Consider the following 54,821-nt stretch of genomic DNA (forward strand, 5'->3'; position numbering starts at 1 on the left):
GTGTCCGTGGAACTTTGGCAGCAGTGCGTGGAGCTTCTGCGCGACGAGCTGCCGTCCCAGCAATTCAACACCTGGATCCGACCTCTGCAGGTCGAGTCCGAAGGTGAGGAGCTGCGCGTCTACGCACCCAACCGCTTTGTGCTCGATTGGGTCAACGAGAAGTACATGGGGCGCATGCTCGAGCTGCTCAGCGAGCGTGGCAATGGCCAGATCCCGGCGTTGTCGCTGCTGATCGGCAGCCGTCGCAGCCGTACCCCGCGTGCGGCGCTGGTTCCGCAGAACCATGTCAGCATGCCGACGACGGCTCCCGCGCCCACTGTGTTTGTGGCGCCTGCTCCAATTGCCCCCGTGGTAGCCGCTCCGGCCATTGCAGAGCCGCAACCTGCGCCGGCACAGCCTGTCGCCCAACCGCTGCCTGACCTGGACGAGTCCAGCCCGGGGATCGATCCGTTGGCTGCAGCCATGCCTGCGGCAGCAGTACGCACCGAGCGCAACGTGCAGGTAGAAGGTGCGCTCAAGCACACCAGTTACCTCAACCGTACCTTCACTTTCGAGAACTTCGTCGAAGGTAAATCCAACCAGCTGGCCCGCGCGGCTGCCTGGCAGGTGGCGGACAACCTCAAGCACGGTTACAACCCGCTCTTCCTTTATGGGGGCGTCGGCCTGGGCAAGACCCACCTGATGCATGCTGTGGGTAACCACCTGCTGAAGAAGAACCCCAATGCCAAGGTCGTGTACCTGCATTCGGAGCGTTTCGTCGCGGACATGGTGAAAGCGCTGCAGCTCAACGCCATCAACGAATTCAAGCGCTTCTACCGTTCGGTGGACGCTTTGCTGATCGACGACATTCAGTTCTTTGCCCGCAAGGAGCGCTCCCAGGAAGAGTTTTTCCACACCTTCAACGCCCTTCTCGAAGGCGGCCAGCAGGTCATCCTGACCAGCGACCGCTACCCGAAGGAAATCGAAGGCCTGGAAGAGCGTCTGAAGTCGCGCTTCGGCTGGGGCTTGACCGTGGCGGTCGAGCCGCCGGAACTGGAAACCCGTGTTGCGATCCTGATGAAAAAGGCCGAACAGGCCAAGGTGGAGCTGCCGCACGACGCGGCATTCTTCATCGCGCAGCGCATTCGTTCCAACGTGCGCGAGCTGGAAGGCGCGCTCAAGCGTGTGATCGCCCACTCCCACTTCATGGGCCGGCCGATCACCATCGAGCTGATCCGTGAGTCGCTGAAGGACCTGTTGGCCCTGCAGGACAAGCTGGTCAGCATCGACAACATCCAGCGCACAGTCGCCGAGTACTACAAGATCAAGATCGCCGACCTGCTGTCCAAGCGCCGCTCGCGCTCGGTGGCGCGTCCGCGTCAGGTTGCCATGGCACTCTCCAAGGAACTGACCAACCACAGCCTGCCGGAAATCGGCGTGGCCTTCGGCGGTCGGGACCACACCACGGTGCTGCACGCCTGTCGTAAGATCGCTCAACTCAAGGAATCCGACGCGGATATCCGCGAGGACTACAAGAACCTGCTGCGTACTCTGACCACCTGACGCAGCCTCACGAGGCAAGGGACTAGACCATGCATTTCACTATTCAACGCGAAGCTCTGTTGAAACCCCTGCAACTGGTCGCTGGCGTTGTCGAGCGCCGCCAGACGCTGCCGGTTCTTTCCAACGTCCTGCTGGTTGTCGAAGGTCAGCAGCTGTCGCTGACCGGTACCGACCTTGAAGTCGAACTGGTTGGCCGCGTCACCCTGGAAGATGCTGCCGAACCGGGCGAGATCACCGTGCCGGCGCGCAAGCTGATGGACATCTGCAAGAGCCTGCCCAGCGATGCCGTGATCGACATCCGCGTCGACGAGCAGAAGCTTCTGGTGAAGGCCGGCCGCAGCCGCTTCACCCTCTCTACCCTGCCGGCGAACGACTTCCCCACCGTGGAAGAAGGTCCGGGTTCGCTGACCTTCAGCCTGGTGCAGAGCAAGCTGCGTCGCCTGATCGACCGCACCAGCTTCGCCATGGCGCAGCAGGATGTGCGTTACTACCTCAACGGCATGCTGCTGGAAGTGGGCGGCGGCACCCTGCGCGCCGTGGCTACCGACGGTCACCGCCTGGCCATGTGCTCGCTGACCAATGGCGTACCGGAAGCCCAGGATCGCCATCAGGTAATCGTGCCGCGCAAGGGCATCCTCGAACTGGCTCGCCTGCTCACCGAGCAGGATGGCGAAGTGTCCATTGTCCTCGGTCAGCATCACATCCGTGCAACCACCGGCGAGTTCACCTTCACCTCCAAGCTGGTAGACGGCAAGTTCCCTGACTATGAGCGTGTACTGCCCAAGGGCGGTGACAAGCTGGTCATTGGTGACCGCCAGGTGCTGCGCGAAGCGTTCAGCCGTACCGCGATTCTGTCCAACGAGAAGTACCGCGGCATTCGTCTGCAAATTTCCAACGGCTTGCTGAAAATCCAGGCGAACAACCCGGAACAGGAAGAGGCGGAGGAAGAAGTGCAGGTCGACTACAACGGTGGCAGCCTGGAAATCGGCTTCAACGTCAGCTATCTGCTGGACGTCCTGGGTGTGATGGGTACCGAGCAGGTGCGCATGATCCTCTCTGACGCGAACAGCAGTGCGCTGGTGCAGGAAGCGGACAACGACGACTCCGCTTATGTCGTCATGCCGATGCGCCTCTGACGCGTATCGATGTCCCTGACCCGCATTTCGGTCACCGCGGTGCGCAACCTGCATCCGGTGACCTTCTCCCCCTCTCCCCGCATCAACATCCTCTACGGCGAAAACGGCAGCGGCAAAACCAGCGTGCTGGAAGCCATCCACCTGCTTGGCCTCGCCCGCTCCTTCCGCAGTCTTCGCCTGCAACCAGTCATCCAGTACGACGAGCCCGCCTGCACAGTCTTCGGACAGGTTCGCCTGGGCAATGGATTCGACAGCAGCCTGGGCGTATCGCGTGATCGTCAGGGCGAGTTCCAGATTCGTATCGACGGGCAGAATGCTCGCAGTGCTGCGCAGTTGGCTGAAACGCTACCGTTGCAGTTGATCAATCCAGACAGCTTCCGCTTGCTCGAAGGTTCGCCAAAGGTTCGCCGGCAGTTCCTCGACTGGGGAGTGTTCCACGTGGAACAACGCTTCATGGTGGCTTGGCAACGACTGCAGAAGGCCCTGCGGCAGCGGAACTCGTGGCTCCGTCATGGTAAACTGGACGGTGCTTCACAGGCTGCGTGGGACCGCGAATTGTGTTCGGCGAGCGACGAAATCGACGCCTATCGGCGGTCCTATATCCAGGCTCTGAAACCTCAGTTCGAGAAGACGCTGGCGGAGCTTGTTCAGCTGGATGAGCTGACGCTCAGCTATTACCGAGGTTGGGACAAGGAACGCGATCTGAGTGACGTGCTGTCTTCCAGTCTGCTGCGCGATCAACAGATGGGACACACCCAGGCGGGACCGCAACGGGCGGATCTGAGAGTCCGCCTGAGGGGGCACAATGCTGCGGAGATCCTTTCCCGTGGCCAACAGAAACTGGTGGTCTGCGCATTGCGGATCGCCCAGGGGCACCTCATCAACCAGGCGAAGCGCGGTCAATGCGTCTACCTGGTGGATGACCTCCCCTCCGAATTGGATGAGAAGCATCGGTTGTCTTTGTGCCGGCTTCTCGAAGATCTGGGTTGCCAGGTGTTCATCACCTGCGTCGATCCGCACTTATTGAAAGACGGCTGGCGAACGGAAACGCCAGTGTCGATGTTCCACGTGGAACATGGACGAGTCTCTCAGGACACTACCATCGGGAGTGAAGAATGAGCGAGAACACCTACGACTCTTCCAGCATCAAGGTGCTGAAGGGGCTGGACGCCGTACGTAAGCGTCCGGGCATGTACATCGGTGATACCGACGACGGCACTGGCCTGCACCACATGGTCTTCGAGGTGGTGGACAACTCGATCGACGAAGCGCTGGCCGGTTACTGCAGCGAGATAAGCATCACCATTCACACCGATGAATCCATCACCGTTCGCGACAATGGTCGCGGCATTCCGGTGGATATCCACAAAGAGGAAGGGATTTCCGCGGCTGAGGTCATCATGACCGTCCTTCACGCCGGCGGTAAGTTCGACGACAACAGCTACAAAGTTTCCGGCGGTCTGCACGGCGTGGGTGTGTCGGTGGTGAACGCCCTTTCCCACGAACTGCGCCTGACCATTCGCCGCGAAGGCAAGGTCTGGGAGCAGATCTACCACCACGGCGTTCCTCAGTTCCCGCTGCGCCCGGTCGGCGATACCGAGGGCTCGGGTACCGAAGTGCACTTCAAGCCGTCCCCGGAAACCTTCCACAATATCCACTTCAGCTGGGACATCCTGGCCAAGCGGATTCGCGAGTTGTCCTTCCTGAACTCCGGCGTCGGCATCGTCCTGCGCGACGAGCGTGCCGGCAAAGAAGAGCTGTTCAAGTACGAAGGTGGTCTGCGCGCCTTCGTCGAGTACCTGAACACCAACAAGACTGCGGTGAACCAGGTCTTCCACTTCAACTGCCAGCGCGAAGAAGATGGCGTCGGCGTGGAAGTCGCCCTGCAGTGGAACGACAGCTTCAACGAGAACATCCTCTGCTTCACCAACAACATTCCGCAGCGTGACGGTGGTACCCACCTGGCGGGCTTCCGCTCCGCCCTCACCCGCCACCTGAACAACTACATCGAGCAGGAAGGCCTGGCGAAGAAATTCAAGATCGCCACCACCGGCGACGACGCCCGTGAAGGTCTGACCGCAATCATCTCGGTGAAGGTTCCGGACCCGAAGTTCAGCTCGCAGACCAAGGACAAGCTGGTTTCCTCGGAGGTGAAGACCGCCGTGGAACAGGAAATGGGCAAGTACTTCGCCGACTTCCTGCTGGAGAACCCGAACGAAGCCAAGGCCGTTGTCGGCAAGATGATCGACGCCGCCCGTGCCCGTGAGGCCGCGCGCAAGGCCCGCGAGATGACCCGCCGCAAGGGTGCGCTGGACATCGCCGGCCTGCCGGGCAAGCTCGCCGACTGCCAGGAGAAGGACCCCGCCCTCTCCGAACTGTACATCGTGGAAGGTGACTCCGCGGGCGGTTCTGCGAAGCAGGGCCGTAACCGCAAGACCCAGGCGATCCTGCCGCTCAAGGGCAAGATCCTCAACGTCGAGAAGGCTCGCTTCGACAAGATGCTGTCCTCCCAGGAGGTCGGCACGCTGATCACCGCGCTGGGCTGCGGCATCGGTCGCGAGGAGTACAACATCGACAAGCTGCGTTACCACAACATCATCATCATGACCGATGCTGACGTCGACGGTTCGCACATCCGTACCCTGCTGCTGACCTTCTTCTTCCGCCAGTTGCCCGAGCTGGTCGAGCGCGGCTACATCTATATCGCCCAGCCGCCGCTGTACAAGGTGAAGAAAGGCAAGCAGGAGCAGTACATCAAGGACGACGTGGCCATGGAGGAATACATGACCCAGTCGGCCCTCGAGGAAGCCAGCGTGCACGTCAACGAAAGCGCTCCCGGCCTGTCTGGCGAAGCGCTGGAGAAGCTGGTCAACGAGTACCGTGGCGTGATGCGTACCCTCGCCCGCCTGTCCCGTCTGTACCCGCAGGACCTGACCGAGCACTTCATCTACCTGCCCCGCATCGAGGCCGACAAGCTGGGGGACCAGGCTGTCATGCAGTCCTGGATCGAGCAGTTCCAGGCGCGCCTGAAGGCCGTCGAGAAGTCCGGTCTGACCTACAAGGTCAGCCTGCGCGAAGACCGCGAGCGTCACCTGTGGCTGCCGGAAGTCGAGATGGTCGCCCACGGCCTGTCGAGCTACGTCACCTTCAACCGCGACTTCTTCGCCAGTAACGATTACCGCGCGGTAACCGAGCTGGGCGCCAAGCTGAACAGCCTGATGGAAGACGGCGCCTACGTGCAGAAGAGCGAGCGCAAGAAGACCGTAGCGAGCTTCAAGGAAGCCCTGGACTGGCTGATGACCGAAGGCACCAAGCGCCACAGCATCCAGCGATACAAAGGTCTGGGCGAGATGAACCCGGAGCAGCTGTGGGAAACCACCATGGACCCGAACGTGCGCCGCATGCTGAAGGTGACCATCGAGGACGCCATCGCTGCGGACCAGCTGTTCAACACCCTGATGGGCGATGCCGTGGAGCCGCGCCGCGACTTCATCGAAAGCAACGCCCTGGCGGTGTCCAACCTGGACGTCTGAGTCCAGGACAGAACGCAGGCAAAAAGAAAGGGCCCTTCGGGGCCCTTTTCTTTTGTCTGTAGCTTTTGTTTCCGAGGCTGTCCTCAGGATGCTTCGGCAACAGTCTGAGGCGTGGCCTCCGGTGGCAGTTCACCCATGTCGCGCAGGGTCTGCACGACCCAGTTCTCGGCGCGCTGGTTGAGCTCGGTGATGGCGCGCGGGCCCTCTCCTTCGGCGTACATCGCCGGGCCGATAACGACCTGGATGGTGCCGGGGAATTTCGCCCAGCCGTTCTTCGGCCAGTATTGCCCGGCGTTGTGCGCAATCGGCAGTACCGGCAGGTTGGCGTTGACCGCCAGCGCGGCGCCGCCGCGGGAGAACTTGCCGATCTGGCCGGTGGGGACGCGGGTGCCTTCGGGGAAGATCAGCACCCAGGCGCCCTGCTTCAATCGCTCGTCGCCCTGCTTGGCCATCTGCTTGAGCGCCAGCTTGGGTTGGCTGCGGTCGATCGCGATGGGCTTGAGCAGCGCCATCGCCCAACCGAAGAAGGGAACGAACAGCAGCTCGCGCTTGAGTACCTGGCTCAGCGGCGCGAAGTAGCCGGTGAGGAAGAAGGTTTCCCAGGTGCTCTGGTGCTTGGCCAGGATCACGCAGGGCTGCGAGGGGATGTTCTCCACGCCTTTGAGCTCATAGCGCACACCGACCATCCAGGTGGCCAGCCAGACGGCGAACTTGCACCAGGCCTGGGCAATGAAGCGGTAGCGCGCCTTGAATGGCAGGAAGGGCGCGATGAGCAGGCTGAGGGTGCCCCAGACGAAGGCGCTGAACGACAGCAGCAGGTAGAAAAGAACGGTTCTGATGGCCTGCACTGTGATGAATCCTCAGGAAAGTAGATGGGCAGCGACGGCTGCCAGATCGTCGAATACCAGGGTGCCCTCGGGCAAGGGTTTGCCCAGGGTGCGCTCGCCTTTGCCGGTCTTCACCAACACTGGCTGACAATCGACGGCCAGCGCGGCGTCCAGGTCACCCCGGCTGTCACCCACGAACCAGATGCCGTGGAGCTCCACGCCGTAGTGCCGGGCGATCTGCTGCAGCATACCGGGTTTCGGCTTGCGGCAGTCGCAGCCGTCGTCGGGGCCGTGGGGGCAGTAGACGATTGCGCCGACTTCGCCGCCCTGCTCCGCCACCAGTTCACGCAGGCGCTGGTGCATGCTTTCCAGTGTCGCCAGGTCATAGTAGCCGCGGGCGATGCCCGACTGGTTGGTGGCCACCGCGACGGTCCAGCCGGCCTTGCTCAGCTGGGTGATGGCGGCGATGGCGCTGGGGATCGGAATCCACTCGTCGAGGGACTTGATGTAGTCGTCGGAGTCCTGGTTGATGACGCCGTCGCGGTCGAGGATCAGTAGCTTCATGCTTCGATAAGTCACGGGCTTCGAAAGTCAGAAATGAAAAAGCCGGGAGTCCGTCACGGCGAACCGTTGCGAACTCCCGGCTTTCAGGCGGGCATCAACCCAGCAGCGAGATGTCGGCGACGCCGAGGAACAGCCCGCGCAGCTTGGCCAGCAGCGCGTAGCGGTTGGCCTTCACGGCGCTGTCGTCCGCGTTGACCAGCACTTCTTCGAAGAAGGCATCGACCGGCGCACGCAGGGCTGCTAAACGTGCCAGGGCCGCGCGATAGTCGCGAGCCGCGGCCAGCGGAGCCACTTCGTCTTCGGCAGCAGCCACGGCGCTGCCAAGGGCCTTCTCGGCGGTCTCGGCGAACAGGCCCGCGTTGACGGCGGCGGGCACCTCACCTTCGGCCTTGGCCAGGATGTTCGACACGCGCTTGTTGGCGGCAGCCAGGGCTTCCGCTTCAGCCAGCTGACGGAAGGCCTGCACGGCCTGTACGCGTTGGTCGAAGTCCAGCGGGGCGGTTGGCTTGAGGGCGCGTACGGCCTGGTACACGGCGACGTCCACGCCTTCGTCCTCGTAGCGGGCACGCAAGCGGTCGAAGACGAAGTCCTGCACCTGCTCGGACAGACCGGCGGCCTTCACCTTGTCGCCGTACTGGGCCACGGCCACGCCAATGGCGTCGACCAGGTCCAGGTCCAGCTGCTTCTCGATGAGGATGCGCAGCACGCCCAGGGCGGCACGACGCAGGGCGTACGGGTCCTTGCTGCCGGTGGGCAGCATGCCGATACCGAAGATGCCGACCAGGGTGTCGAGCTTGTCGGCCACGGCCACCGCGGCACCGGTCAGGGTGGTCGGCAGCTCAGCGCCAGCACCGCGCGGCATGTACTGCTCGTTCAGCGCCAGGGCGACGTCCTTGGCTTCGCCACCGGCGGTGGCGTAGTAGTAACCGGCGATGCCCTGCATCTCCGGGAACTCGCCGACCATCTCGGTGGCCAGGTCGCACTTGGAGAGGATGCCGGCGCGGGCCGCATTGGTCGCGTCACCGCCGATGCGTTCGGCGATGTAGGCGGCCAGCTTGGAAACGCGCTCGGCCTTCTCGTACACGGTGCCGAGCTGGGCCTGGAACACCACGTTCTTCAGACGGGCGTTGAAGGCTTCCAGCGGTTGCTTCTGGTCCTGCTTGAAGAAGAACTCGGCGTCGGTCAGGCGCGGGCGCACGACTTTCTCGTTGCCGGAGATGATGTGCTCCGGCGCCTTGCTCTCGACGTTGGCCACGGTGATGAAACGCGGCAGCAGCTTGCCATTGGCGTCCAGCAGGCAGAAGTACTTCTGGTTGTCCTGCATGGTGGTGATCAGGGCTTCCTGCGGCACGGCGAGGAAACGCTCCTCGAAGGAGCACACCAGCGGCACCGGCCATTCGACCAGCGCGGTGACTTCGTCCAGCAGGTCGGGCGGGACCACGGCGGTGCCCTTCTGCTCGGCGGCGAGCTCGGCGACGCGCTTGGCGATGATCTCGCGGCGCTCGGCGAAGTCGGCCAGCACGTGGGCACTGCGCAGGTCTTCCAGGTAGTTGGCCGGGCTGGAGATGCGCACGTTGTCCGGGTTGTGGAAGCGGTGGCCACGGGATTCGCGACCGGCTTTCTTGGTCAGGATCTCGCAGTCGACGACGTCGTCGCCGAGCAGCATCACCAGCCACTGGGTCGGGCGCACGAACTCTTCGCGACGGGCAGCCCAGCGCATGCGCTTGGGAATCGGCAGCTCGTTCAGGGAGGTCTCGACGATGCCCGGCAGCAGGCCCACAGCGGGTTGGCCGGCGATGGACTGGCTGAACTTCAGCTTCGGACCGCTCTTGTCGATCTGCTCCAGGTCCACGCCGCACTTCTTGGCGAAGCCCAGGGCGGCCTGGGTCGGATTGCCGTTGGCGTCGAAGGCAGCCTGCAGCGGCGGGCCGTCGAGGTTCACGGTGCGGTCGGGCTGCTGCACGGCGAGCTGGTCGATCTGCACGGCCAGGCGGCGCGGCGCGGCGTAGCAGCGCGCAGCGGCGTAGGTCAGGCCGGCGGCCTTGAGGCCTTTCTCGATGCCGGCCAGGAAGGCTTCACCGAGGCTTTTCAGCGCCTTGGGTGGCAGCTCTTCGGTGCCCAGTTCGACGAGGAAATCCTTCGCGCTCATTATTCGGCCTCCTTCAGCTTGGCCAGTACTTCGTCACGCAGTTCGGGTGTGGCCATCGGGAAGCCGAGGCGGGCGCGGGCCTGCAGGTAGCTCTGCGCCACGGCGCGAGCCAGGGTGCGCACACGCAGGATGTAGCGCTGACGCTCGGTCACCGAGATGGCGCGGCGGGCGTCCAGCAGGTTGAACGTGTGCGAGGCCTTGAGGACCATCTCGTAGGTCGGCAGCGGCAGCTGCAGCTCGATCAGGCGGTTGGCTTCGCTTTCGTAGAAGTCGAACAGCTCGAACAGCTTCTCGACGTTGGCGTGTTCGAAGTTGTAGGTCGACTGCTCCACCTCGTTCTGGTGGAACACGTCGCCGTAGGTGACCTTGCCGAACGGGCCGTCGGCCCACACCAGGTCGTACACCGAGTCGACGCCCTGGATGTACATGGCCAGGCGCTCCAGGCCATAGGTGATCTCACCGGTGACCGGGTAGCACTCAATGCCGCCCACCTGCTGGAAGTAGGTGAACTGGGTGACTTCCATGCCGTTCAGCCAGATTTCCCAGCCCAGGCCCCAGGCGCCGAGGGTCGGCGATTCCCAGTTGTCCTCGACGAAACGGATATCGTGGACCAGCGGGTCGATGCCGATGGCCTTCAGCGAGCCGAGGTACAGCTCCTGGAAGTTTTCCGGGTTGGGCTTCAGGACCACCTGGAACTGGTAGTAGTGCTGCAGGCGGTTGGGGTTCTCGCCGTAGCGGCCGTCAGTCGGACGGCGGCTGGGTTGCACGTACGCCGCGTTCCAGGTTTCCGGGCCGACAGCGCGGAGGAAGGTGGCGGTGTGGAAGGTGCCGGCGCCAACTTCCATGTCATAGGGCTGCAGCACCACACAGCCCTGATCGGCCCAGTATTTTTGCAGGGCGAGGATCAGGTCCTGGAAGGTGGGCACGGCGGGCGTAGTCTGGCTCACGAATTTCACCTGTGCTGGATATGCGACTAAAACCCGGCAGTATACCCCAAGACGCTTGCAGCTTGGGCTTCCCAGCGATTTCCGGGCGACGGTCGCGCCTCTGGTGAGTCGAGGAAAAATCCGGCGGCTAGCTGTATTTGCATACAGTATTCTGTCTATAGTCAGTCTTTCCCTGTTCAGGCCGACTGCCATGCCCCGCTGCTTCTGGTGTAACGACGACCCGCTGTACATCGCCTACCACGACGCCGAATGGGGTGTGCCGCAGCGCGATGCGCGGGCGCTGTTCGAGATGCTGATCCTCGAAGGCGCTCAGGCCGGGCTGTCGTGGATCACCGTGCTGAAGAAGCGCGAGCGCTACCGCGAGGTGCTGTTCGGTTTCGACCCCGAGCGCCTGGCGCGGATGAGCGACGAGGAAATCGAGGAACGCATGCAGGACCCGGGCATCATCCGCAACTTCGCCAAGCTCAAGGCGACGCGGCAGAACGCCCAGGCCTGGCTGAAACTGCAGGACCCGGTGGGCTTCCTCTGGTCCTTCGTCGGCGGCCAGCCCAAGGTCAATCATTTCAGCGAACGCGGCCAGGTGCCGGCGGTAACGCCCGAGGCCGAAGCCATGAGCAAGGCCCTGCGCAAGGCTGGTTTCAACTTCGTCGGCCCGACCATCTGCTATGCCTTCATGCAGGCCACCGGCATGGTGATGGACCACACCATCGACTGTGACCGCTACGCCGAGCTGACTCGGACGTAGGGCGTATAACGCTCTGCGTTGTCCGCCGATTGGCCTTGGTTGCGGGCTCTGCCGAAGCGGCCCGCCGCACCGATTGAGATGCGCATTTCGCCTTCACTCTCCACCGCTGGTTAGAATGTGCGCCTCTGAATGAAGGAGTTTCCCGTGCAGAAATTCAAGGGCGCACTGGTGGTGGGCTTCCTGCGTTTGTTCGCCATGCTGCCGTGGCGCGCGGTGGGGGCCTTGGGCGCAGCCATCGGCTGGCTGATGTGGAAGATTCCCAACCGTTCCCGCGAGGTGGCGCGGACCAATATCACGCACTGCTTCCCGGAGCTGCCCCAGGAGGAACTGGAGACGCTGGTCGGTCAGAGCCTGATGGACATCGGCCGCACGCTCACCGAAAGCGCATGCGCCTGGATGTGGTCGCCGCAGAAGTCACTGCAGTACATCCTCGAAGTGGAAGGCATGGAGGTGCTTGAAGAGGCGCTGGCGTCCGGCGACGGTCTGGTCGGCATCACCAGCCACCTGGGTAACTGGGAAGTGCTCAACCACTTCTACTGCTCCTACGCCAAGCCGATCATTTTCTACCGCCCGCCCAAGCTCAAGGCCGTGGACGAGTTGCTGAAGAAGCAGCGCGTGCAGCTGGGCAACCGTGTCGCGCCCTCGACCCCCGAAGGCATCAAGAGCGTGATCAAGGAAGTGAAGAACGGCGGCTGCGTCGGCATCCCCTGCGACCCGGAGCCGGATCTGGGCTCGGGCCTGTTCGTGCCCTACCTGGGCACCACCGCGCTGACCAGCAAGTTCGTGCCGTCGCTGCTCGCGCGCGGCAAGGCGCGCGGGGTGTTCTTCCACGCCGTGCGCCTGCCCGATGGCAGTGGCTACAAGGTGATCCTCGAAGCCGCACCGGCGGACATGTACGACAAGGACATGGAAGTGTCGGTGGCCGCCCTCAGCCGTGAACTGGCCAAGTACGTGCGCGCCTACCCCAGCCAGTACATGTGGACCATGAAGCGCTTCAAGAAGCGCCCGGAAGGCGAGGCCAGGTGGTACTGAGTCAATCGCCCCGATAGACGACACCCCCCTGGATTGTTGACCCCGGGGGCGTCAGGCTGAGGCTTTCCTGTCCAACTTACTGTGAGCCTCACCCATGCTCGGCCTGCCGACCACTGCCACCGCGCCGTTCTGCCCATCGGAAGTCAAAGGCAGCATCCAGGTCGCAGCCGGCGCGCCGCTGTGGAAGCGCATCTTGCAGTTCGCCGGCCCCGGCCTGCTGGTCTCCATCGGCTACATGGACCCGGGCAACTGGGCAACCGCCATCGAAGCCGGCTCGGGCTTCGGTTACCAGCTGCTGTTCGTGGTGCTGCTCTCCAGCCTCGCCGGGATGGTCTTGCAGTGCCTGGCGATGCGCCTGGGGATAGTCACCGGCCAGGACCTCGCCCAGCTCTCACGCAGCCGCTACAGTCCGGGCACCGCGCGCCTGCAATGGGGACTGGCGGAGCTGTCGATCATTGCCACCGACCTGGCCGAAGTACTCGGCTGTGCCCTGGCCTTCCACCTGCTGCTGGGCGTCGACCTCACCGCCGGCATCCTCCTCACCGCCTTCGACACGATCATCGTCCTCGGCCTCAAGGGCCAGCGCTTCCGCCATCTGGAGGCGATCATGCTCGGCCTGATCGTCACCATCGGCGGCTGCTACCTGGTCGAGCTGCTGCTCATCAAACCCCATTGGCCCGATGTCGCCGCTGGCTTCCTGCCCAGCTGGGACGCGGTGACCGAGCGCGATCCGCTGTACCTGGCCATCGGCATCCTCGGTGCCACCGTGATGCCGCACAACCTCTACCTGCACTCCTCCATCGTGCAGACCCGCCAGGTCAGCGGCTCCAACGGCAAGGCCGCGGCGATCCGCCTGACACGCATCGACACCGTGGTCTCGCTGAGTCTCGCGCTGCTGGTCAACGCCGCGATCCTGATCCTTGCCGCTGCGGCCTTCCACGAGACCGGGCACACCGGCGTCACCGAAATCCAGGACGCCTACCGTCTGCTTGAACCCCTGGTGGGTACTGGTCTGGCCGCGATCCTGTTCGGCGTCGCCCTGCTCGCCTCCGGGCAGAGCTCCACCTTCACCGGCACCATCGCCGGCCAGGTGATCATGGATGGCTTCCTGCAGCTGAAGATTCCCTGCTGGCAACGTCGCCTGATTACCCGTGGGCTGGCTCTGATCCCGGCGCTGGTGGGCGTGCTGATGCTGGGCGACAAGGCCGTGGGCAAGCTGCTGGTGTTCAGCCAGGTGGTGCTGAGCCTGCAGCTGCCGTTCGCGCTCTGGCCGCTGATCCGATTCACCAGCGACCGTTCGCTGATGGGCGAGTTCGTCAACGGCCTTAGTACCTGCGTGCTGGCGTGGGCGCTGTTCGGCGTCATCAGCGCCGCCAATCTCTGGTTGCTGCTGCAACTGCTGGCTTGACCTGGGCACCCGCTTTCAGGCCCATTAGTGCGCTGACATTCTGGACGGATGCCACCCATGGCCAACCAACGACAACACCCGCGTACCCCGATGAAGTGCCGGATAAAGATCAGTCATCCCAGCTTCGGCGAGGTGTTCGGCCATACCCGCGACTTGTCCGACGGCGGCGTCTACGTGCGCCACGAGGCGCTGGCCGGATTGCCCGCCGGTACCCAGGTCTGCGGCCAGGTGCAGGACTTGCCGATGGAAGCGCCGGTCCTGTTGATGGAAGTGATGCGCACCGATGCCGAAGGTGCCGGCCTGCGTTTCGTCGACGAGGACTGACCCGGCTGGGATGGGAAGGCTTGTCTGCCGCGTATCTGTTCTATAGCCATCGGCAGAACGCGACTGCCCCGAGCTGAACAAAAAACGCACAAAAAACCTGACTTCCAGGTCCGGATCGGATAGAATGCGCGCCGCTCGGCATAGTGCCGGGCATGGGTTCCCTCACCCCATCGACGAAAAAGGTTCAAGCATGTCGGCGTTCTTTCCGGCGGCACGGCGCGGCGCTCTGGCCGGCCTGGTCGCGTTCCATATCCTGATCATCATCGCCAGCAACTACCTGGTGCAGCTGCCCATGACCCTGTTCGGCTGGCACACCACCTGGGGCGCGTTCAGTTTCCCGTTCATCTTCCTGGCCACCGACCTCACCGTCCGCCTGCTCGGCAAGAGCCCGGCACGACGGGTCATCGCGCGGGTGATGATCCCGGCACTGCTGGCCTCCTACGTCATTTCGGTGATCTTCCAGGAAGGCGCCTTCCGCGGCGTAGCCGCCCTGGGAGAATTCAACACCTTCGTTGCGCGGATCTCGCTGGCCAGCTTCCTTGCCTACGTGTTCGGGCAGATCCTCGACATCCAGGTCTTCGACCGCCTGCGCCGCCTGCGGCAATGGTGGATTGCGCCGGTGGTCTCGACCCTGTTCGGCAACCTGCTGGACACCTTCACCTTCTTCACCATCGCCTTCTGGCACAGTGATAACGCCTTCATGGCCGAGCACTGGGTGGAAATCGCCTGGGTCGACTATGGCGTCAAGCTGGCGGTCATGCTGATGCTCTTCGTGCCGCTCTACGGAGTCCTGCTCAAGGCCATCCTTCGCCGCCTGCGCATCGAGTCGCTGGCGGCGGTCTGAGCTTCAGACCAGCGACCGGCCCGTCAGGCGCTCCAGTACCCGCAACGGAGAGCGCTCCGGGTATTCCATGGCCTCGATCGGTAGCAACACGGTCTGCTCCAGCATGAACTGCCCTTCGCTCACGGCATGGGCGACCTGATCGCTGAAGCAGATCCAGGTGCTGCCGGCGGGAAAGGCCATGGGGCGGGCGCTATCGCCGTTCTGCAGCTCGCCGTCGGCCTTCATGCAGTCGTGCAACTGCAGCATCAGGTGGTCATAGGCGCTGCGACGGCGCTTGGTGATCTTCAACTGCGCCAGTAACCAGGTGTGCAGCGGATTGGGTTGGCGCAGGCGCTGCAGGTAACGGCGCGCGAGCGTCTCGAAATCCTCGCCGACCTGCCAGCAACGCGGCTGTCCCTTGGGGTTGATGTTGCTGAACACGCGCAGGATGCGGTCGCCGTGGAGTGGCCGCGAAGGGAAGGCGTCGACGTGCAGGCGGCGATCGTCCTTGCGCCAGGAGCTGTTCTGCGCCCAGTCGGCGATGGCGTGCACGCGCAGGCTGGTGGTCGGCTGTCGCAGCTGCCCGCGATAGGCGGGAATCAGCTCCTCCACCAGCTGCCGGCTGAAGTGGTAGTAACGCTCCAGCAACTGCTGGGTCAGCGCCTGCTGGTCGGGGTCGACGACGCCGCTGAGGCGCTCCCGTTGTACGTCGAAGCTGATGTTCTTGCGCTTGCGTTCGACCAGGTCGGGGTTCAGCAGCGCCTGTTCGGCGGGCGTAAGGTCGAAGCTCAGCTGTGGAAAGAAGAGTATCTCGCCCTGCTCCAGCCGGCTTGCCGGGGAGGCGGTGTTATCCGTGGCTTCGGGGAGCGGGGGCGATGACTCGGGTGCGGCGGCAGGGACGCTCATGGACTCTCCAGCAGGCTATTGCCGTTGAGGAGTCATATTAGACATCTCCGGAAATAATTTCGTGCTTCACCACCGGAATTGACGCCTGGCGCCGGTTTAGTGCGCCTTGTCCAGCTTTCGCAGGAACACCGTCATTTCCTTCTCCGCCTGCTTGTCGCCGTGTGCCAGGGCGGCGGCGAGACCGTCGGTCCAGGCCGCGCGGGCACCGTCGAGGTCACCCGCGGCCTGCAGGGCCTTGCCCAGCAGCTTCCAGGCGGCCGAGTACTTCGGGTCCTGCTCCACGCAGCGGCGCAGGTGCTCGGCGGCTTTCGCGGCATCGCCGGCGTCCAGATAGCCCTTGCCCAGGCCGAAGCGCAGCAGCGGGTTGTCCACGCCCTTGGCGAGCATTTTTTCCAGCGATTCGATCATGGCGGCCTCCGGTTACGTCGTCCGCCATTGTGCCTCAACTGCGCCAGAACGCGGGGGTCAGCAGGATCAGCAGGGAAAACACTTCCAGTCGCCCCAGCACCATCGCCAGGCTCAGCACCAGCTTGGCGCTCGCCGGCAGACTGCCATAGTGCACGGACGCCTCGCCCAGCGCCGGGCCGAGGTTGTTCAGGCACGACGCCAGGGTCGAGAAGGCCGTGAGTTGGTCCACGCCCAGCGCCAGCAGCACCAGCATCAGGCTGACGAAGGTCACCAGGTAGATCGAGAAGAACGCCCACACCGATTCCACCACGCGGTCCGGCACCGTGCGCCGGCCCAGCTTGACCAGGAATACTCCGTTGGGATGCAACAGGCGGAGGAACTCGCGCATGCCCTGGCGGTACACCAGCAGCACGCGCATTACCTTCATGCCGCCGCCCGTGGAGCCCGCGCAGGCGCCGATGAAGGTGCTGTAGAGCAGCAGGTAGGGCAGGAAGGTCGGCCAGCTGCTGAAGTCAGCCAGGCCGAAGCCGGTGGTGGTCGCCACCGAGATGACCATGAATGCGGCATAGCGGATCGATTGCACGGGCGAGTCGTAATGCTGATGCAGCATCAGTGTCGTCGTGGTGATCAGGAACAGCGCCAGAAGGATGCCCAGGTAGGCGCGGCATTCCGGGTCCTTCAGGTAGTGGCCCAGCTTGCGTTGCCGCCAGGCAATGAAATGCAGGCTGAAATTGATCCCCGAAACCACCAGGAAGAACATGCAGATAAGCTCGATCAGCGGGCTGTCGAAGTAACCGATGCTGGCATCGTGGGTGGAGAAGCCACCGATGGCGATGGTCGAGAAGCTGTGCCCGATGGCGTCGAACAGGCTCATCCCCGCTGCCCAGTAGGCCAGCGCGCAGGCCAGGGTCAGGCCGCAGTAGAGGAACCAGAGGGTCTTGGCGGTATCGGCGATGCGCGGCGAGAGCTTGTGCTCCTTCAGCGGGCCGGGCATTTCCGCGCGGTACAGCTGCATGCCGCCAATGCCGAGCATCGGCATCACCGCCACCGCCAGCACCACGATGCCCATGCCGCCCAGCCACTGCAGCTGCTGACGGTAGTAGAGGATGGCGTGGGGCAGCGCATCCAGACCGGTCAGGACGGTGGCGCCGGTGGTGCTCAATCCGGAAAAGGCTTCGAAGAAGGCGTCGGCCACGCCCATGTGCGGGGCGTCGGACAGTGCGAAGGGCAAGGCGCCGAAAGAGCCCAGGACGATCCAGAACAGCGCCGTGACCAGGTAGCCGTCACGGATGCGCAGTTCCTGGCGTTGGTCGCTGAAGGGCGACCAGAGGGTGAAGCCGGTCAGCAGGGTGACGATGAACGACAGGGCGAAGGGCCGCCAGGTGTTCTCGCCGTAGTACAGGTCGATGAGCAACGGGGGCAGGTGCGTGGTGCTGAACAGCATCAGCAGCACGCCGAGAATGCGGGCAATGGAGGCGTAGCGCATGGCCGTGCACCGGCAGGCAGGAACAGGCCGTGCAGGGTGGCAGGGGCAGTGCGTCAGGGCTGTAGGATGCGTCCGAAAAACGCCGGGAAAATCCTGCGGCCAGTGCCTGGGCACTGGCCGCGGATACTCAGAAGAAGGTCAGTCCCGCCTGGAACAGCCGCTCCACATCGCGGATGCGCTTCTTGTCCACTACGAAGAGGATCACGTGGTCGCCGGACTCGATCACCGTCTCGCCGTGGGCGATCAGTACGTCTTCATTGCGGATCACCGCGCCGATGGTAGTGCCCGGCGGCAGGTGCACGTCATGGATCTTGCGGCCGATCACCTTGCTCGACTTGGCGTCGCCGTGGGCGACCACCTCGATGGCTTCGGCGGCGCCCCGGCGCAGCGAATGCACGCTTTCGATGTCACCGCGGCGCACGTGGGTCAGCAGGGTGCCGATGGTGGCCAGCTGCGGGCTGATGGCGATGTCGATGTCGCCGCTCTGCACCAGGTCCACGTAGGCGGGGTTGTTGATCAGGGTCATCACCTTGCGCGCGCCGAGTCGCTTGGCCAGCAGCGAAGACATGATGTTCGCCTCGTCGTCGTTGGTCAGGGCGAGGAACAGGTCGGTGTCGCCGATGTTTTCTTCCATCAGCAGGTCGCGGTCGGAGGCGCTGCCCTGGAGCACGATGGTGCTGTCCAGGTGGTCGGAGAGGTGCCGGCAGCGGGCCGGGTTCATCTCGATGATCTTCACCTGGTAGCGACTCTCGATGGCCTCGGCCAGGCGTTCGCCGATATTGCCGCCGCCGGCGATGATGATCCGCTTGTAGCTGTCCTCCAGCCGGCGCATTTCGCCCATCACCGCGCGGATGTGAGCCTTGGCGGCAATGAAGAACACTTCGTCGTCAGCTTCGATGACGGTGTCGCCCTGGGGGATGATCGGCCGGTTGCGCCGGTAGATCGCCGCCACGCGGGTATCGGCGTTGGGCATGTGCTCGCGCAGCTGACGCAGCTCCTGGCCCACCAGCGGGCCGCCGTAGTAGGCGCGGATGCCCACCAGCTGCGCCTTGCCCTCGGCGAAGTCGATCACCTGCAGCGCGCCGGGGTATTCCACCAGGCGCTTGATGTAGTTGGTCACCACCTGTTCCGGGCTGATCAGCACATCGACCGGAATCGCTTCGTTGTCGAACAGGCCGGCGCGGGTCAGGTAGGCCGCCTCGCGCACCCGAGCGATTCGGGTCGGGGTGTTGAACAGGGTGTAGGCGACCTGGCAAGCCACCATGTTCACCTCGTCGCTGTTGGTCACCGCCACCAGCATGTCGGCGTCATCGGCGCCGGCCTGGCGCAGCACCGTGGGAAACGAGGCTTTGCCGTGGACGGTGCGGATGTCCAGGCGGTCGTTGAGGTCGCGCAGGCGTTCGCCGTCGGTATCGACGACGGTGATGTCGTTGGCTTCGCTGGCGAGGTGCTCGGCCAGAGTGCCGCCGACCTGGCCGGCACCGAGGATGATGATCTTCATGGAGCGGCGTGCTTTCCGTTTCGATCCGTTGGGAGTCGGCGCCTGTTACTTGGCCGAAATCTTGATGAGCTTGGCATAGTAGAAGCCGTCATGCCCGCCCTGCTGCGGCAGCAGCTGGCGCCCGTGGGGCTGCTTGATGCCCCAGGGGCCGGGCAGGTCCAGCTCGCGAGCGCCGGGGGTGCGACCGAGGAACGCAGCGATCTGCTCGCTGTTTTCCTGCGGCATCACCGAGCAGGTCGCGTAGACCAGCACACCGCCCACTTCGAGGGTCGCCCACAGCGCGTCGAGCAGTTCGCCCTGCAGCTGCGCGAGCGCTTCGATATCGTCGGCGGTGCGGGTCAGCTTGATGTCAGGATGGCGGCGGATAACGCCGGTGGCCGAGCACGGCGCGTCCAGCAGGATGCGCTGGAACGCCTTGCCGTCCCACCATTTGGCGGTGTCACGGGCGTCGGCGGCGAACAGCTCGGCGTCCAGTTGCAGGCGCGCGAGGTTTTCGCGCACGCGCACCAGGCGGCTCTCTTCCAGGTCCACGGCGACCACGCGGGCCAGCGCGGGCTCGGCTTCCATCAGGTGGCAGGTCTTGCCGCCGGGAGCGCAGCAGGCATCCAGCACACGCTGGTTGGGCGCCAGCTCCAGCAGGTCGGCGGCCAGTTGCGCGGCCTCGTCCTGCACGCTGACGCGGCCTTCGGCGAAGCCCGGCAGTTCACGAACATCGCACGGCTGTACGAGGTTGATGCCGTCGCGGCTGAATTCGCAGGCGATGGCTTCGAAGCCGACGCGGTTCAGCTCTTCCAGGTAGACATCGCGGGTGCCGTGGCGACGGTTCACCCGCAGGGTCATAGGCGGATGCGCGTTGTTGGCGGCGCAGATGGCTTCGAACTGCTCCGGCCAGGATTTCTTCAGCGCTTTCTGCAGCCAGCGAGGGTGCGCCAGGCGCGCGGCCGGGTCCTTGTCGACCTCGGCCAGCAGAGTCTCGCTCTCGCGCTGGGCGCGGCGCAGCACGGCATTGAGCAGGCCCTTGGCCCAGGGCTTCTTCAGCTTGTCCGCGCAGCCGACGGTTTCGCCGATGGCCGCGTGCGGAGGGATTCGGGTGTAGAGCAACTGGTACAGGCCGACCAGCAGCAAGGCTTCTACATCGCGGTCGCCGGCCTTGAACGGCTTCTGCAGCAGGCGCGCGGCGAGGGTGGACAGACGCGGCTGCCAGCGGGCGCTACCGAAGGCCAGTTCCTGCACCAGGCCACGGTCGCGCGGCTCGACGCTCTCCAGCTGGGTCGGCAGCGAGCTGCCCAGCGATGCGCGGCCGGCAAGCACGGCGGCCAGTGCGCGGGCGGCCGCCAGGCGGGGATTGGTACTCATGCGCCCTGCCCTTCCTGCCCCAGCGTCTGGCCAGCGGCGAATTGCTCGCGGCGGCTGTTGAACAGATCGGCAAAGGCCAGCGGCTTGCCGCCGGGCAGTTGCAGGCGGGTCAGCAGCAGCGCGCCTGCACCGCAGGCCACCAGCAGGCCATCACGGCTGGCGTCGAGGATCCTGCCCGGCTCGCCCTTGCCCTGTGCCGGCTTGGCGCCGAGCACCTTCAGCGCGGCATCGCCGAGGGTGGTATGGCATACCGGCCAGGGCGTGAAGGCGCGAATGCGGCGCTCCAGCTCATCGGCGGGAAGCGACCAGTCGATGCGCGCCTCTTCCTTGTTCAGCTTGTGCGCATAGGTGGCCAGGGCGTCGTCCTGCACCTCGCCCTTGAGCGTACCGGCGGCAAGACCGGCGATGGCCTCGACCACGGCTTTCGGGCCCAGCTCGGCCAGGCGGTCGTGCAGGCTGCCGCCGGTGTCGTCGGCGGAAATCGGGGTGCTGACCTTGAGCAGCATCGGCCCGGTGTCCAGGCCCGCTTCCATCTGCATCACGGTCACGCCGCTCTCGGCGTCGCCCGCCTCCACCGCGCGCTGGATCGGCGCGGCGCCGCGCCAGCGCGGCAGCAAGGAGGCATGGCTGTTGATGCAGCCCAGGCGCGGGATATCCAGCACCACCTGCGGCAGGATCAGCCCGTAGGCCACCACCACCATGAGGTCCGGCTTGAGCGCGGCCAGCTCGGCCTGGGCAGCCGGGTCGCGCAGGGTCGGCGGCTGCAGCACTGGCAGGCCGTTCTCCACGGCGAGCTGCTTGACCGGGCTGGGCATCAGCTTCTGCCCGCGGCCCGCCGGGCGGTCCGGCTGGGTGTAGACGGCCACCAGTTCGTGGGGGCCGTCCAGCAGGGCCTTGAGGTGCTCGGCGGCGAATTCCGGGGTGCCGGCGAAGACGATGCGCAGTGCTTGGCTCATATCGGGCTCACAAAAAAGAAAGGCTTGCCGGGGCAAGCCTTTGGGGGATGGGTCACGCCTGTTGCCGGTGCTGCTTTTCCAGCTTCTTGCGGATGCGATCACGCTTGAGGTTGGACAGGTAATCGACGAACAGCTTGCCGTTGAGGTGATCGCACTCATGCTGGATGCACACGGCGAGCAGGTCTTCGGCGATTTCCTCGAAGGGTTTGCCGTCACGATCCAGCGCCTTGATGCGAACGCGCAGGGGACGGTCTACATTTTCGTAGAAGCCGGGCACCGAGAGGCAGCCTTCCTGGTACGGGCCTTTCTCTTCGGTCAGCTCTTCCAGCTCGGGATTGATGAACACGCGCGGCTCGGACTTGTCCTCGGAGAGGTCCATCACGATGATCTGCTTGTGCACGTTCACCTGCGTGGCAGCCAGGCCGATGCCGGGGGCCTCGTACATGGTCTCGAACATGTCGTCGACCAGCTGGCGAACGCTGTCATCGACTTCGGTGACCGGCTTGGCGATCGTGCGCAGGCGCGGATCGGGGAATTCGAGAATGTTCAGAATGGCCATATACGTTTGTGATGCACTTGTGGAATAAAGTCAAAATCGACTGCTAATATGCTGAGCAGCATCGAAAAACGGCTGGAAAGCGCGGTAGGGGCGGCTTCCAGGCGTTTCATGTGTACACATAATAAAGGGATTCACCGCATGAGGAAAACACTACTCGCCCTGCTGCTGCTGGCCGCAGGCGGGGTGGCCCAGGCTGCCGTGCAGCTCAAGGAAGGCCATCCGGATCGCTACACCGTAGTGAAAGGCGACACCCTCTGGGACATCTCCGGCAAGTTCCTCAGCAAGCCGTGGAAGTGGCCGGAAATCTGGCACGTGAATCCGCAGATCCAGAACCCGAACCTGATCTATCCAGGTGACGTGCTGACTCTGGTGTACATCGACGGCCAGCCTCGCCTGATGCTCAATCGCGGTGAGTCGCGCGGCACCATCAAGTTGTCGCCGCGGGTGCGCAGCACCCCGATCGCCGAAGCGATCCCGACCATTCCGCTGGACAAGATCAACGCCTTCCTGCTCTCCAACCGCATCGTCGATGACGAGTCCGCGTTCACCAACGCGCCGTACGTGGTTGCAGGCGATGCCGAGCGAGTGGTCAGCGGCGCCGGTGACCGCGCCTATGCTCGCGGACGGTCGCTGAACGAAGAGAACAGCTACGGCATCTTCCGCCAGGCCAAGGTCTACAGCGATCCCGATACCGGCGAAGTGCTCGGCATCGACGCCATGGATGTCGGCGGTGCCAACGTCACCGCGAAGGAAGATGACGTCGCCACCCTCCAGCTGACCCGCACCACCCAGGAAGTCCGTCCGGGCGACCGCCTGTTCCCTACCGAGGAACGCGCAGTCACGTCGGTCTTCATGCCCAGCGAGCCGTCCACACCCGTCCACGGCACCATCATCGACGTGCCGCGTGGCGTGACCCAGATCGGCAAATACGACGTGGTGACCATCGACAAGGGCTCTCGCGACGGCCTGGCCGAAGGCAACGTGCTGGCGATCTACAAACTGGGTGAGACCGTGCGCGACCGCGTGACTGGCGACATGGTGAAGATCCCCAACGAGCGTTCGGGCCTGATGATGGTCTTCCGCACTTACAACCGCCTGAGCTATGGCCTGGTGCTGACAGCCAGCCGTTCGCTGGAAGTGAACGACAAGGTGCAGAACCCCTGAGTTCGATCCTGCTCGAACAAAACCCCGCTTCGGCGGGGTTTTTTATGGGCGTGTTTCGGAACGGTCCGACTGCGCTGGCGCGCCCCTGACGGCAAAGTCAGGCGAACGCCTACGTTCGCCGCAAAGGACTGCCGTCATGCCCGTTGATATTTCTCCCGCCGAATCCGAGGCGCGTCTGCGCCTGCATGCGCTGCCCGAGCTCGGTCCCAGGCGCTTCCGCCGCCTGATCTCGGCGTTCGGTTCGGCCTCCGCGGCCCTGAGTGCACCGGCCGCCGCCTGGCGCTCGCTGGGCTTGCCGCAGGAGTCCGCGGAGCATCGCCGGGATGCCGGCATTCGTGAGCAGGCCGCCACCGCGCAGCGTTGGCTGGAGGCGTCTGACCATCATCTGCTGGCGTGGGACGATCCGGTCTACCCGGCACTGCTTGCCGAACTGACCGATGCACCGCCGCTGCTCTTCGTGGCGGGTGATGTCACGTTGCTGGAGCGTCCGCAGCTGGCCATGGTGGGCAGCCGCCGGGCCAGCAAGCCGGGCCTCGACACGGCGCGGGCCTTTGCCCGCAGCCTGGCGGGTGGTGGCTTCGTCATCACCAGCGGCCTGGCGCTGGGCATCGACGGCGCCGCCCACGAGGGCGCGCTGGAAGCCGCAGGCGGTACCGTGGCGGTGCTCGGTACGGGCTTGGAACATCTCTACCCGCGTCGTCACGTCGGCCTGGCGCAGCGTATCGTCGAGCAGGGTGGCGCCCTCGTATCGGAGCTGCCCCTGCAGTGCCCGCCCCACGCGGCAAACTTTCCCCGGCGCAATCGCATCATCAGCGGACTCTCGCTGGGCGTGCTGGTGGTGGAGGCGAGCCCCGCCAGCGGTTCGCTGATCACCGCCCGACTCGCCGCGGAGCAGGGGCGCGAGGTCTACGCGATTCCCGGATCGATCCACCACCCCGGCGCGCGTGGCTGCCATGAACTGATTCGCCAGGGCGCGACGCTGGTGGAGAGCGTCGATCACATTCTCGAGGGGCTGCGCGGCTGGACCCAGCAAGCCGCGCCGGCACTATCGCTGGAGCGTGGGCCGGCGCATCCCCTCCTCGACCTCCTGCGTGCCGCACCGCAGAGCAGCGAGCAACTGGCGCATGGCAGCGGCATGGATCTGCCCGAAGTCCTGGCAGCGCTGACCGAACTGGAGCTGGACGGACGGGTGGCCTGTGAGGCCGGCGTCTGGGTGCATCGCGCCCCCTGAGCACGTAAACTGCCGCGCATTAGCGCGTTCGAGGAGTTCCCGATGTACAGCAACTGGCGTACCCAACGCATGGCCCAGGTCGTGCGTGATGGCGGTGTGATCGCTTATCCGACCGAAGCCGTCTGGGGCCTGGGTTGCGACCCGTGGAACGCCGACGCGGTGTACCGTCTGCTGGCGATCAAGGCGCGCCCGGTGGAAAAGGGCCTGATCGTGGTGGCCGCCGACATCAGCCAGTTCGACTTCCTGCTGGAAGACCTGCCCGAAGCCTGGCAGGAAAAACTGGCCACCAGTTGGCCCGGCCCGAACACCTGGCTGGTGCCGCACCAGGATCGCCTGCCCGAGTGGGTGACAGGCCAGCATGAGACCGTCGCCCTGCGCGTCACCGATCATCCGCTGGTGCGCGAGCTGTGCCGCCACACCGGCCCGCTGATCTCCACCTCGGCCAATCCCGCCGGCCGTCCGGCTGCGCGCACCCGCCTGCGCATCGAACAGTACTTCCATGACGAGCTGGACGGTGTGCTGGGCGGCGCTCTGGGCGGCCGCCGTAATCCGAGCCTGATCCGCGACCTGCGTACTGGCGAGACAGTTCGCCCGTCCTGACCCTGTAGGAGCGGCGCCGGGTGGTTCGCGAGCTTGCTCGCGAACGCTGTTCACCCAGTCAGGGCAATAGAATGGTCGACCCGGTAGTGCGCCGCGCCGCCAGCTCGGTCTGTGCCTTGGCCGCGTCGGCCAGGGCAAAGCGCTGGTTGATCTCCACCTTCACCTTGCCGCTGGTGATCATGCCGAACAGGTCGTCGGCCATGGCTTGCAGCCGTTCCGGTGTGTTGGCGTAGCCGAACAGCGTCGGGCGGGTGACATAGAGCGAGCCCTTCTGCGACAGGATGCCCAGGTTCACCCCGTCCACCGGGCCCGAGGCGTTGCCGAAGCTCACCACCAGGCCGCGCTGGGCCGTGCAGTCCAGTGAGGTCAGCCAGGTGTCCTTGCCCACCGAGTCGTAGACCACTGGGCACTTCCGGCCCTCGGTCAGCGCCAGCACGCGCTCCACCACGTTCTCATGGCTGTAGTCGATGGTGGCCCAGGCGCCGTGTGCCTTTGCCAGCTCGGCCTTGGCGGTGGAGCTGACGGTGCCGATCAGGTGCGCGCCGATGGCCTTGGCCCACTGGCAGGCGATCAGGCCGACACCGCCGGCGGCGGCGTGCCAGAGGATGGTCTGGCCGGGCTGCACGTTATAGGTCTGGCGCAGCAGGTACTGCACGGTGAGGCCCTTGAGCATCACCGCGGCGGCCTGTTCGAAGGTGATGGCGTCCGGCAGTTTCACCAGGTTCGCGGCCGGCAGCACGTGCAACTCGCTGTAGGCGCCCAGGGGGCCGGTGGCATAGCCGACACGGTCGCCGACCTTCACACTGGTTACCGCGCTGCCGATGGCTTCCACCTCGCCGGCACCTTCGGTGCCGACGCCGGAGGGCAGCGACGGTGCAGGGTAAAGACCGCTGCGGTAGTAGGTGTCGATGAAGTTCAGGCCGATGGCGCGGTTGCGCACGCGTACCTCGTTGGGGCCGGGTTCGGCGGGGGTGTAATCGACGTATTCGAGGACTTCCGGGCCGCCCGTCTTGGCGAACTGAACACGCTTGGTCATGTCGATCTCCTGAAATAAGGGGCGTCGACAAGGCGGACGCCGCTCTGGGAAAAGACTTTCATCCAAGCCGGACGCTTGACCGCCGTCAAGGCCAGCTTTCCTGGCGGGGGTGGTATGCTTGCCTCCGTTTCCGCACCTCAATCCCGCTCCGGCCCGCGCCACGCGTGGCTTTCCCGCTCCAAGGTGATTCTCGTGACCGACCGCATCGAGGCCGTGAAGGCCTACCTGCTCGACCTGCAAGACCGCATCTGCGCCGCACTCGAAGCCGAGGACGGCAGCGCCCGCTTCATCGAGGACGCCTGGCAGCGTCCGGCCGGCGGCGGCGGTCGTACCCGAGTCATTGGCGACGGCGCGCTGATCGAGAAGGGCGGCGTGAATTTCTCCCATGTGTTCGGCAGCGGTCTCCCGCCGTCCGCCAGTGCGCACCGCCCTGAGCTGGCCGGTCGTGGCTTCCAGGCGCTGGGCGTATCGCTGGTGATCCACCCGACCAACCCGCACGTGCCGACCTCCCACGCCAACGTGCGCTTCTTCATCGCCGAGAAGGAAGGCGAGGAAGCGGTCTGGTGGTTCGGCGGCGGCTTCGACCTGACGCCCTACTACGCCCAGGAGGAAGACTGTGTGCTCTGGCACCAGGTCGCCCGCGACGCCTGCGCACCGTTCGGCGCGGACGTCTACCCGCGCTACAAGGAATGGTGCGACCGCTACTTCCACTTGAAGCACCGCAACGAACCGCGCGGCATCGGCGGCCTGTTCTTCGACGACCTGAACCAGTGGGACTTCGACACCAGCTTCGCCTTCCTGCGCGCCATCGGTGATGCCTACATCGACGCCTACCTGCCCATCGTGCGCAAGCGCAAGAACACCCCGTACACCGAGCAGCAGCGCGAGTTCCAGGCTTTCCGTCGTGGCCGTTACGTCGAGTTCAACCTGGTCTACGACCGTGGCACCCTGTTCGGCCTGCAGTCGGGCGGGCGTACCGAGTCGATCCTCATGTCGCTGCCGCCGCAGGTGCGCTGGGGGTACGACTGGAAGCCCGAGCCGGGCAGCGAGGAAGCGCGTCTGACCGAGTACTTCCTCACCGATCGGGACTGGCTGGCCGGCGCCTGAGCCTCAGTCAGCACTCACTTGTAGGAGCGGATATTATCCGCGATCCGGCCGACAGGGCGGTGATCAGGCATTGCACCGCTATCGCGGTGATCGCGGAGAAGCTCCGCTCCTACGAGAGCCCATCCCCGCACATCTGTAGGAGCGGGCCATGCCCGCGATCGCGCCCATGGGGCGCTCCTACAGGCTTGGCACCGAGGGGGGAAAACGGCAATCTCTCCGCCTTCCCGTTTTTCTCGCCCCAGGATTCCCCATGGACCGCTACTGCGTCTTCGGCAACCCCATCGGCCACAGCAAGTCGCCGCAGATCCACCGCCTGTTCGCCGAGCAGACCGGCCAGGCGCTGAGCTATGACGCGCGGCTGGCGCCGCTGGAAGATTTCGCCGGGAATGCCCGCGAATTCTTCGTCGAAGGCCTGGGTGGCAACGTCACCGTACCGTTCAAGGAAGACGCCTATCGCCTGGCCACCGAGCTGAGCGAACGCGCGCGCCGGGCCGGGGCGGTGAACACCCTCAAGAAGCTCGCCGATGGCGGTCTGCTGGGCGACAACACCGACGGCGCCGGCCTGACTCGCGACCTGACGGTGAACCACGGTGTTGCCCTGCGTGGCGCGCGCATTCTGGTGCTGGGTGCCGGTGGCGCGGTACGCGGCATTCTCGAACCCTTCCTCGGGCAGCAGCCGGCCTGCATCGTCATTGCCAACCGCACGGCGTCCAAGGCCGAGCAGCTGGCAGCGGAATTCAAGGACCTGGGCCCGGTGAGCGGCGGTGGTTTCGATCTGCGCGCCGAGCCTTTCGACCTGATCGTCAACGGCACCTCGGCCTCCCTGGCCGGCGAGCTGCCGCCCATCGACCCGGCGCTGATCAAGCCGGGCCACACCGTTTGCTACGACATGATGTACGGCAAGGACGTGACCGCCTTCAACCGCTGGGCCGCCGAGCACGGTTCGGCGCGCTGCATCGACGGGCTGGGCATGCTGGTGGAGCAGGCGGCGGAGGCCTTCCTGCTGTGGCGCGGCGTGCGGCCGGATTCGGCACCGGTGCTGGAAGAATTGCGGCGGCAGCTCAAGGGCTGATCACCGCTCCTACAGGGAGTTCCGCAGGCTATCGGTACGTGGGCGCTCCTACGATGGCATTCACCTGCGTCTCTGAAGCGAGGCAGGCGGCCACTCCTCCACCTGCAACACCCCACACGTCCCCATCTGCTTTTCCAGCTCCGCCCGCACCCGTGGCCGCGCATTGCGCAGCACCAGGCTGCGGCCTTCGCTGGCGAGGCGGCGGGCTTCCTGCTGGAGCATCTGCGCGCCGGCGAAATCGATGAAGTTCACGTGGTGGGCGTCCAGCACCAGGCGCTCGCCACGGCTGCGCTGCATCAGTTTCTGCAGGTAGTCGCAGGCGCCGAAGAAGATCGAGCCCTCTATGCGCAGCACTTCCTCATCCTCCCTCTCCCACTGCTGCACACGCGGTTGCGAGGTGCGCTTGAGGTAGAAGAACAGCGACGCCAGGACGCCGGCGTAGATGGCGTTCTGCAGCGGCAGCAGCAAGGTCGCCGCGAGGGTCAGCAGCATGACCAGGGACTCGGCGCGGCTGCCTTTCCACAGCGCGCGCAGGGCCGGGCGGTCGACCAGGTTCCAGCAGATCAGCAGAATGCCGGCGGCCATGGCCGGCAGCGGGATATGGGTGATCAACCCGGCCCCGGCCATCGCCAGCAGTGCCACCCACAGCGCCGAGAACACCCCGGCCAGTGGCGTGCGCGCACCGGCGTCCTGGTTCAGCCCCGAGCGGGTGAAGGAGCCGGCGGACAACGTGCCGGACAGCCACGGCCCGATCAGGTTGGACAGCCCCTGGGCGCGCACCTCCTGGTTGGCGTCCAGCGGCTGGTGCGAGCGCGCCGCCAGTGCACGGGCAATGGACAGGCTGGTGACCAGCCCGAGCATGCCGCACGCTACTGCAGCGGGCAGCAGTTGGGCGATGGCGGACAGATCGAACGACAACGGGCTGGGCGGTGGCAGTGCGCTGCGGAAGGCCGCCACCTTGGCGACATCCGCGAAGGTCATCGGCATCACCCAGACCAGCGCGCTGGCGCCGATCAAGCCGATCAGCAAGGCCGGTCCGTGTCGCCAAAGGCGCTTCACGATCAGGCTCAGCGCCAGGCTGAACAGCCCCACCAGCAATGAAGGCCCATGGAACTGTGGCAGCTTCCACCACAGCGCGGCGGCGCTGGTCAGCGCCGTGCCCTGCCCGCCCGCGCTGATGCCCAGCAGATAAGGCAACTGGCCGATCACGATCACCAGCGCGGCGCCGCAGGTGAAGCCGAGCAGCACCGAGTGCGAGACGAAATTCACCAGCACGCCGAAGCGCAGCATCCCCAGCAGCCACTGGAACAGCCCGGCGAGGAAAGTCAGCAGCAGCGCGTACTGGATGAACTGCGCACTGCCCGGCGTGGCCAGCGGGGCTATGGCAGTGAACAGCACCACCGAGATCGCCGCCGTCGGCCCGCCGACCATGTGCCTGGACGATCCCCACAGGCAGGCGATCAGCACCGGCAGCATCGCCGCGTACAGCCCGTACTCCGCCGGCAGCCCGGCGATCAGCGCGTAGGCCATGCTCTGCGGCAGGGCGAGCACCGCGCCGGAGAGACCGACGCCCAGATCGAGCCGCAGGTCGCGCCCCGTGACCTGGGGCAGCCAGGCGAAAAACGGCAGCAGGCGGGTCAGACGTTCCATCGAAGGCCTACAGCCTGGCCTTCACGGCCGCCAGGGCGTCGCCGCCGTCGCGGGTCTTCACCCCGGCCAGCCACTGGTCGAGGCGCTGCGGATTGGCCTTGATCCAGGCCTTCACCGCGTCCGGGTTCTTCACGCTCTTCTCCAGCACCTCGGCCATGATGGCGTTCTCCATCGGCAGGTCGAAGGACAGGTTCGCCAGCAGCTTGCCGCTGTTCGGGCACTGCTCGGTGTAGCCGTTGCGGGTCACGGTGAACACGCTGCCGGTACTGCCGAAGTACTTCTCGCCGCCACTGAGGTACTTCATATCGTACTTCACGTTCATCGGGTGCGGCGTCCAGCCGAGGAACACCACCCAGCGCTCGCGCTTCACCGCGCGGCCGACCTCGGCGAGCATCGCCTGCTCGCTGGACTCCACCAGTTTCCAGCCGCCCAGGCCGAACTCGTCGCCGGTGATCATCTTCTGGATCGACAGGTTGGCCGGCGCGCCGGAGCCGATGCCGTAGACCTTCCTGTTGAACTGGTCGGCGTGCTTGTCGAGGTCGGCGAAGGTCTTCACTCCGGCGTTCCACACGTAGACGGGCACGGCCAGGGTGAACTCGGTGCCCTGCAGGTTCTTCGCCAGCTGGGTGACCTGCTTGCTGGCGATGAACTGGTCATGGAAGCCCTGCTGCGCCGGCATCCAGTTGCCGAGGAAGGCGTCCACCTGGCCGTCGCGCAGGCCGCCGTAGGTGATGGGCACCGAGAGGGTGTCGACCTTCACGGTGTAGCCCAGGCCTTCGAGCAGGAAGGCGGCCACGCCGTTGGTCACGGCGATGTCGGTCCAGCCCGGGTCGGCCAGCTTCACCGTACTGCAGGCTTCATCTTCGGCCCGGGCCAGCGGGCCGCCCAGCGCGAGTGCGCCGGCCAGCAACAATGCGGATACCTTCTTCATGCTCCCATCCCCTTCGGCTAGTTGTGGTTGTCGTTACGGTTGCGGATAGCGGGCGCGACGCTCCAGATCATCGAGGTCGATGTGGTTGCGCATGTATTGCTGGCTGGCGTCGACCATCGGCTGGTGGTCCCAGCTTTTCAGGCTGCCGTGGGTCAGCGCGTCGGCCACCAGGCGGCGGCGGCGCTGGCTGGCGAGTACCCGTTCGGTGATCGCGGGGACATCCCAGCGCGCCCTGGCTTCGTCCAGCAGATTGCCGACCAGCCCGGCGTGGACCGGCGAGTCTGCGAGGTTTTCCAGTTCGCGCGGGTCGTTGGCCAGGTCGAAGAGCAGGCAGGGGTCCTGCGCGGAGTAGATGAACTTGAAGTCGCCACGGCGGATCATCATCAGTGGGCTGACGGTGCCTTCGGCGGTGTATTCGCCGATCACCTCGTCGTGGCCGCCGCTTCCTTGCAGATGCGGCAGCAGCGAGCGGCCATCCAGGTGCAGGCCCGGTTCCACGGCGCCACCGGCCAGTTCAACCAGGGTCGGCAGCAGGTCCACGGTGGAGACCGACTGGCTGACCCGGCGCGCGGCAAAGCGCTGGGGCGCGTGCACCAGCAGCGGCACGCGGGCGGCCATCTCGAACCAGTGCATCTTGTACCAGAGGCCACGCTCGCCAAGCATGTCGCCATGGTCGCCGGAGAAGACGATCAGGGTGTCTTCACTGAGGCCGCAATCCTCCAGGGTGCGCAGCAGCGCGCCGACCTGCGCGTCGACGTAGCTGCAGGCGCCGAAGTAGGCGCGGCGGGCGGCGCGGACCTTCTCCTCGGGCATCTCCTGGCCCCACAGGTCGATCACCTTCAGCAGCCGCTGCGAGTGCGGGTCCTGCTCGTCCTGGGCGATCTGTACCGAGGGCAGCGGGATGTCCTCGTCGCGGTACAGGTCCCAGTACTCGCACGGGATGGTGTAGGGGTCGTGCGGATGGGTCATGGACACGGTGAGGCAGAACGGCTGCCCGGTGTGTTCGCGCACGTGGTCGTAGAGGTACTGGCGCGCCTTGAACACCACCTCCTCGTCGAAGTCCAGCTGGTTGGTGCGCACGCAGGGGCCGGCCTGCAGCACCGAGGACATGTTGTGGTACCAGCTCGGGCGCACGTCCGGCTCGTCCCAGTTCACCGCCCAGCCGTAGTCGGCGGGGTAGATGTCGCTGGTCAGGCGCTCCTCGTAGCCGTGAAGCTGGTCCGGGCCGCAGAAGTGCATCTTGCCCGACAGCGCGGTGCGGTAGCCCAGGCGGCGCAGGTAGTGCGCGTAGGTCGGTATGTCGGCGGCGAAATCGGCGGCGTTGTCCCAGGCGCCGATCTTCGTCGGCAGCTGGCCGCTCACCAGGGTGAAGCGCGAGGGCGCGCAGAGCGGGCTGTTGCAGTAGGCCGAGTCGAACACCACGCCTTCGCTGGCGAGGCGCGACAGGTTGGGCAGCTTGATCGGCGACTGGGCGTCGTAGAACGGCAGCAGCGGCGCGGCCATCTGGTCGGCCATGATGAAGAGGATGTTCGGACGCTTCATGGCGTGGGCTTATCCTGTTGGCGCTGTTATGGAATAGTGTTGTGACGAGTCTCTTCCTGGCTGGAAATGGGGTAAAGCGCATGCCGGAACATGCTTCGGATAACGCTGGCTTATGTGAGAGATCGACATGAGCGTGCCGCTGGAACTGCTGCGCGTGTTCGAGTCCGCTGCACGCCTGCTCAGCTTCACCGCCGCCGCCGGCGAGCTCGGCACCACCCAGCCGGCGGTCAGCCAGCAGATCAAGCGCCTGGAGAAGTTGCTGGCGGTGCGCCTGTTTGATCGCATCCACCGGGGGATCGCCCTCACCGAAAGCGGACAGGTCCTGCAGCAGCACGTTCAGGCGGGGTTGGAGAGCATCGACGCCGGTATCGCCGCGGTCACCGCGAAGAACCCCCATGAAGTGCTGCAAGTCGCTACCGACTTCGCCTTTGCCGCCTACTGGCTGATGCCACGCCTGCCGCGCTTCCGACAGGCGCATCCGGAGCTGGACGTCGGCCTGATCAGCAGCGACCGCAGCCCCGTCACCTTGCGCAGCGATATCGATGTCGCCATTGCCTTCGGCGACGGGCGCTTCAAGCACGGCGAGGCGCTGCGCCTGTTCAGCGAGGAAGTCTTCCCGGTGTGCAGCCCGCGGTTGGTCGAGGGGCGCGAACTGCCGTTGTCGCCCGAAGCGCTGACCGGCCTGCCGTTGCTGCACCTCAAGCCCGAGGCGCACAGCCGCTGGTTCGACTGGGCCGGCGTCTATCGTGCCTTGGGTATCGCTGGGGCGCCTGCCCCCGCCGGGCTACGCTTCGACAACTACACACTGCTGGTGCAGGCGGCGATCGCCGGGCAGGGCGTGGCCATCGGCTGGCGGCACCTGGTCGACGAACTGCTGGAGCAGGGGTTACTGTGCCGGCCCATCGCCGGATCGCTGGAATCACGTTTCGGCTATTACGCCGTGCTGCCCGAGCGCAAGCGGCGCATGCGCCTGGTGCAGCGCTTCGTCGACTGGCTGCAGGCGGAACTGGAGCAGGATCGATGAACGAAACCACCATCCAGGGCTACCACGCCCACGTCTATTTCGACGCCGACAGCCTCGATCGCGCCCGCGCCCTGTGCGAGGAAGCGGTGCGCCGCTTCGGCGTGCAGATGGGCCGCGTGCATGAGCGCCCGGTCGGACCGCATCCGGACTGGAGCTGCCAGCTGGCGTTCGATAGCGAGACTTTCGCCAAGGTGGTGCCCTGGCTGGCGCTGAACCGCGATGGCCTGGTGGTGTTCATCCACCCGGACACCGGCGACGACCTGCGCGACCACCGTGACCACGCCATCTGGATGGGCGCGGTGCGGCCGCTGGACCTGTCGCAGTTCACCGGCTGAAAAGACTCAGGCCACCTTGTCGGTGGCCTGATAGCTGTCTTCGAGGATGCCGCCACTCAGGCTGCGGCAGTGGCCAAAGAGCGCTTCGCCGAGCAATTGCAGCGAGGGTGAGGCGAAGTAGTCCATCAGCGCCTCTTCGTTGCGCCAGTGGCTGTGCAGCAGCCAGGGACGATCCGTCCCCTGGATGACCAGCCGGCACTCCAGGCAGCCGGGCGCGCGGCGGGCACCGTCGACCAGGTTGTCGATCAGGGCGCCAAGCTGGGCATCGTGTCCGCTCCGGGGATGGATGTGCAGTTCGTGTTGAATCGATCGTTGCCAGGGCATGTCCTGTCCTCCGCGTTACATCGAAGCAGTCCGAGGTGGCTCCTCGGACGACTGACAGGAAGATTACGGGCCGGGAAGCGCACGGCGGTATCCGGATGCTGCGAGCTTCTTGCCTGATCCTGCGAAGCCCTCGCCAACGCGTTGGAAACCGCGTATTTGCGCGCTGCACCGTCACGGTGCGCGTGCTGAAGCCCGCGCCGCTTGTCCATTCCTGCCGATTGCTTGCCTGATCCTCCAGCGGCTGCCTTACTGTCACACGCGTGCAGGCGCCGCGGGCGTAAGCTGCGTGCGCCGCCACTGGAGGTCCCGCATGTCCCAGTCCTACGATCCCGTCGCCGCCGGCCGCCAGGAGCTGGCCGACATCATCCAGCGCCACTGCCAGGGTGAAGGCCTCTTCGAAACCGCCATCGATTCGCTGTTGCTGGCGCGCAGCGATTGCCCCAGCGAGGGGCGGATGCCGACCCTCTATCGCCCTGCCCTGTGCGTCATCGCCCAGGGCAGCAAGGAAATTCGCCTGGGCAGCGAGCTGTACCGCTACGACGAACTCAACCTGCTGGTAGTGTCGGTGACCCTGCCGGTCTCCGGGCAGGTGATCGAGGCCTCGGCGGAGAAGCCCTACCTGTCGATCCGACTGGACATCGATCCGGGCGATCTCACCCAACTGATCGCCGAAGCGGGCCTTGCCGGCAGTACGCCGCGCCCGGCTGGCCGGGGCATCTACCTGCAACGCGTGGACTGCACCGTGCTCGACGCCCTGCTGCGCCTCATGCGCCTGCTCGACACGCCGCGCGATATCCCCATGCTGGCGCCGCTGTTCGTCCGTGAGATCCTCTACCGCCTGCTGCGTGGCCCGCAGGGGCACCTGTTGCATGACCTGGCGATGACCGACAGCCAGACCCACCGCGTCACCCGCGCCATCGAGTGGCTCAACCGCAACTTCGACAAGTCCCTGCGCATCGAGGAGCTGGCGCGCGAGGTGAACCTCAGCGTGTCCACCCTGCACCACCGCTTCAAGGAGGTGACTGCACTGAGTCCTTTGCAGTACCAGAAGCATCTACGCCTGCAGGAAGCGCGGCGGCTGATGTTGTCGGAGGGCTTGGAAGTGGCGGTGGCCGGGCATCGCGTGGGCTATGAGAGCCCGTCGCAATTCAGCCGTGAATACAGCCGCCTGTTCGGCGCGCCGCCGCTGCGGGATTTGGCGAGTTTGCGCGGGGCGCTGGGAGCGGCGGCGGTACCGGCGTGACATTGCCTTTGTAGGAGTGGGCGATGCCCGCGACAGGTATCGCACCGACCTGCCGGTCGGATCGCGGGCATGGCCCGCTCCTACGGGTGCTTCCTTTGGAGATTGGCGCGGGAGATTTCCCCTCACCCCAGCCCTCTCCCTCTGAGCGGGGCGCGTAGCCAGGGTTAGGGTGAGGGCGTTACCGGGCACCAAAAGTCAGCCATCAGCGCTCGTAAAGCTCCAACGGCAAGTCATCCGGATCGGCAAAGAAGGTGAACCGCTTGCCGGTCAGCTCGTCCTCGCGGATCGGCTCGCTCTTCACGCCATGGCTCTCCAGATGCGCCACGGCGGCGTCCAGGTCATCCACCGCAAACGCCAGGTGACGCAGCCCCTGGGCCTCGGGATAGGACGGTCGGGGCGGCGCGCCGGGGAAGGAGAACAGCTCCAGTTGCGTCTCGCCCAGTGCCAGGTCGAGCTTCCAGGAGTCGCGGGCTTCGCGGTAGGTCTCGGCGATTACGCGCAGCTCCAGCACCTGGGTGTAGAAGTGCCTGGATCGTGGGTAATCCGAGCAGATCAGGGCGATGTGGTGGACGCTGTGCAGCAAAGGCATGGCGCTTGGCTTCCGAAGGTGATCGGGCGACCCATCCTGCCAGTCATGCGTGGTGGGTCAATGCTGGCTGTATGAATCTGCCGGTTGGAGTGTAGGCAGTGTGCCTGATAGCATCGCGCCGCCAACCCAAAACGGTCGACAGGATGTCCCCCGTACGGCCGCACACGAAAGGAAGCAGCATGAAAAAGACCGCCCTGGCCCTCGCCATTCCCCTGGCCATCGTCGGCGTTGCCGTTGCCGGCGCCTGGTACACCGGCTCGCGCGTCGAGCAGGAAATCACCCGCGGCATCGAACAGGCCAACAGCCTTCTCAAGACCGACGCCCCCGACCTGGGCATGAGCGTCTCGCTGCTCGGCGTGGAGCGCGGCCTGCTTTCCAGCAGCGCACGTTACCAGGTGACCATCGCCGGCAACGAAGGCGAGGCGCCCACTACCCTGGTGTTCACCGATCGTCTCGAGCACGGCCCGTTCCCGGCGTCGCGCCTGGCGGCCGGCAAGCTGGCGCCGGTCATGGCGCAGAGCCATTTCGCCCTGGAGCAGAACGAGTTCACCGCGCCGCTGTTCGCGGCCGCCGCCGGCAAGGCGCCGCTCAGCGGCGAGCTGGCCATACATTACGACCAGCAACAGGAAGGCGTCTTCGAGAGCGCCGCCCTGCAATTCGCCAAGGACGGTGAGAGCCTGCGTCTGTCGCCGGCCACCGTGAACTTCAGCGTGTCCGGCGACAAGAAGGACGTGCGCGGCGACGCCAGGCTGGCGGAGGCCGACCTGGTGTTCCTCGACCCGCAGAGCGGCCAGCCGGTGCGCGTCGAACTGCGCGACCTGGGCATCGCGGGCGACAAGAAGGAAAACGCCAATGGCTTCGCTCTCGGCCCCAGCTCGGTCAGCCTGAAGAGCCTGCGCGTGAAAGCCCCGGGCAGCCCGGAAGTGGAACTGCGCCAGGCTGTCGGCGAGGAAGTGCTCAAGCAGGGCGAGAAGGGCCTGGACCAGACCCTCTCCTACCGCGTCGGCCAGCTGCTGGTACAGGGCCAGGAGATCGGCGGCCTGAAGCTCGACACCAGCCTGCGCAACCTCGACGAGGGCACCCTCAAGTCCCTCAAGGAAACCTACAACCAGTACGCCCTGGGCAGCGTCGGCAGCACCGCGGAGCTGACTCCGGAGCAGGAAGAGGCACTCAAGGGCCAGTTCCTGCGCATGCTCGACAGCTCGCCGAAGCTGGCGCTGGATGAGCTCTCGCTGCGGACCGCCCATGGGGTGGCGAAGGTGTCCCTCGCTGTGGACCTGCGCAAGCCCGACCATGCCGCGCAGACTCCGGACGAGATGGCCCGCAGCGTGCTGGCGTCGCTCAAGGCCAACCTGAAGGTAGACAAGGCGGTGATCGGCGATGTCGTTGCACTGCAGGCCTCGCTGGGTGGCGCGGACGCCGGCAGCGTCGATCCGGTTGCGCTCAAGCAGCAGACCGATGCCATGACTGATCTGTTCAGCGGCATGGCGCTGCAATCGGAGTGGGCAGTGCTGGACGGCAACAGCCTGAGCAGTTCGCTGGCCTACGCTGACGACAAGGTGAAGTTCAACGGCAAGGACATGACCACCCAGGAGTTCGTGGCCTTCGCCATGGGCTCCGCGCAGGGGCTGGGCCTGGGCGGTGGCGCCACTGTCGGCGTCGAAGAAGCGCCGCAACAGGAAGAGCTGGAATAAGCCTCGCCTGAAACGAAAAAGCCCGGCATTCGCCGGGCTTTTTTCTGCTCCCTGTAGGAGCGCGCCATGCCCGCGATCGCACGCATGGCGCAGCTCCTACAGGTTGTGCTGCGCTAGCAATCTTCAGCGCGCGTTACGCACGCCCTCGGCCAGCTGACGGCACAGGCCGAGCACGCTCTGCACCGCATCGGCGGAGCTGGTGGCCTCGGCGATCTTGTCGATCAGTGCCGAGCCCACCACCACGCCGTCGGCCAGGCGCGCGATACTCGCCGCGTGTTCCGGGGTGCGGATGCCGAAGCCGATGGACACCGGCAGGTCGGTGTGGCGACGCAGACGCGCCACAGCCTGCTCGACGTGTTCCAGGGTCGCCGCGCCGGCGCCGGTCACGCCGGCCACCGAGACGTAGTAGACGAAGCCCGAGCTGCCGTTCAGTACGGTCGGCAGGCGCTTGTCGTCGGTGGTCGGGGTGGTCAGGCGGATGAAGTCGATGCCTGCTGCCTGGGCCGGATCGCACAGGTCTTCGTTGTGCTCCGGCGGCAGGTCCACCACGATCAGGCCATCGACGCCGGCCTCTTTCGCGTCGGCGATGAACTTGTCCACGCCGTAGTAGTGGATCGGGTTGAAATAGCCCATCAGCACCAGCGGGGTGGTGCTGTTGCCCTGGCGGAATTCGCGGACCATCTTCAGGGTCTTGGCCAGGTTCTGGCCGTTGCCCAGGGCGCGGATGTTGGCCAGCTGGATCGCTGGGCCATCGGCCATCGGGTCGGTGAACGGCATGCCCAGCTCGATCACGTCGGCGCCGGCTTCGGGCAGGCCCTTGAGGATGTCCAGCGAGGTGGAGTAGCCCGGGTCGCCAGCGGTGATGAAGGTCACCAGGGCGGCGCGGTTCTGCTGTTTCAGTTCGGCGAAGCGGGTCTGCAGGCGGCTCATGCTTTCTGCTCCTGTTGCATGTGGTGCATGACGGTCTGCATGTCCTTGTCGCCGCGACCGGACAGGTTCACCACCATGATGTGGTCCTTGGGCAGGTTCGGCGCGCGCTTGAAGACTTCGGCCAGCGCGTGGGAGGACTCCAGCGCGGGGATGATGCCTTCCAGGCGGCAGCAGGTGTGGAAGGCTTCCAGCGCCTCGTGGTCGGTGATCGAGGTGTACTCGACGCGACCAATGTCATGCAGCCATGCGTGTTCCGGGCCGATGCCGGGGTAGTCCAGGCCGGCGGAGATGGAGTGCGCGTCGATGATCTGGCCGTCCTCGTCCTGCAGCAGGAAGGTGCGGTTGCCGTGCAGCACGCCCGGCACGCCGCCGTTCAGGCTGGCCGCGTGCTTGCCGGTCTCGATGCCGTGGCCGGCGGCTTCGACGCCGACGATCGCAACGCTCTTGTCATCCAGGAACGGGTGGAACAGGCCCATGGCGTTGGAGCCGCCGCCGATGCAGGCAACCAGGGAATCGGGCAGGCGCCCTTCCTTCTCGGCCAGCTGCTCGCGGGTTTCCTTGCCGATCACCGCCTGGAAGTCGCGGACCATCGCCGGGTACGGGTGCGGGCCGGCCACAGTGCCGATCAGGTAGAAGGTGCTGTCGACGTTGGTCACCCAGTCGCGCAGGGCTTCGTTCATCGCGTCCTTCAGGGTGCCGGTGCCGGCGGTGACCGGGATCACTTCGGCGCCCAGCAGCTTCATGCGGAACACGTTGGCCTGCTGGCGATCAATGTCGGTGGTACCCATGTAGATCACGCACTGCAGGCCGAAGCGCGCAGCCACGGTGGCGGTGGCCACGCCGTGCATGCCGGCGCCGGTCTCGGCGATGATGCGCTGCTTGCCCATGCGCTTGGCCAGGAGGATCTGGCCGATGCAGTTGTTGATCTTGTGCGCGCCGGTGTGGTTCAGCTCTTCGCGCTTCAGGTAGATCTTCGCGCCGCCGCAGTGCTCGGTCAGGCGCTCGGCGAAGTACAGCGGGCTCGGACGGCCGACGTAGTCGCGCTGGAAGTAGGCCAGCTCCTTCTGGAACTCGGGATCGTCCTTGGCCTTCTCGTATTCGCGGGCCAGGTCGTGGATCAGCGGCATCAGGGTCTCGGCGACGTACTGGCCGCCGAAGTTGCCGAACAGGCCCTTGGCGTCTGGACCGGTGCGCAGTGTGGACATGGGAAGGCTCCTGTGGGGGTCGGGTTGGTAGGGCGCCATGTTCGTTGGGTGATGCCCCTTCGGGCCAGCGCAAGCGCTGTTCGCGATGGAGCCGCGTCCCGCGTTCGCGGGGATGACGCCGGGGGCTATCCCGTCACTCCCGCGAACGCGGGAGCCCAGAAACTGAGGTCTTCCTACGAGTGGCGCTCAGGATACGGCTGTGTGATGACGGGGAAAAGCGATAAGATCGCTTCAACCTGTCAGAAAAACTCACAGATTGACTGCCATGAGCCGAGACCTTCCCCCGCTCAATGCCCTGCGCGCCTTCGAGGCCGCCGCGCGCTTGCGTGGCATGAGCCCGGCGGCGGACGAGCTGAACGTCACCCACGGCGCGGTGAGCCGGCAGATCCGTCAACTGGAGGAAGAACTGGGCGTCACCCTGTTCGTCAAGGATGGTCGCGGCGTAAAACTCACCGATGCCGGCCAGCGCCTGAGCGAGGTCGCCAGTGACGCCTTCGAGCGCCTGCGCAACGTCAGCGCCGAGCTGCGCCGCCAGGCCGACGGCGATGCGCCCTTCGTGCTCGGCTGTCCGGGCAGTCTGCTCGCCCGTTGGTTCATCCCGCGCTTGGACCGGCTGAACCGCGAGCTGCCCGGCCTGCGCCTGCAACTGTCGGCCAGCGAGGGCGAGATCGACCCGCGTCGCGCCGGCCTCGATGCCACGCTGCACTTCGCCGAGCCGCCCTGGCCGGCGGACATGCAGGTGCACGAACTGGCGGTGGAGCGCGTCGGCCCGGTGCTCAGCCCGCGCTATTCGCGCTTTGCCGAGCTCTGCGCGGCGCCCGCCACTGCCCTGCTGGGCGAGTCGCTGCTGTACACCACCTCGCGCCCGCAGGCCTGGCCGGCGTGGGCGACCAACAGCGGCCTTGCGGCCGGCGCGCTGCGGCTCGGGCAGGGCTTCGAACACCTCTACTACCTGCTGGAAGCGGCGGTGGCCGGGCTGGGCGTGGCCATCGCGCCGCAGCAGGTGGTAGCTGACGACCTCTCCGCCGGCCGCCTGGCCGCGCCCTGGGGCTTCGTCGAAACCCGTGCGCGGCTGGCGCTGTGGGTACCAGCGCGTTTGCCCGACCGGCGCGCCGCGCTGCTGGCGGACTGGCTGCGTGGCGAGCTGAAAGTCTGAGGCATTCAGGGGCTGCTGCCGTTTGCCCTGAGCCCACCCCTCTACTAGTGTCCTAGGAGGCGCTGGCACTCTGCCTGTGCGGCGCGGCGAACACAGGAGAGTGGGCATGTCGAATCATCACACCTACAAGAAGATCGAACTGGTCGGCTCCTCGCGCACCAGCATCGAGGACGCCATCAACAATGCCCTGGCCGAGGCGGCCAAGAGCATCGACTTCCTGGAGTGGTTCGAGGTGGTGGACACCCGTGGGCACATCGAGAATGGCGCGGTCGGCCACTACCAGGTGACCATCAAGGTCGGTTTCAAGATTGCCAACAGCTAAGGGCTGCCGGGAAACCACGATCGGCCCACGGACTTTTGTCATGCGCGTCTGCGATGCTCGCAGCGCGCCTTGAGCGGTGCACCGGGTTCGCCCGGTTTTCGGCCCGGATGGGCCTATTTCAGTGAATGGCGAGGGAGCGTTAACGATGAAGAAGTTTTTGTTGGCCGTGGGGGTCTTCGCACTGGCGGGCAATGTACTGGCCGCCGGTAAACCGTGCGAAGAGCTGAAATCGGAGATCGATGCGAAGCTGAAAGCCAAGGGCGTCGCGTCTTACACGCTGGAGATCGCCGACAAGGGCGCTGCCGCAGGCAAGAAGGTCGTGGGCACCTGCGACGCCGGCAAGAAGGAAATCGTCTACTCGAAGTAATCGCTGCGGGTGGATGAATCGGCCGGGAGCCCGCAAGGGCCCCGGCCTTTTTCATGGCGGCCCGCCAGCGAGGCTGGCCGTACGCAATTGCATCGAGCTTGACCGGCACTCTGTCGCCAGGTGGTGGTCCACCGTTAGGATTAGGGGCCCCGTGTGGGGGTATGACGAGGGAATGCGATGACGATGAAATGGGCCGTGGCGACCAGCCTGGCGCTGTTGCTGGCGACTCCGGCGAGTTGGGCGGCAACCAAGCCGTGTGAGGAGCTCAAGGCGGAGATCGAGACCAAGATCCAGGCTGCCGGGGTGACTTCCTATACCCTGGAGATCGTGGACAAGTCCGAGGTGAAGGACCCCAACATGGTGGTCGGCACCTGCGATGGCGGGAAGCGGCGGATCATCTACCAGAAGAACGACAGCTGAGATTCCGCTCGGGCTGGCACGACGGCTCGACTGTAGGAGCGCGCCATGCGCGCGAATCGCGGGCGTGGCCCGCTCCTACAGGGGCGCAGAACTTCTGTCCTATGGCTGTTCGAGCTAGAACGGCCCGCAGCTCACCGGCCCCTGGAAGTCCGTCTCCGCCACCAGCTTCCCGTTGGCATCGGTCAGCAGTGCCAGGGCGCTGCGCAGCTGCGGGCGCAGTTCCAGCCTGTAGCGCTGGCCGGCGACGAAGTTGTCGTAGGTCACCTTGACCCGGCAGGTCAGCTCGGCGAGATCGCTGCCCGGCCCCATGCCGCCGCCGGCGGGGATTTCATACTGGAAGCGCACGATCAGTTCGTGGTGGCCGGGTGTCACCTGGAAGTAGCGTCCATCGTTCACCGACTGGCCGTCCACGCGCTCCGCCATCAGCGTCTTGCCGGGCGTGGTGTAGAGATCGACCCAGGCCATCTGCGGGTCGTGGGCGGGCAGCGGGCCGGCGCAGCCGCCCAGCAAGGCAAGTGCGAAGAGCAGACACAGACGCATGAGGGTTCACCGTGGCGAAGGACCATTCACCACAGCATAACCTCGCGTTGGCGCGTCGACCTCAGGCGCGATCGCAACCGCGCTCGCGGCCCCGTGCGATCTCGTTGGATTGCGCGTCATACAGCTTGGCCCAGGGGCGGAAGCCGATGCTGCCGGTTTCCAGGCGATAGCGCTGGCCGGCGGCGAAATCCTTGTACTTCACAGTCAGCTCGCAATCGCGCCAGAGGGCTTCGTCCACCGGGCCGATGTCCACCGGTTCGACCTGGAACTGGAAGCGCACGCGCAGCTCGTGCTGCCCCGGATCGACCTCGAAGTAGCGCGAGCTGGGCCAGTCCTTGTCATCGACTTTCGTGGCGGTGAGATCGCTCTGGCTGTTGGTGCTCAGGTCGATCCATGCGCGGTTCGGGTCGGGGCGTGGCATCAGCAGGGAACAGCCGCTCAGGGCGAGCAGGCTGATGGCAGTGAGAGCGGCGCGCATCGAGGAGACTCCTGGGTAGGTTACGTCGTGCCAGCGGGCGGACCGAGCGCTGTGCTATGTTCCGCGCATGCCCTTCCGCCTTCTTATCCCGACACTCGACAGCTGCCTGTGCCGCTGGGTTCCCTGCCTGGCGATCTGGGCGCTGAGCGGTTGTTCCACGGTGAGTTATTACGGGCAGCTGGCCGACGGTCAGCTGCGTCTTCTGGCCGCCCGCGAACCGGTCTCCGAGGTCGTCGCCGACCCCACCCGTGACCCTGTCCTGCGCCGGCGCCTGGAGCAGTCCCAGGAGGCGCGCGCCTTCGCCAGCGCCGCGCTGGGCTTGCCGGACAACCGCAGCTACCGCCGCTACGCGGATATCCACAGGCCCAATGTGGTGTGGAACGTCTTCGCCACCCCCGAGCTGTCGCTGCGTCCGGTTACCCACTGCTTCCCCATCGCCGGCTGCGTGGCCTATCGCGGCTACTACGGCGAGGCGGGCGCGCAGGGCGAGGCGAAGCGACTGAAGGACCAGGGGATGGATGTGTACGTCGGCGGCGTGGAGGCCTACTCGACCCTCGGCTGGTTCGATGACCCGATCCTCAGCAGCATGCTGCGCTGGGGCGACCAGCGTCTGGCCGAGACCATCTTCCACGAGCTGGCGCACCAGAAGTTCTACCTGCCGGGCGACACCGCCTTCAACGAATCCTTCGCCACCTTCGTCGAGACCGAGGGCGGCCGCCGCTGGCGTGCCGCGCGCGGCCTGGCGGAGGAGTCGCCACAACTGGAGCAGCAGCGCAAGCGCTTCACCCAGCTGGTGCTCGATACCCGCAAGCGCCTGCAAAAGCTGTATGCCAGTCCGCGCAGCGATGCCGAGAAACGCGCCGGCAAGGCGGCGGAATTCGAGCGCCTGCGTAGCGAGTACCGCGAACTGTGCGCCCACGAATGGGGCGGCAAGGCGCCGTTCGACGCCTGGATCAATGGCCCGCTGAACAACGCCAAGTTGCTGCCCTTCGGGCTCTACGACCAGTGGGTGCCCGCCTTTGCCGCACTGTTCGCCCAGGTCGGCGGCAACTGGCCGGCGTTCTATGCGCGGGTGGAGAAGCTCGGGGCGTTGCCCCCGGCGCAACGGACGGCAGCGCTGGAGCAGCTGATGGCGGGGCAGCGCGTGGTGTTCTGACTACGGAATTGCCCTGCTCTTCGTAGGACTGAGGGGGACGCCCAGTCCTTGCTCGCGAACAGATTTCCGGCAACTCCAGCGTTGGGCGGTTCGCGAGCAAGCTCGCTCCTACAGGTTGAATCTCACTCCGCCCGATCAGGGCTGTGCAACGGCAGGTCCAGCTGCGCGCGACGGCGCAACCACGGGCTCGGCCGGTAACGCGCCTCGCCGTAGCAGGCCTGCAGGCCCTGGAGGATCGTGAGGATGCGCGCTGCGCCGTAGTGCTCGCCGAAGGCCAGCGGACCGAACGGATAACCCAGCGCCAGCTGCACCGCCCGGTCCAGCGTCACCGGACTGGCGATACCGCGCTGGACGATCTCGCAGCCCAGGTTGACGATCCCGGCGATCACCCGCTGGCTGATGAAGCCGGGCGAGTCGTTGATCACCTCCACCGGCACGCCGTCGCTGCCCAGCGCCTGGCGTGCCTGGATCTCCAGTTTCGGATCGAGGGCCGGCTGGCGCATCAGCACGCGGCGGCGGTCCAGGTCGGTGAAGGTCTCCAGCGCCAGGCTGCGTTCGGGTGGCAGACCCAAGGCGTCGATGCAGGTGCTGGCGTCGGTTCCCAGCGGGGTGACCAGGCAGATAGCGCGGGATGACGGCGCCTCACTGGTTTCCAGCACCACGCCACCCTGGGTCAGGATGGCGGCGATGCGGTGGCGTAGCTCCGGGTCCTGGCTGTCGAGCCAGTACGGCCGGTTCAGCAACACCGGTTCCGGCTGTTCTTCCACCTCGTGCAGCGGCTGGCCGTCGCGGTAGCGGTAGAAGCCCTCGCCGCTCTTGCGCCCGAGGAGACCGCCGGCCACGCGCTGGGCGGCCAGGGTTGACGGCGTGTAGCGCGGATCCTGGTAGAACTGCTGGTAGAGCGATTCCATCACCGCGTGGGAGATGTCCAGGCCGGTCAGGTCGAGCAGTTCGAACGGGCCCATGCGGAAGCCTGCGCCGTCGCGCAGGATGCGGTCGACCTGGGCCGGGCTGGCGATGCCTTCTCCGAGGATGCGCAGGGCTTCGGTACTGAAGGCGCGGCCGGCGTGGTTGACGATGAAGCCGGGGCTGTCCGGCGACACCGCCGGGAAATGCCCGGCCTGCTCCGCCAGCCGGCTCAGGCGATGCACCACCGACTCGCTGGTGCGCTGGCCGCGCACCACTTCGACGATGCGCATCAGCGTCACCGGGTTGAAGAAGTGGAAGCCGGCGACCCGCTCCGGGTGCTGGCAGCGCGCGGCGATGCGGGTGACCGACAGCGACGAGGTGTTGCTCGCCAGCACGGCATCCGGCGCTACGCGCTTTTCCAGTTCGGCGAGCAGCGCCTGCTTGGCGCCGAGGTCCTCGATGATGGCTTCGACCAGCAGGTCGCAGTCGGCCAGTTCGTCGAGGCTGTGAGTTGGCAGCAGGCGCTGCATCGTGGCGCTGAGCGCCTCGGGGCTGAGCTTGCCCTTGGCCACCGAACGCTCCAGTAGCTCGCGGTTGAAGGCCAGGGCCTGCTCAATGGTCTGCGGATCGCTGTCGTACAGGCGCACCGGCAGGCCGGCCGTGGCGAACAGCTGGGCGATGCCACGGCCCATGGCGCCTGCGCCGATCACGCCGATGCGGTGGAAGGACTCGGTCATGCTGCGGGTCTCATCGTGCGAACCTGCTTCAACCATAGACGCTGCGCTCATGCCGTGGTTCTCCGGGACAACTCCAGATCTCGCAGCTGGCGGCGCAGCAGCTTGCCGGGCTGGTCGGGGTCGGTGTCGTTGCCCTTCTCGTCCGCCGTGCGCAGCTCGGTATCCACCAGTGCCTGGCCGACGTAGCCGTGTCTGGCGATCTCACGGGCTACGTATCCGGTCTTGGAGGTGGGCATCGACTTCTCCGTACTTTTCCCTGAGCCTTGAATTATTGTTCTGCACAGCGAAACTACATGTCGAAATCGATGGTATGCGATAGGCTGACCCGACGCAACGAGCAGGCTCGGGACCGCTGCGGGGAAAGCGGCCGATCTGCTATCGTTCGCCCGCGCCGCCAGCGGCGCCCGTCAACAGGATTTCCCCGCCGAGGCCCCATGAGCGACGACGTCGAAGACAGCAGCAACCCCAAGGACCGCAAGTACGTCGAGGCGCTTGCCCGTGGGCTGGATGTGCTGCGTGCCTTCACCCACGGCTCGGTGGTGCTCGGCAACCAGGAAATCGCGCGGATCACCGGGCTTCCCAAGCCAACGGTGTCGCGCATGACCTACACCCTGACCAAGCTCGGCTACCTCTGCTACTCGCAGCAGCACGAGAAGTACCAGCTGGATTCCGGTGTGCTGGCGCTGGGGTACGCCTACGTCTCCAACCTGCGCGTGCGCCAGCTGGCCAAGCCCTATATGGAGGCCTTCGCCCGCCGTACCAACACCACGGTCGGCCTCACCTGCCGTGACTGGCTGTCGATGATCTACGTGGAGAACTGCCGCCCGCCGGAGGCGACTTCCCTGCGCATGGACGCGGGCGTGCGCCTGCCGCTGGCCACCACCGCCGCCGGCCGTGCCTACCTCGCCGCGACCCCTGAGCAGGAGCGCGAACACCTGCTGTCGGCGCTGGAAGCGCGCCACGAAGGCGACTGGAGTGCGATGCGCGAGTCGCTGGAGGCGTCCTTCGAGGAGTATCGCGAGCATGGGTTCTGCCTGTCCCTGGGCGACTGGGACCGCAACGTGCGAGCGGCCGGCGTGCCGCTGCGCCTGGCGGACGGTGGGCTGATGGCGCTGACCTGTGGGGCGCCGTCGTTCCAGCTCAGCGAAGAGACGCTGCGTGGGTCGCTGGCCCACGAGCTGGAGATGCTGGCGCGGGATATCGAGAGCCTCGGGGCCTGATATTCCCTAACGGGGAGAACCGATTTCGTAGGAGCGGACTCCGTCCGCGATGCTCTTGCACTTCGTAGGGTGAATAACGCCTAAGGCGTTATCCGCCGTTTTGGGGTTAGGTGTTTCTGCGCCGCTTCGGCGTGTGCTGAGAGGTTTTGTTTCGCCCCCTCGGGCGAGTTACTTTCTCAAACTGCGGATGGCCGCCCCACAGAAAGTAACCAAAGGTCTTGCCCCTGCATCCGGGTCCCGCTTCGCGGGACTGATTCGCTTCGCTCACCCTGCGGGCCAGCCTTCGGCTGTTACTACGCTGCGCTCCGTTTCCCTCGCTCCATCGAAGTTTCAGGGGCTCGCGTCGACGGGCCATCCCTGGCCCGACGACGCTCTCGCGACATCCATGTCGCTCAACCCCTGAAACTCCGATTCCACTCGGCCTCCTGAAGGGGCGGTTCGGAGTGCGCGGATGTTTCTCTGGAAGACCTCAAAGGCTAGAGCTAGAGCAACAGGCACTTGCGCGGCTCACGCCACCTCCATCAACCCCGCATACACCTTCAGGTGATGATCATCGTCACCCAACTGGTGGCTGAGCATCACCAGGCGCTTGGCGTGGTGCGCCAGCACGTATTCCCAGGTCATGCCGATGCCGCCGTGCAGCTGGATCGCCTGCTCGGCCACGTAGCGCGCCGCGCGGGTGACGATGAACTTGGCGGCGGCCAGGGTGCGGCTGCGCTCGGCGCTGTCGGGTTGGTCGGCGACGCAGGCGGCAAGGATCGCCATGCTGGTGGCCTGCTCCAGCTCGCTGCGCATGTCCACCATTCGGTGCTGCAGCACCTGGAACTTGCCGATCGGGATGCCGAATTGCTTACGCGTCTTCAGGTAGTCCAGGGTCAGCGCGCAGGCTTCCTGCAGGCTGCCAAGCGCCTCGGCGCACTGCGCGGCGATGGCGCGGCCGTGTTGGTAACGCAGCGCCGGCAGCGCCTCGCCCGGCGTGCCAATGGCTTCGCCAAGGGCACCGTCGAGGAACAGCTCGCAGGCGCGCTGGCCGTCCACCGTCGGGTAGTCGCGGTGGCTCACGCCGGCCCGTTGCGGGTCGATGAGGAACAGGCCGATGCCCGTCTCGTCCCGCGCATTGCCGGACACCCGCGCCGAGACCAGGATCGCCGTGGCGCTCTGCCCGCCGATAACCACCGCCTTGCGCCCGCTCAGCTTCCAGCCGTTGCCGATTTGCTCCGCGCGGGTCTGCACGTCGTGCAGCTGGTAGTGGCTCTGTGGTTCTTCCAGCGCGACCGCCAGTTGCGCTTCGCCACTGGCGATACGGGGCAGCCAATGGTCCTTCTGCGCGTCGCTGCCCAGCTGGGCGATCAGCCCGCCGCCGTGCACCACTGATTGCAGGTAAGGCTCCAGGCACAGGCCGCGGCCCAGTTCGGTGAGCACCAGCATGCTTTCCACGCCGCCGCCGAAGCCGCCGTGGCTTTCCGGCAGCGACACTGAGGTCAACCCCAGCTCGCCGAGCTGGCGCCAGAAGTCGGCGCTGTAGCCCAACTCGCTCTTGCTGAAGCCCTCGCGCTTGTCGAACGGATAGGCGTCGCGCACCAGGCGCGCCGCGGTGTCCTGCAGCATCTGCTGCTCTTCGCTCAGTTTGAAGTCCATGGCCCTGGCCTCACAGTTCGAGAATCATCTTGGAGACGATGTTCTTCTGGATTTCGTTGGAGCCGCCGAAGATCGACAGCTTGCGCAGGTTGAAGTACTGGCTGGCCGGCGCCGCCGCGTAATCCGCATGCAGCGCCTCGCTGCCCAGCTCGAACTCGTCCTCGATGAAGGGCAGCGCATAGGGGCCGAGCACCTTGCGCAGCAGGTGGCTGATGGCCTGGCGAATCTCCGTGCCCTTTACTTTCAGGATCGAGCTTTCCGCGCCCGGCACGCCGCCTTCGCGGGCGGCGGCGAGGATGCGCAGGGTGCTCATCTCGATGGCCATCAGCTGCATCTCCACCTCCGCCACCTGGGCGCGGAACAGCGGGTCTTCGAGCATCGGTTTTCCGTCGCACAGCTCGCGACTGGCGACCTGCTTCAGGTGCGCGAGCACCGCCTTGGACGCGCCGATGCCAGCGAGACCGGTGCGCTCGTAGGTCAGCAGGTACTTGGCGCAGGTCCAGCCCTCGTTCTCGCGGCCGACCAGGTTTTCCACCGGCACGCGCACGTTGTCGAAGAACACCTCGTTGACCTCGTGCTCGCCGTCGAGGGTGATAATCGGGCGTACGGTGATGCCGGGGGTGTTCATGTCGATCAGCAGGAAGCTGATGCCACGTTGCTGCTGTGCCTCCGGGTCGGTGCGCACCAGGCAGAAGATCCAGTCGGCGTGCTGGCCGAGGGTGGTCCAGGTCTTCTGGCCGTTCACCACGTAATGCTCGCCGTCGCGCACGGCGCGGGTTTTCAGACTGGCGAGGTCGGAGCCGGCGCCCGGCTCGGAGTAGCCCTGGCACCACCAGTCGGTGCCGTCGAGGATGCGCGGCAGGTAGTGCGCCTGCTGCTCGGGCGTGCCGAACTTGATGATCACCGGGGCGACCATGTTGACGCCGAAGGGGATGGTGCGCGGCGCGCCGAACGCGGCGCATTCCTCTTCGAAGATGTGCTTCTGCACGGCGTTCCAGCCGGTGCCGCCGAACTCTTCGGGCCAGTGGGTGGCGTACCAGCCCTGCTCGGCGAGGACGCGCTGCCAGCGCTGGTGGTCGCCCTTGTTCAGGTGTTTGCCCAGGCGCACCTTGGAGGCGATGTCCTTGGGCAGCCTGGTCTGCAGGAAGTGGCGCACGTCATCGCGGAATGCCAGTTCGTCGGGAGTGAAATGGATGTCCATGGCGGGTCCTCAGAGATCGGCAAAACGGCGGCCTTCGGCCACCAGGCGTTCGAGTAGCGGTGCGGGCTGCCACCAGGCGCCGAGGCGCCGGTGGAACTCGCGGATTCGTTCGAGCACATGGACAAGGCCGATGCTGTCGGCATGGAACAGCGGGCCGCCGCGCCAGGTGGGGAAGCCGTAGCCGTTGAGGAAGATCACATCGACGTCGCTGGCGCGCTGGGCGATGCCTTCGTCGAGGATGTTGGCGGCCTCGTTGATCAGCGCGTAGATGCAGCGCTCGACGATTTCCTCATCGCTGACCGGCGCGCGGATGATGCCGCGCTCGGCGGCCGCCTGTTCGAGCATGGCCGGCAGCGCCGGGTTGTCCTGCGCGGCGCGACCGCCTTCGCCGTACTGGTAGAAGCCGGTGCCGGTCTTCTGCCCGAGCATGCCGGCGGCGATCAGGTGATCGAGCACCGCCGGCAGGGTTTGGCCGGGCTTGAGGTTCGGCCGCTGGCGCGAGCGGATCGCGTGGCTGATGTCGAGGCCGGAGAGGTCGCGCACCGCCAGCGGTCCCATGGCCATGCCGAAGGCGCGTAGCGCGCGGTCCACCTGTGCGGGTGTGGCGCCCTCCTCCAGCAGGAACTCGGCCTGGCGGCCGTACTGGAAGATCATGCGATTGCCGACGAAGCCGTCGCACACGCCGACCATCACCGAGACCTTCTTCAGGCGCTTGCCCAGTTGCATGGAGGTGGCGAGCACAGTGTCCGAGGTGGCCTTGCCGCGCACCACTTCGAGCAGGCGCATGACGTTGGCCGGGCTGAAGAAGTGCAGGCCGACCACGTCCTGCGGACGCTGGGTGAAGGCGGCGATTTCATCGAGGTCCAGCGAGGATGTATTGCTGGCGAGGATCGCGCCGAGCTTGCAGGCGGCGTCCAGTTGCTGGAAGACATGGCGCTTCACTTCCAGGCTTTCGAACACCGCCTCGACCACCACGTCGGCATCGCCCAGCGCGGCGTAATCGAGCACGCCACTGATCAGACCCATGCGCCGCTCCATTTCCTCGGCGCTCAGGCTGCCGCGCGCCACGCTGGCGGCGTACAGGCTGCGGGCGCGGTCGAGCCCGCGCTGCAGGGCGTCTTCACTCACTTCCAGCACCTGCACCGGGATACCCGCGTTGGCGAAGCACAGCACGATGCCGACACCCATGGTGCCGCCACCGATAACAGCGGCGCGGCGGATTTCCCTGGCCTGCACATCGGCTGCAAGCCCTTCGACCCGCGCGGCCTCGCGCTCGGCAAAGAAGGCGTGGATCAGCGCGGCGCGCTGCGGCGATTCCATGCATTGCAGGAAGAGTTCGCGCTCGCGCACCAAGCCTTCGTGCATCGGCAACTGGGTCGCGGCTTCCACGGCGTCGATGCAACGTTGCGGGGAGAACTGGCCGGGCAGGCGTTTCTGTACTTCGCCGCGCTTGTGGGCGATCAGCTCGGCGAGGCCGCTTTCCTGTACGCGCTCGTTGCGTTCGCCGGTGCGCCGCGGGCCCTTGCCGTCCGCCAACAGGCGCTGGGCGAAGGCGAGGCCGGCTGCGATCAGGTCGCCGTCGAACAGCTCGTCGACGATGGTGTTGTCCAGGGCATCGGCCGCGCGGATCGGCGCGCCGGAGACGATCATGTCGAGGGCCTTTTCCACACCCGCCAGGCGCGGCAGGCGCTGGGTGCCGCCGGCGCCGGGCAGCAGCCCGAGCTTCACTTCCGGCAGGCCGACCTGGGCGTCGCGGCGGGCGATGCGGTAGTGGCAGGCCAGGGCAACTTCCAGGCCGCCGCCCAGGGCGGTGCCGTGGATGACGGCGACGCTGGGCTTGGATGACCTTTCGATGGCTTCGATCACGTCCGGCAGGGACGGCGCCTGCGCTGGCTTGCCGAACTCGCGGATATCGGCGCCGGCCATGAAGGTGCGCCCGGCGCAGACCAGCACCACCGCGCGCACCTGCGGATCGGCTTCGGCCTGCTGGAAGGCCTTGATCAGCCCGGCGCGGACGGCCTGTCCGAGGGCGTTCACCGGTGGGCTGTCGACCGTCACCAGGGCGATCTCGCCCCGACGTAAGAGCTGTACCGCTTCTGACATGCCGTGCTCCGTTTAGAGTTGTTTTAACGGAATTATGTTTCGCTGTGCAGAATACGGTGATGATTTTGGGTTGTCGAGTAAGGCTCACCGGGAAAGGCACCCTACGGCCCTGCGCGAGCAAGCTCGCGCCTGAAGCAGATGCATCGGCGTGGGGTGCTGGTGAGAGCGCTACATTCGCCCGATGAATACGATTCGGGCTGCGCTCCAGGCGCGGCATAGTTGAGTCTGGCACTCATGCAAGGTCGCGCCATGAACGAGTTCGAACACCAGCTGCTGGCCGTCAACGGTATCCAGCTCAGCCTCTACAGTTGCGGCCCGGCAGAAGGCAAACCGGTGTGGCTGCTGCACGGCTTTCCCGAGTGCTGGCATTCCTGGCAGCACCAGATGCGCGCCCTCTCCTCCGCCGGCTACCGCGTGTTTGCCCCGGAGATGCGTGGCTATGGCCAGACCAGTGCGCCGGAAGCGGTGGATGCCTACGACGTGCTGACGCTCTGCGCGGACATCCAGGGTGCCATGGAGGCCCTTGGGCACGAGCGCGTGGCGATGGTCGGCCACGACTGGGGCGCGCCGGTGGCTTGGCATCTGGCGCTGCTGGAGCCTCGGCGTGTCGAGGTGCTGGCGACCCTTTCGGTGCCGTTCGCGGGCCGCGCCAAACGTCCTGCGCTGGAGATCATGCGCGAGGTATTCGCCGGCAAGTTCTTCTACATCCTCTACTTCCAGCAGCCCGGCCGCGCCGAGGCCGAGCTGGATGCGGACATCGCCGTCAGCCTGCGTCACTTCCTCGGAGACAACGTGCGCCTGGCGCCGGAGCAAGCGCCCGACGGCCGGCTGTTCGACGGTCTGCCGACACCACCTGCGCAACCGGCCTGGTGCAGCGCCGAGGACTTCCAGTGGTATGTGCGCACGTTCGAAGACCGTGGCTTCCACGGCGCGCTGAACTGGTACCGCAACTTCGAGCGCAGCTGGCAGCGCACCGAGCCGCTGGCCGGGCGCAAGGTCGAGCAGCCGACGCTGTTCCTGATCGGTGACCGAGACCCGGTGGGCCGTTTCGAGGCCTACGCCCTGCAGCGTATGCCCGAGCATGTGCCGAATCTTACGCAGCATGTGCTGGAGAACTGCGGCCACTGGATCCAGAACCAGCAGCCGGAGCGGGTCAACGCGCTACTGGGCGACTTCCTCGCGCGTCACTACCCGGCCTGACGCTCAGGGCTGGCGACGCATGCCGATGTGCGGGATATCGTCTTCCAGGTAGACCTCGGTGACCGGCGTGAAGCCGTAGCGGCCGTAGTAGCCTTGCAGGTGCGCCTGTGCCGAGAGGTAGATCGGCAGGCCCGGCCAGCGCTGGGCGATGAATTGCAGCGCCTGTTCCATCAGTTGGTGCCCGAGGCCGGTGCCGCGGCCCTGTGGAGCGATCACCACGCGGCCGATGACCACGTCACCTTGGTGGCGCTGCGGGTCGAGCAGGCGCAGGTAGCCGAGCAGCTGGCCACCCTCTTCCACCATCAGGTGGCAGGTGTCGCCGATGAGGTCGAGGCCATCGACTTCCTGGTAGGGGCATTTCTGCTCGACCACGAAGACTTCGGTGCGCAGGCTGAGGATGGCGTACAGCTCTTCCTTGCTCAGGTCGCTGTGGTGCTTGCAGGTCCAGTTCCGGGCCATGGGGATGCTCCTGTCGATGAGGCGCCCATGTTAGCGCGCCTCTCAGACCGGCGCCTGGAAGCGCAGGTGGGATGAGCCGCCGAGGTGGCGCCGCAGTGCCTCGATGGCGACCTTGACCTTGGCCGGCTGGGCGTCGCGACGTGGCGTGACGGCGTAGATACCGAACGGAGGCAGCGTCCAGTCCGGCAGCAGGCGCTGCAAGCGGCCCTCCTCCAGCGCCTCGCGGACTTCCGGTTCGGGTTGCGCGGAAACGCCCAGGCCGTCGAGGGTGAACTGGCGCAGGGCGATCATGCTGTTGGCGGCGACGCGCGGCTCCAGGCGCAGCTTGCAGCCCTCCCCGCCAGGTCCGCTGAAGTTCAGGTAGCCCTGGTGCGCGACGGTATTCAGCGCCAGCCAGTCCACCCCTTGCAGTTGCTGTGGATGCTCGATGGGCGGCAGACGCCTCAGGTAGGACGGCGCGGCGCAGATGACGTTGTTCCACTCGGCCAGATGGCGCGCCACCAGGCTGGAGTCCGACAGGCTGCCGACGCGGATGGCAAGGTCGATGCGCTGCTCGATCAGGTCGATCTGCTCGTCGTGGAAGAACAGCTGCAGGCGCAGTTGGCGGTGATTTTCCAACAAGGGGCGCAGGGCCTCGGTGATCAGCTTGCCGGAGAAGCCCACCGGGGCGGCCAGGCGCAGCTCGCCGACCGGCGCCTCGCGCCATTCGCCCAGGCGCTGCTCGGCCTCTTCGGCGATCGCCAGCATCTGCGCGCAACTGCGGTAGAAGGCTTCGCCCGCTTCGGTCAGGGTGAGCTTGCGGGTGGTGCGGTGCAGCAGCGTCACCTGGGCGTGGGCTTCGAGCTTGCGGATCTGCTGGCTGACCGCCGAGGGGGTCATGCCCAGGCTCTCGGCGGCAGCGGCCATGGAGCCGCGGGCCACCACGGTGGCGAAGACCGCCATGCCCTTGAGGTTGTCCATTGTGAAGCTCCACTTAAGAGTGAAAGGCAAAATAGCGGGTTTTTCCCTGGATTTCCCACGCCTAGCATGACAACTC

The 54,821-nt window shown here is 65.9% G+C and carries 52 protein-coding genes and 1 pseudogene; 25 read left to right on the top strand and 28 right to left on the bottom strand.

The genetic code is table 11. From position 1 onward, the window contains the following. The 4 genes and pseudogenes from dnaA (at position 1) to gyrB (ending at position 6,211) form a co-directional block, all read left to right on the top strand. On the top strand, positions 1 to 1,542 hold the full coding sequence (gene dnaA / locus GA645_RS00005) for a chromosomal replication initiator protein DnaA (RefSeq protein ID WP_152218724.1): 1,542 nt from the start codon (positions 1 to 3) through the stop codon (positions 1,540 to 1,542). A gap of 29 nt (positions 1,543 to 1,571) precedes the next feature. Next, positions 1,572 to 2,678, top strand: a complete 1,107-nt coding sequence (dnaN, locus tag GA645_RS00010; RefSeq protein ID WP_152218726.1) for a DNA polymerase III subunit beta — start codon at positions 1,572 to 1,574, stop codon at positions 2,676 to 2,678. Positions 2,679 to 2,687: 9 nt separating this feature from the next. After that, positions 2,688 to 3,790: pseudogene (recF, locus tag GA645_RS00015) on the top strand (DNA replication/repair protein RecF). 3 nt (positions 3,791 to 3,793) lie between these two features. Then, positions 3,794 to 6,211, top strand: coding sequence for a DNA topoisomerase (ATP-hydrolyzing) subunit B (gene gyrB, locus GA645_RS00020; protein ID WP_152218730.1), 2,418 nt, complete (start codon positions 3,794 to 3,796; stop codon positions 6,209 to 6,211). A gap of 83 nt (positions 6,212 to 6,294) precedes the next feature. Here the strand turns inward: gyrB and GA645_RS00025 are convergent, their stop codons facing one another. The 4 genes from GA645_RS00025 to glyQ all read right to left on the bottom strand — a co-directional run bounded on the left by GA645_RS00025 (position 6,295) and on the right by glyQ (position 10,698). Further along, entirely contained in the window at positions 6,295 to 7,065 is a 771-nt protein-coding gene (locus GA645_RS00025) for a 1-acyl-sn-glycerol-3-phosphate acyltransferase (RefSeq protein ID WP_152218732.1), read from the bottom strand. A gap of 6 nt (positions 7,066 to 7,071) precedes the next feature. After that, complete coding sequence (gene gmhB / locus GA645_RS00030) at positions 7,072 to 7,602, bottom strand: D-glycero-beta-D-manno-heptose 1,7-bisphosphate 7-phosphatase (RefSeq protein ID WP_152218734.1); 531 nt, start codon at positions 7,600 to 7,602, stop codon at positions 7,072 to 7,074. A gap of 94 nt (positions 7,603 to 7,696) precedes the next feature. Beyond that, on the bottom strand, positions 7,697 to 9,751 hold the full coding sequence (gene glyS, locus GA645_RS00035; protein WP_152218736.1) for a glycine--tRNA ligase subunit beta: 2,055 nt from the start codon (positions 9,749 to 9,751) through the stop codon (positions 7,697 to 7,699). Further along, entirely contained in the window at positions 9,751 to 10,698 is a 948-nt protein-coding gene (gene glyQ, locus GA645_RS00040; RefSeq protein WP_152218738.1) for a glycine--tRNA ligase subunit alpha, read from the bottom strand. Before glyQ ends, glyS begins: the two co-directional genes overlap by 1 nt. 190 nt (positions 10,699 to 10,888) lie before the next feature. On the opposite strand from glyQ, the gene GA645_RS00045 reads away from it, so the two are divergent. From GA645_RS00045 to GA645_RS00065, 5 genes are all read left to right on the top strand, one after another. Next, positions 10,889 to 11,443: a DNA-3-methyladenine glycosylase I gene (locus tag GA645_RS00045; protein WP_152218740.1), complete on the top strand. Its 555-nt coding sequence runs from the start codon at positions 10,889 to 10,891 to the stop codon at positions 11,441 to 11,443. Between the two features lie 144 nt (positions 11,444 to 11,587). Then, positions 11,588 to 12,475, top strand: a complete 888-nt coding sequence (locus tag GA645_RS00050) for a lysophospholipid acyltransferase (protein WP_152218743.1) — start codon at positions 11,588 to 11,590, stop codon at positions 12,473 to 12,475. 94 nt (positions 12,476 to 12,569) lie between these two features. Beyond that, positions 12,570 to 13,883 carry an Nramp family divalent metal transporter gene (locus GA645_RS00055; RefSeq protein WP_152218745.1) on the top strand — a complete coding sequence of 438 codons (1,314 nt, stop codon included), beginning with the start codon at positions 12,570 to 12,572 and terminating at the stop codon, positions 13,881 to 13,883. A gap of 57 nt (positions 13,884 to 13,940) precedes the next feature. Continuing rightward, entirely contained in the window at positions 13,941 to 14,207 is a 267-nt protein-coding gene (locus GA645_RS00060) for a PilZ domain-containing protein (protein WP_152218747.1), read from the top strand. Between the two features lie 190 nt (positions 14,208 to 14,397). Then, positions 14,398 to 15,051, top strand: a complete 654-nt coding sequence (locus GA645_RS00065; protein ID WP_152218749.1) for a 7-cyano-7-deazaguanine/7-aminomethyl-7-deazaguanine transporter — start codon at positions 14,398 to 14,400, stop codon at positions 15,049 to 15,051. Between the two features lie 3 nt (positions 15,052 to 15,054). Here the strand turns inward: GA645_RS00065 and GA645_RS00070 are convergent, their stop codons facing one another. The 7 genes from GA645_RS00070 to def form a co-directional block, all read right to left on the bottom strand. Beyond that, on the bottom strand, positions 15,055 to 15,936 hold the full coding sequence (locus GA645_RS00070; protein WP_152218751.1) for a Kdo hydroxylase family protein: 882 nt from the start codon (positions 15,934 to 15,936) through the stop codon (positions 15,055 to 15,057). Between the two features lie 96 nt (positions 15,937 to 16,032). Next, positions 16,033 to 16,344 carry a tetratricopeptide repeat protein gene (locus GA645_RS00075; protein ID WP_152218753.1) on the bottom strand — a complete coding sequence of 104 codons (312 nt, stop codon included), beginning with the start codon at positions 16,342 to 16,344 and terminating at the stop codon, positions 16,033 to 16,035. Between the two features lie 34 nt (positions 16,345 to 16,378). Next, on the bottom strand, positions 16,379 to 17,830 hold the full coding sequence (locus GA645_RS00080; protein WP_152218755.1) for a TrkH family potassium uptake protein: 1,452 nt from the start codon (positions 17,828 to 17,830) through the stop codon (positions 16,379 to 16,381). Between the two features lie 127 nt (positions 17,831 to 17,957). Beyond that, positions 17,958 to 19,331, bottom strand: a complete 1,374-nt coding sequence (gene trkA / locus GA645_RS00085) for a Trk system potassium transporter TrkA (protein WP_152218757.1) — start codon at positions 19,329 to 19,331, stop codon at positions 17,958 to 17,960. Positions 19,332 to 19,376: 45 nt separating this feature from the next. After that, complete coding sequence (rsmB, locus tag GA645_RS00090; protein WP_152218759.1) at positions 19,377 to 20,687, bottom strand: 16S rRNA (cytosine(967)-C(5))-methyltransferase RsmB; 1,311 nt, start codon at positions 20,685 to 20,687, stop codon at positions 19,377 to 19,379. Beyond that, complete coding sequence (gene fmt, locus GA645_RS00095) at positions 20,684 to 21,643, bottom strand: methionyl-tRNA formyltransferase (RefSeq protein WP_152218762.1); 960 nt, start codon at positions 21,641 to 21,643, stop codon at positions 20,684 to 20,686. Before fmt ends, rsmB begins: the two co-directional genes overlap by 4 nt. A gap of 52 nt (positions 21,644 to 21,695) precedes the next feature. Next, positions 21,696 to 22,202, bottom strand: a complete 507-nt coding sequence (def, locus tag GA645_RS00100; protein WP_152218764.1) for a peptide deformylase — start codon at positions 22,200 to 22,202, stop codon at positions 21,696 to 21,698. A 138-nt stretch (positions 22,203 to 22,340) separates the two neighbouring features. Between def and GA645_RS00105 the strand changes: the two genes are divergently transcribed. From GA645_RS00105 to GA645_RS00115, 3 genes are all read left to right on the top strand, one after another. Then, the gene (locus GA645_RS00105) at positions 22,341 to 23,366 is read left to right on the top strand and encodes a LysM peptidoglycan-binding domain-containing protein (protein ID WP_152218766.1); all 1,026 of its coding nucleotides are present in this window, start codon (positions 22,341 to 22,343) and stop codon (positions 23,364 to 23,366) included. Between the two features lie 136 nt (positions 23,367 to 23,502). Then, positions 23,503 to 24,597 carry a DNA-processing protein DprA gene (dprA, locus tag GA645_RS00110; RefSeq protein WP_152218768.1) on the top strand — a complete coding sequence of 365 codons (1,095 nt, stop codon included), beginning with the start codon at positions 23,503 to 23,505 and terminating at the stop codon, positions 24,595 to 24,597. Positions 24,598 to 24,639: 42 nt separating this feature from the next. Beyond that, the gene (locus tag GA645_RS00115; protein ID WP_152218770.1) at positions 24,640 to 25,197 is read left to right on the top strand and encodes an L-threonylcarbamoyladenylate synthase; all 558 of its coding nucleotides are present in this window, start codon (positions 24,640 to 24,642) and stop codon (positions 25,195 to 25,197) included. Positions 25,198 to 25,255: 58 nt separating this feature from the next. Here GA645_RS00115 and GA645_RS00120 read toward each other — a convergent pair whose 3' ends face one another. After that, a complete protein-coding gene (locus GA645_RS00120) occupies positions 25,256 to 26,233 on the bottom strand; it encodes an NADPH:quinone reductase (protein WP_152218772.1) in 978 nt (325 codons plus the stop codon). A 192-nt stretch (positions 26,234 to 26,425) separates the two neighbouring features. Here GA645_RS00120 and hemF point away from each other — a divergent pair, with 192 nt between their 5' ends. Continuing rightward, positions 26,426 to 27,340 (top strand): oxygen-dependent coproporphyrinogen oxidase, encoded by a 915-nt coding sequence (gene hemF, locus GA645_RS00125; protein WP_152218775.1) that lies wholly within the window; start codon positions 26,426 to 26,428, stop codon positions 27,338 to 27,340. Positions 27,341 to 27,590: 250 nt separating this feature from the next. Next, positions 27,591 to 28,412: a shikimate dehydrogenase gene (aroE, locus tag GA645_RS00130; protein ID WP_152218777.1), complete on the top strand. Its 822-nt coding sequence runs from the start codon at positions 27,591 to 27,593 to the stop codon at positions 28,410 to 28,412. A 60-nt stretch (positions 28,413 to 28,472) separates the two neighbouring features. On the opposite strand, the gene GA645_RS00135 is transcribed toward aroE, so the two are convergent. The 3 genes from GA645_RS00135 to betC are packed head-to-tail and all read right to left on the bottom strand — an operon-like array spanning position 28,473 to position 32,535. Beyond that, positions 28,473 to 30,062: a SulP family inorganic anion transporter gene (locus GA645_RS00135; protein WP_152218779.1), complete on the bottom strand. Its 1,590-nt coding sequence runs from the start codon at positions 30,060 to 30,062 to the stop codon at positions 28,473 to 28,475. Positions 30,063 to 30,069: 7 nt separating this feature from the next. Next, entirely contained in the window at positions 30,070 to 30,993 is a 924-nt protein-coding gene (locus GA645_RS00140) for a choline ABC transporter substrate-binding protein (protein WP_152218781.1), read from the bottom strand. A gap of 33 nt (positions 30,994 to 31,026) precedes the next feature. After that, positions 31,027 to 32,535 (bottom strand): choline-sulfatase, encoded by a 1,509-nt coding sequence (gene betC / locus GA645_RS00145; RefSeq protein WP_152218783.1) that lies wholly within the window; start codon positions 32,533 to 32,535, stop codon positions 31,027 to 31,029. A gap of 127 nt (positions 32,536 to 32,662) precedes the next feature. On the opposite strand from betC, the gene GA645_RS00150 reads away from it, so the two are divergent. Continuing rightward, entirely contained in the window at positions 32,663 to 33,559 is an 897-nt protein-coding gene (locus GA645_RS00150; RefSeq protein WP_152218785.1) for a LysR family transcriptional regulator, read from the top strand. Next, positions 33,556 to 33,894: a DOPA 4,5-dioxygenase family protein gene (locus tag GA645_RS00155; RefSeq protein WP_152218787.1), complete on the top strand. Its 339-nt coding sequence runs from the start codon at positions 33,556 to 33,558 to the stop codon at positions 33,892 to 33,894. The genes GA645_RS00150 and GA645_RS00155 overlap by 4 nt, the downstream gene beginning before the upstream one ends. Positions 33,895 to 33,900: 6 nt before the next feature. Here the strand turns inward: GA645_RS00155 and GA645_RS00160 are convergent, their stop codons facing one another. Further along, a complete protein-coding gene (locus GA645_RS00160; RefSeq protein WP_152218789.1) occupies positions 33,901 to 34,218 on the bottom strand; it encodes a putative quinol monooxygenase in 318 nt (105 codons plus the stop codon). A 310-nt stretch (positions 34,219 to 34,528) separates the two neighbouring features. Between GA645_RS00160 and GA645_RS00165 the strand changes: the two genes are divergently transcribed. After that, on the top strand, positions 34,529 to 35,461 hold the full coding sequence (locus tag GA645_RS00165) for an AraC family transcriptional regulator (RefSeq protein WP_152218791.1): 933 nt from the start codon (positions 34,529 to 34,531) through the stop codon (positions 35,459 to 35,461). A gap of 202 nt (positions 35,462 to 35,663) precedes the next feature. Here GA645_RS00165 and GA645_RS00170 read toward each other — a convergent pair whose 3' ends face one another. Beyond that, complete coding sequence (locus tag GA645_RS00170) at positions 35,664 to 36,050, bottom strand: VOC family protein (RefSeq protein ID WP_152218793.1); 387 nt, start codon at positions 36,048 to 36,050, stop codon at positions 35,664 to 35,666. 179 nt (positions 36,051 to 36,229) lie between these two features. Here GA645_RS00170 and GA645_RS00175 point away from each other — a divergent pair, with 179 nt between their 5' ends. Then, positions 36,230 to 37,744 carry a YdgA family protein gene (locus GA645_RS00175; RefSeq protein ID WP_152218795.1) on the top strand — a complete coding sequence of 505 codons (1,515 nt, stop codon included), beginning with the start codon at positions 36,230 to 36,232 and terminating at the stop codon, positions 37,742 to 37,744. Positions 37,745 to 37,867: 123 nt separating this feature from the next. On the opposite strand, the gene trpA is transcribed toward GA645_RS00175, so the two are convergent. After that, positions 37,868 to 38,674, bottom strand: a complete 807-nt coding sequence (trpA, locus tag GA645_RS00180; protein ID WP_152218797.1) for a tryptophan synthase subunit alpha — start codon at positions 38,672 to 38,674, stop codon at positions 37,868 to 37,870. Then, entirely contained in the window at positions 38,671 to 39,879 is a 1,209-nt protein-coding gene (trpB, locus tag GA645_RS00185) for a tryptophan synthase subunit beta (protein WP_152218799.1), read from the bottom strand. The genes trpA and trpB overlap by 4 nt, the downstream gene beginning before the upstream one ends. A 265-nt stretch (positions 39,880 to 40,144) precedes the next feature. On the opposite strand from trpB, the gene GA645_RS00190 reads away from it, so the two are divergent. From GA645_RS00190 to GA645_RS00205, 4 genes are all read left to right on the top strand, one after another. Continuing rightward, positions 40,145 to 41,035 carry a LysR family transcriptional regulator gene (locus GA645_RS00190; protein WP_152218801.1) on the top strand — a complete coding sequence of 297 codons (891 nt, stop codon included), beginning with the start codon at positions 40,145 to 40,147 and terminating at the stop codon, positions 41,033 to 41,035. A gap of 106 nt (positions 41,036 to 41,141) precedes the next feature. Next, the gene (locus tag GA645_RS00195) at positions 41,142 to 41,357 is read left to right on the top strand and encodes a dodecin (RefSeq protein WP_152218804.1); all 216 of its coding nucleotides are present in this window, start codon (positions 41,142 to 41,144) and stop codon (positions 41,355 to 41,357) included. 145 nt (positions 41,358 to 41,502) lie between these two features. Further along, complete coding sequence (locus GA645_RS00200) at positions 41,503 to 41,724, top strand: DUF1161 domain-containing protein (protein ID WP_152218806.1); 222 nt, start codon at positions 41,503 to 41,505, stop codon at positions 41,722 to 41,724. Positions 41,725 to 41,907: 183 nt separating this feature from the next. Continuing rightward, positions 41,908 to 42,144 (top strand): DUF1161 domain-containing protein, encoded by a 237-nt coding sequence (locus GA645_RS00205; RefSeq protein WP_372239822.1) that lies wholly within the window; start codon positions 41,908 to 41,910, stop codon positions 42,142 to 42,144. Positions 42,145 to 42,258: 114 nt separating this feature from the next. On the opposite strand, the gene GA645_RS00210 is transcribed toward GA645_RS00205, so the two are convergent. Together GA645_RS00210 and GA645_RS00215 are read right to left on the bottom strand one after the other, a co-directional pair. Beyond that, entirely contained in the window at positions 42,259 to 42,684 is a 426-nt protein-coding gene (locus GA645_RS00210) for a hypothetical protein (RefSeq protein ID WP_152218810.1), read from the bottom strand. Between the two features lie 61 nt (positions 42,685 to 42,745). After that, the gene (locus GA645_RS00215; RefSeq protein WP_152218812.1) at positions 42,746 to 43,162 is read right to left on the bottom strand and encodes a hypothetical protein; all 417 of its coding nucleotides are present in this window, start codon (positions 43,160 to 43,162) and stop codon (positions 42,746 to 42,748) included. Positions 43,163 to 43,229: 67 nt separating this feature from the next. On the opposite strand from GA645_RS00215, the gene GA645_RS00220 reads away from it, so the two are divergent. Further along, complete coding sequence (locus GA645_RS00220; RefSeq protein WP_152218814.1) at positions 43,230 to 44,318, top strand: aminopeptidase; 1,089 nt, start codon at positions 43,230 to 43,232, stop codon at positions 44,316 to 44,318. 122 nt (positions 44,319 to 44,440) lie between these two features. On the opposite strand, the gene GA645_RS00225 is transcribed toward GA645_RS00220, so the two are convergent. Both GA645_RS00225 and GA645_RS00230 read right to left on the bottom strand, forming a co-directional pair. Further along, complete coding sequence (locus GA645_RS00225) at positions 44,441 to 45,964, bottom strand: 3-hydroxyacyl-CoA dehydrogenase (protein ID WP_152218816.1); 1,524 nt, start codon at positions 45,962 to 45,964, stop codon at positions 44,441 to 44,443. A gap of 47 nt (positions 45,965 to 46,011) precedes the next feature. Beyond that, positions 46,012 to 46,200 carry a hypothetical protein gene (locus GA645_RS00230; RefSeq protein WP_152218818.1) on the bottom strand — a complete coding sequence of 63 codons (189 nt, stop codon included), beginning with the start codon at positions 46,198 to 46,200 and terminating at the stop codon, positions 46,012 to 46,014. Positions 46,201 to 46,398: 198 nt separating this feature from the next. Here GA645_RS00230 and GA645_RS00235 point away from each other — a divergent pair, with 198 nt between their 5' ends. After that, entirely contained in the window at positions 46,399 to 47,184 is a 786-nt protein-coding gene (locus GA645_RS00235) for an IclR family transcriptional regulator (RefSeq protein WP_152218820.1), read from the top strand. A gap of 507 nt (positions 47,185 to 47,691) precedes the next feature. On the opposite strand, the gene GA645_RS00240 is transcribed toward GA645_RS00235, so the two are convergent. From GA645_RS00240 to GA645_RS00250, 3 genes are read right to left on the bottom strand one after another with little or no spacing between them, the layout of a single operon-like run. After that, a complete protein-coding gene (locus tag GA645_RS00240; protein ID WP_152218822.1) occupies positions 47,692 to 48,822 on the bottom strand; it encodes an acyl-CoA dehydrogenase family protein in 1,131 nt (376 codons plus the stop codon). A gap of 10 nt (positions 48,823 to 48,832) precedes the next feature. Beyond that, positions 48,833 to 50,023, bottom strand: coding sequence for an acyl-CoA dehydrogenase family protein (locus tag GA645_RS00245; RefSeq protein ID WP_152218824.1), 1,191 nt, complete (start codon positions 50,021 to 50,023; stop codon positions 48,833 to 48,835). Between the two features lie 9 nt (positions 50,024 to 50,032). After that, positions 50,033 to 52,126, bottom strand: coding sequence for a 3-hydroxyacyl-CoA dehydrogenase NAD-binding domain-containing protein (locus tag GA645_RS00250; RefSeq protein ID WP_152218827.1), 2,094 nt, complete (start codon positions 52,124 to 52,126; stop codon positions 50,033 to 50,035). A gap of 249 nt (positions 52,127 to 52,375) precedes the next feature. On the opposite strand from GA645_RS00250, the gene GA645_RS00255 reads away from it, so the two are divergent. After that, on the top strand, positions 52,376 to 53,326 hold the full coding sequence (locus tag GA645_RS00255) for an alpha/beta fold hydrolase (RefSeq protein WP_152218829.1): 951 nt from the start codon (positions 52,376 to 52,378) through the stop codon (positions 53,324 to 53,326). Between the two features lie 3 nt (positions 53,327 to 53,329). On the opposite strand, the gene GA645_RS00260 is transcribed toward GA645_RS00255, so the two are convergent. Continuing rightward, positions 53,330 to 53,785 (bottom strand): GNAT family N-acetyltransferase, encoded by a 456-nt coding sequence (locus tag GA645_RS00260; RefSeq protein ID WP_152218831.1) that lies wholly within the window; start codon positions 53,783 to 53,785, stop codon positions 53,330 to 53,332. 42 nt (positions 53,786 to 53,827) lie between these two features. Continuing rightward, a complete protein-coding gene (locus GA645_RS00265; RefSeq protein WP_152218833.1) occupies positions 53,828 to 54,745 on the bottom strand; it encodes a LysR family transcriptional regulator in 918 nt (305 codons plus the stop codon). Positions 54,746 to 54,821: the final 76 nt, after the last annotated feature.

The organism is Pseudomonas sp. SCB32, assembly GCF_009189165.1.
Taxonomy (GTDB): domain Bacteria; phylum Pseudomonadota; class Gammaproteobacteria; order Pseudomonadales; family Pseudomonadaceae; genus Pseudomonas.

Excerpts from the sequence above, each read along its gene's own strand:
- dnaN (WP_152218726.1), top strand. The coding sequence starts at position 1,572 with ATGCATTTCACTATTCAACGCGAAGCTCTGTTGAAACCCCTGCAACTG.
- gyrB (WP_152218730.1), top strand. The coding sequence starts at position 3,794 with ATGAGCGAGAACACCTACGACTCTTCCAGCATCAAGGTGCTGAAGGGG.
- gmhB (WP_152218734.1), bottom strand. The coding sequence starts at position 7,602 with ATGAAGCTACTGATCCTCGACCGCGACGGCGTCATCAACCAGGACTCC.
- glyS (WP_152218736.1), bottom strand. The coding sequence starts at position 9,751 with ATGAGCGCGAAGGATTTCCTCGTCGAACTGGGCACCGAAGAGCTGCCA.
- GA645_RS00045 (WP_152218740.1), top strand. The coding sequence starts at position 10,889 with ATGCCCCGCTGCTTCTGGTGTAACGACGACCCGCTGTACATCGCCTAC.
- GA645_RS00055 (WP_152218745.1), top strand. The coding sequence starts at position 12,570 with ATGCTCGGCCTGCCGACCACTGCCACCGCGCCGTTCTGCCCATCGGAA.
- GA645_RS00060 (WP_152218747.1), top strand. The coding sequence starts at position 13,941 with ATGGCCAACCAACGACAACACCCGCGTACCCCGATGAAGTGCCGGATA.
- GA645_RS00065 (WP_152218749.1), top strand. The coding sequence starts at position 14,398 with ATGTCGGCGTTCTTTCCGGCGGCACGGCGCGGCGCTCTGGCCGGCCTG.
- GA645_RS00070 (WP_152218751.1), bottom strand. The coding sequence starts at position 15,936 with ATGAGCGTCCCTGCCGCCGCACCCGAGTCATCGCCCCCGCTCCCCGAA.
- GA645_RS00075 (WP_152218753.1), bottom strand. The coding sequence starts at position 16,344 with ATGATCGAATCGCTGGAAAAAATGCTCGCCAAGGGCGTGGACAACCCG.
- GA645_RS00080 (WP_152218755.1), bottom strand. The coding sequence starts at position 17,830 with ATGCGCTACGCCTCCATTGCCCGCATTCTCGGCGTGCTGCTGATGCTG.
- trkA (WP_152218757.1), bottom strand. The coding sequence starts at position 19,331 with ATGAAGATCATCATCCTCGGTGCCGGCCAGGTCGGCGGCACTCTGGCC.
- rsmB (WP_152218759.1), bottom strand. The coding sequence starts at position 20,687 with ATGAGTACCAATCCCCGCCTGGCGGCCGCCCGCGCACTGGCCGCCGTG.
- fmt (WP_152218762.1), bottom strand. The coding sequence starts at position 21,643 with ATGAGCCAAGCACTGCGCATCGTCTTCGCCGGCACCCCGGAATTCGCC.
- def (WP_152218764.1), bottom strand. The coding sequence starts at position 22,202 with ATGGCCATTCTGAACATTCTCGAATTCCCCGATCCGCGCCTGCGCACG.
- GA645_RS00105 (WP_152218766.1), top strand. The coding sequence starts at position 22,341 with ATGAGGAAAACACTACTCGCCCTGCTGCTGCTGGCCGCAGGCGGGGTG.
- dprA (WP_152218768.1), top strand. The coding sequence starts at position 23,503 with ATGCCCGTTGATATTTCTCCCGCCGAATCCGAGGCGCGTCTGCGCCTG.
- GA645_RS00115 (WP_152218770.1), top strand. The coding sequence starts at position 24,640 with ATGTACAGCAACTGGCGTACCCAACGCATGGCCCAGGTCGTGCGTGAT.
- GA645_RS00120 (WP_152218772.1), bottom strand. The coding sequence starts at position 26,233 with ATGACCAAGCGTGTTCAGTTCGCCAAGACGGGCGGCCCGGAAGTCCTC.
- aroE (WP_152218777.1), top strand. The coding sequence starts at position 27,591 with ATGGACCGCTACTGCGTCTTCGGCAACCCCATCGGCCACAGCAAGTCG.
- GA645_RS00135 (WP_152218779.1), bottom strand. The coding sequence starts at position 30,062 with ATGGAACGTCTGACCCGCCTGCTGCCGTTTTTCGCCTGGCTGCCCCAG.
- GA645_RS00140 (WP_152218781.1), bottom strand. The coding sequence starts at position 30,993 with ATGAAGAAGGTATCCGCATTGTTGCTGGCCGGCGCACTCGCGCTGGGC.
- betC (WP_152218783.1), bottom strand. The coding sequence starts at position 32,535 with ATGAAGCGTCCGAACATCCTCTTCATCATGGCCGACCAGATGGCCGCG.
- GA645_RS00150 (WP_152218785.1), top strand. The coding sequence starts at position 32,663 with ATGAGCGTGCCGCTGGAACTGCTGCGCGTGTTCGAGTCCGCTGCACGC.
- GA645_RS00155 (WP_152218787.1), top strand. The coding sequence starts at position 33,556 with ATGAACGAAACCACCATCCAGGGCTACCACGCCCACGTCTATTTCGAC.
- GA645_RS00160 (WP_152218789.1), bottom strand. The coding sequence starts at position 34,218 with ATGCCCTGGCAACGATCGATTCAACACGAACTGCACATCCATCCCCGG.
- GA645_RS00165 (WP_152218791.1), top strand. The coding sequence starts at position 34,529 with ATGTCCCAGTCCTACGATCCCGTCGCCGCCGGCCGCCAGGAGCTGGCC.
- GA645_RS00170 (WP_152218793.1), bottom strand. The coding sequence starts at position 36,050 with ATGCCTTTGCTGCACAGCGTCCACCACATCGCCCTGATCTGCTCGGAT.
- GA645_RS00175 (WP_152218795.1), top strand. The coding sequence starts at position 36,230 with ATGAAAAAGACCGCCCTGGCCCTCGCCATTCCCCTGGCCATCGTCGGC.
- trpA (WP_152218797.1), bottom strand. The coding sequence starts at position 38,674 with ATGAGCCGCCTGCAGACCCGCTTCGCCGAACTGAAACAGCAGAACCGC.
- trpB (WP_152218799.1), bottom strand. The coding sequence starts at position 39,879 with ATGTCCACACTGCGCACCGGTCCAGACGCCAAGGGCCTGTTCGGCAAC.
- GA645_RS00190 (WP_152218801.1), top strand. The coding sequence starts at position 40,145 with ATGAGCCGAGACCTTCCCCCGCTCAATGCCCTGCGCGCCTTCGAGGCC.
- GA645_RS00195 (WP_152218804.1), top strand. The coding sequence starts at position 41,142 with ATGTCGAATCATCACACCTACAAGAAGATCGAACTGGTCGGCTCCTCG.
- GA645_RS00200 (WP_152218806.1), top strand. The coding sequence starts at position 41,503 with ATGAAGAAGTTTTTGTTGGCCGTGGGGGTCTTCGCACTGGCGGGCAAT.
- GA645_RS00205 (WP_372239822.1), top strand. The coding sequence starts at position 41,908 with ATGAAATGGGCCGTGGCGACCAGCCTGGCGCTGTTGCTGGCGACTCCG.
- GA645_RS00210 (WP_152218810.1), bottom strand. The coding sequence starts at position 42,684 with ATGCGTCTGTGTCTGCTCTTCGCACTTGCCTTGCTGGGCGGCTGCGCC.
- GA645_RS00215 (WP_152218812.1), bottom strand. The coding sequence starts at position 43,162 with ATGCGCGCCGCTCTCACTGCCATCAGCCTGCTCGCCCTGAGCGGCTGT.
- GA645_RS00220 (WP_152218814.1), top strand. The coding sequence starts at position 43,230 with ATGCCCTTCCGCCTTCTTATCCCGACACTCGACAGCTGCCTGTGCCGC.
- GA645_RS00225 (WP_152218816.1), bottom strand. The coding sequence starts at position 45,964 with ATGACCGAGTCCTTCCACCGCATCGGCGTGATCGGCGCAGGCGCCATG.
- GA645_RS00230 (WP_152218818.1), bottom strand. The coding sequence starts at position 46,200 with ATGCCCACCTCCAAGACCGGATACGTAGCCCGTGAGATCGCCAGACAC.
- GA645_RS00235 (WP_152218820.1), top strand. The coding sequence starts at position 46,399 with ATGAGCGACGACGTCGAAGACAGCAGCAACCCCAAGGACCGCAAGTAC.
- GA645_RS00240 (WP_152218822.1), bottom strand. The coding sequence starts at position 48,822 with ATGGACTTCAAACTGAGCGAAGAGCAGCAGATGCTGCAGGACACCGCG.
- GA645_RS00245 (WP_152218824.1), bottom strand. The coding sequence starts at position 50,023 with ATGGACATCCATTTCACTCCCGACGAACTGGCATTCCGCGATGACGTG.
- GA645_RS00250 (WP_152218827.1), bottom strand. The coding sequence starts at position 52,126 with ATGTCAGAAGCGGTACAGCTCTTACGTCGGGGCGAGATCGCCCTGGTG.
- GA645_RS00255 (WP_152218829.1), top strand. The coding sequence starts at position 52,376 with ATGAACGAGTTCGAACACCAGCTGCTGGCCGTCAACGGTATCCAGCTC.
- GA645_RS00260 (WP_152218831.1), bottom strand. The coding sequence starts at position 53,785 with ATGGCCCGGAACTGGACCTGCAAGCACCACAGCGACCTGAGCAAGGAA.
- GA645_RS00265 (WP_152218833.1), bottom strand. The coding sequence starts at position 54,745 with ATGGACAACCTCAAGGGCATGGCGGTCTTCGCCACCGTGGTGGCCCGC.